This is a genomic window from Acetobacter zythi (assembly GCF_963921165.1).
GTDB lineage: Bacteria > Pseudomonadota > Alphaproteobacteria > Acetobacterales > Acetobacteraceae > Acetobacter.
In genome coordinates this window covers 1-56,639 of the sequence record NZ_CAWUEO010000046.1, presented here as the reverse complement: position 1 = coordinate 56,639, position 56,639 = coordinate 1, and the positions used below count along the sequence as shown (strand labels likewise).

Annotated in this window: 52 protein-coding genes (1 of these 52 running past the window's edge); 31 read left to right on the top strand and 21 right to left on the bottom strand. The window is 60.3% G+C overall.

Translation table 11 applies throughout. The features are described 5' to 3' along the window. The 4 genes from AABE20_RS13000 to AABE20_RS12985 all read right to left on the bottom strand — a co-directional run. On the bottom strand, positions 1-953 hold the 5' portion of the coding sequence (locus AABE20_RS13000; protein ID WP_338333465.1) for a histidine-type phosphatase. It extends 256 nt beyond the left edge of the window; 953 of the gene's 1,209 nt are visible here — the first part of the coding sequence; it begins with the start codon at positions 951-953; its stop codon lies beyond the left edge, outside the window. After that, the gene (locus AABE20_RS12995; protein ID WP_338333464.1) at positions 950-3,430 is read right to left on the bottom strand and encodes a TonB-dependent receptor; all 2,481 of its coding nucleotides are present in this window, start codon (positions 3,428-3,430) and stop codon (positions 950-952) included. The genes AABE20_RS13000 and AABE20_RS12995 overlap by 4 nt, the downstream gene beginning before the upstream one ends. A gap of 119 nt (positions 3,431-3,549) precedes the next feature. After that, a complete protein-coding gene (locus tag AABE20_RS12990) occupies positions 3,550-4,485 on the bottom strand; it encodes a FecR family protein (RefSeq protein WP_338333463.1) in 936 nt (311 codons plus the stop codon). Continuing rightward, positions 4,436-5,011: an RNA polymerase sigma factor gene (locus AABE20_RS12985; RefSeq protein ID WP_338333462.1), complete on the bottom strand. Its 576-nt coding sequence runs from the start codon at positions 5,009-5,011 to the stop codon at positions 4,436-4,438. Before AABE20_RS12985 ends, AABE20_RS12990 begins: the two co-directional genes overlap by 50 nt. A 472-nt stretch (positions 5,012-5,483) precedes the next feature. On the opposite strand from AABE20_RS12985, the gene AABE20_RS12980 reads away from it, so the two are divergent. Then, positions 5,484-6,302, top strand: coding sequence for a YfdX family protein (locus AABE20_RS12980; protein ID WP_338333461.1), 819 nt, complete (start codon positions 5,484-5,486; stop codon positions 6,300-6,302). A 318-nt stretch (positions 6,303-6,620) separates the two neighbouring features. Here the strand turns inward: AABE20_RS12980 and AABE20_RS12975 are convergent, their stop codons facing one another. Beyond that, positions 6,621-8,042 carry a helix-turn-helix domain-containing protein gene (locus AABE20_RS12975; protein WP_338333460.1) on the bottom strand — a complete coding sequence of 474 codons (1,422 nt, stop codon included), beginning with the start codon at positions 8,040-8,042 and terminating at the stop codon, positions 6,621-6,623. A gap of 130 nt (positions 8,043-8,172) precedes the next feature. On the opposite strand from AABE20_RS12975, the gene AABE20_RS12970 reads away from it, so the two are divergent. Genes AABE20_RS12970 through acs form a run of 4 tightly spaced genes read left to right on the top strand, consistent with a single transcriptional unit; the run spans position 8,173 to position 13,902 of the window. After that, entirely contained in the window at positions 8,173-9,735 is a 1,563-nt protein-coding gene (locus tag AABE20_RS12970) for an MmgE/PrpD family protein (protein ID WP_338333459.1), read from the top strand. A gap of 34 nt (positions 9,736-9,769) precedes the next feature. Then, positions 9,770-10,939, top strand: a complete 1,170-nt coding sequence (gene prpC / locus AABE20_RS12965; RefSeq protein WP_338333523.1) for a bifunctional 2-methylcitrate synthase/citrate synthase — start codon at positions 9,770-9,772, stop codon at positions 10,937-10,939. Beyond that, entirely contained in the window at positions 10,936-11,868 is a 933-nt protein-coding gene (prpB, locus tag AABE20_RS12960) for a methylisocitrate lyase (protein WP_338333458.1), read from the top strand. Before prpC ends, prpB begins: the two co-directional genes overlap by 4 nt. Before the next feature lie 51 nt (positions 11,869-11,919). Further along, positions 11,920-13,902: an acetate--CoA ligase gene (gene acs, locus AABE20_RS12955; protein WP_338333457.1), complete on the top strand. Its 1,983-nt coding sequence runs from the start codon at positions 11,920-11,922 to the stop codon at positions 13,900-13,902. Between the two features lie 85 nt (positions 13,903-13,987). Here the strand turns inward: acs and AABE20_RS12950 are convergent, their stop codons facing one another. Together AABE20_RS12950 and AABE20_RS12945 are read right to left on the bottom strand one after the other, a co-directional pair. After that, a complete protein-coding gene (locus tag AABE20_RS12950) occupies positions 13,988-14,149 on the bottom strand; it encodes a hypothetical protein (RefSeq protein ID WP_338333456.1) in 162 nt (53 codons plus the stop codon). Positions 14,150-14,204: 55 nt separating this feature from the next. After that, positions 14,205-14,366, bottom strand: coding sequence for a hypothetical protein (locus AABE20_RS12945; RefSeq protein ID WP_338333455.1), 162 nt, complete (start codon positions 14,364-14,366; stop codon positions 14,205-14,207). A 410-nt stretch (positions 14,367-14,776) separates the two neighbouring features. On the opposite strand from AABE20_RS12945, the gene AABE20_RS12940 reads away from it, so the two are divergent. The 7 genes from AABE20_RS12940 to AABE20_RS12910 all read left to right on the top strand — a co-directional run bounded on the left by AABE20_RS12940 (position 14,777) and on the right by AABE20_RS12910 (position 22,144). After that, positions 14,777-16,018: an MFS transporter gene (locus AABE20_RS12940; protein ID WP_338333454.1), complete on the top strand. Its 1,242-nt coding sequence runs from the start codon at positions 14,777-14,779 to the stop codon at positions 16,016-16,018. A gap of 20 nt (positions 16,019-16,038) precedes the next feature. Continuing rightward, positions 16,039-17,244, top strand: a complete 1,206-nt coding sequence (locus AABE20_RS12935; protein WP_338333453.1) for a thylakoid lumen protein — start codon at positions 16,039-16,041, stop codon at positions 17,242-17,244. Further along, entirely contained in the window at positions 17,241-17,831 is a 591-nt protein-coding gene (locus AABE20_RS12930; protein WP_338333452.1) for a sugar O-acetyltransferase, read from the top strand. Before AABE20_RS12935 ends, AABE20_RS12930 begins: the two co-directional genes overlap by 4 nt. An 84-nt stretch (positions 17,832-17,915) precedes the next feature. Next, positions 17,916-18,485 carry a DUF1643 domain-containing protein gene (locus tag AABE20_RS12925; protein WP_338333451.1) on the top strand — a complete coding sequence of 190 codons (570 nt, stop codon included), beginning with the start codon at positions 17,916-17,918 and terminating at the stop codon, positions 18,483-18,485. Between the two features lie 186 nt (positions 18,486-18,671). Next, positions 18,672-19,952 carry an aminopeptidase gene (locus AABE20_RS12920; protein ID WP_338333450.1) on the top strand — a complete coding sequence of 427 codons (1,281 nt, stop codon included), beginning with the start codon at positions 18,672-18,674 and terminating at the stop codon, positions 19,950-19,952. Positions 19,953-19,966: 14 nt separating this feature from the next. Further along, positions 19,967-20,509 (top strand): hypothetical protein, encoded by a 543-nt coding sequence (locus tag AABE20_RS12915; protein WP_338333449.1) that lies wholly within the window; start codon positions 19,967-19,969, stop codon positions 20,507-20,509. Positions 20,510-20,620: 111 nt separating this feature from the next. Next, entirely contained in the window at positions 20,621-22,144 is a 1,524-nt protein-coding gene (locus AABE20_RS12910) for a hypothetical protein (RefSeq protein WP_338333448.1), read from the top strand. A gap of 12 nt (positions 22,145-22,156) precedes the next feature. Here the strand turns inward: AABE20_RS12910 and AABE20_RS12905 are convergent, their stop codons facing one another. Both AABE20_RS12905 and aspS read right to left on the bottom strand, forming a co-directional pair. After that, positions 22,157-23,011, bottom strand: coding sequence for an EipB family protein (locus AABE20_RS12905; RefSeq protein WP_338333447.1), 855 nt, complete (start codon positions 23,009-23,011; stop codon positions 22,157-22,159). A 74-nt stretch (positions 23,012-23,085) separates the two neighbouring features. Continuing rightward, on the bottom strand, positions 23,086-24,882 hold the full coding sequence (aspS, locus tag AABE20_RS12900; RefSeq protein WP_338333446.1) for an aspartate--tRNA ligase: 1,797 nt from the start codon (positions 24,880-24,882) through the stop codon (positions 23,086-23,088). Between the two features lie 672 nt (positions 24,883-25,554). Between aspS and AABE20_RS12895 the strand changes: the two genes are divergently transcribed. Then, positions 25,555-26,172 carry a methyltransferase domain-containing protein gene (locus AABE20_RS12895; RefSeq protein ID WP_338333445.1) on the top strand — a complete coding sequence of 206 codons (618 nt, stop codon included), beginning with the start codon at positions 25,555-25,557 and terminating at the stop codon, positions 26,170-26,172. 7 nt (positions 26,173-26,179) lie between these two features. Here AABE20_RS12895 and AABE20_RS12890 read toward each other — a convergent pair whose 3' ends face one another. Beyond that, positions 26,180-26,344 carry a hypothetical protein gene (locus AABE20_RS12890; RefSeq protein ID WP_338333444.1) on the bottom strand — a complete coding sequence of 55 codons (165 nt, stop codon included), beginning with the start codon at positions 26,342-26,344 and terminating at the stop codon, positions 26,180-26,182. 53 nt (positions 26,345-26,397) lie between these two features. On the opposite strand from AABE20_RS12890, the gene AABE20_RS12885 reads away from it, so the two are divergent. The 8 genes from AABE20_RS12885 (at position 26,398) to AABE20_RS12850 (ending at position 32,670) form a co-directional block, all read left to right on the top strand. Continuing rightward, on the top strand, positions 26,398-27,003 hold the full coding sequence (locus AABE20_RS12885) for a 50S ribosomal protein L25/general stress protein Ctc (protein ID WP_338333443.1): 606 nt from the start codon (positions 26,398-26,400) through the stop codon (positions 27,001-27,003). Between the two features lie 97 nt (positions 27,004-27,100). Continuing rightward, positions 27,101-27,682 carry an aminoacyl-tRNA hydrolase gene (gene pth, locus AABE20_RS12880; RefSeq protein ID WP_338333442.1) on the top strand — a complete coding sequence of 194 codons (582 nt, stop codon included), beginning with the start codon at positions 27,101-27,103 and terminating at the stop codon, positions 27,680-27,682. Beyond that, positions 27,682-28,776: a redox-regulated ATPase YchF gene (gene ychF / locus AABE20_RS12875; protein ID WP_338333441.1), complete on the top strand. Its 1,095-nt coding sequence runs from the start codon at positions 27,682-27,684 to the stop codon at positions 28,774-28,776. Before pth ends, ychF begins: the two co-directional genes overlap by 1 nt. A 93-nt stretch (positions 28,777-28,869) precedes the next feature. Further along, complete coding sequence (locus AABE20_RS12870) at positions 28,870-30,183, top strand: glutamate-5-semialdehyde dehydrogenase (protein WP_408740964.1); 1,314 nt, start codon at positions 28,870-28,872, stop codon at positions 30,181-30,183. Positions 30,184-30,200: 17 nt separating this feature from the next. Next, the gene (locus AABE20_RS12865; RefSeq protein WP_338333440.1) at positions 30,201-30,965 is read left to right on the top strand and encodes a nicotinate-nucleotide adenylyltransferase; all 765 of its coding nucleotides are present in this window, start codon (positions 30,201-30,203) and stop codon (positions 30,963-30,965) included. Positions 30,966-31,156: 191 nt separating this feature from the next. Beyond that, entirely contained in the window at positions 31,157-31,540 is a 384-nt protein-coding gene (gene rsfS, locus AABE20_RS12860; protein ID WP_338333521.1) for a ribosome silencing factor, read from the top strand. Between the two features lie 53 nt (positions 31,541-31,593). Next, positions 31,594-32,052, top strand: coding sequence for a 23S rRNA (pseudouridine(1915)-N(3))-methyltransferase RlmH (locus tag AABE20_RS12855; protein ID WP_338333439.1), 459 nt, complete (start codon positions 31,594-31,596; stop codon positions 32,050-32,052). Between the two features lie 84 nt (positions 32,053-32,136). Continuing rightward, the gene (locus AABE20_RS12850; RefSeq protein ID WP_338333438.1) at positions 32,137-32,670 is read left to right on the top strand and encodes an RcnB family protein; all 534 of its coding nucleotides are present in this window, start codon (positions 32,137-32,139) and stop codon (positions 32,668-32,670) included. A gap of 120 nt (positions 32,671-32,790) precedes the next feature. On the opposite strand, the gene AABE20_RS12845 is transcribed toward AABE20_RS12850, so the two are convergent. Continuing rightward, the gene (locus tag AABE20_RS12845; RefSeq protein WP_338333437.1) at positions 32,791-34,263 is read right to left on the bottom strand and encodes an amino acid permease; all 1,473 of its coding nucleotides are present in this window, start codon (positions 34,261-34,263) and stop codon (positions 32,791-32,793) included. 378 nt (positions 34,264-34,641) lie between these two features. Between AABE20_RS12845 and AABE20_RS12840 the strand changes: the two genes are divergently transcribed. Further along, the gene (locus AABE20_RS12840; RefSeq protein WP_338333436.1) at positions 34,642-35,103 is read left to right on the top strand and encodes an Lrp/AsnC family transcriptional regulator; all 462 of its coding nucleotides are present in this window, start codon (positions 34,642-34,644) and stop codon (positions 35,101-35,103) included. A gap of 27 nt (positions 35,104-35,130) precedes the next feature. On the opposite strand, the gene AABE20_RS12835 is transcribed toward AABE20_RS12840, so the two are convergent. Further along, positions 35,131-36,063: a LysR family transcriptional regulator gene (locus AABE20_RS12835; protein ID WP_165992512.1), complete on the bottom strand. Its 933-nt coding sequence runs from the start codon at positions 36,061-36,063 to the stop codon at positions 35,131-35,133. 118 nt (positions 36,064-36,181) lie between these two features. On the opposite strand from AABE20_RS12835, the gene budA reads away from it, so the two are divergent. From budA to AABE20_RS12790, 9 genes are all read left to right on the top strand, one after another. Further along, positions 36,182-36,964, top strand: coding sequence for an acetolactate decarboxylase (budA, locus tag AABE20_RS12830; protein WP_338333435.1), 783 nt, complete (start codon positions 36,182-36,184; stop codon positions 36,962-36,964). Positions 36,965-37,063: 99 nt separating this feature from the next. Beyond that, positions 37,064-38,752 (top strand): acetolactate synthase AlsS, encoded by a 1,689-nt coding sequence (gene alsS / locus AABE20_RS12825; RefSeq protein WP_338333434.1) that lies wholly within the window; start codon positions 37,064-37,066, stop codon positions 38,750-38,752. A 179-nt stretch (positions 38,753-38,931) separates the two neighbouring features. Then, complete coding sequence (locus AABE20_RS12820; RefSeq protein WP_338333433.1) at positions 38,932-40,425, top strand: FAD-linked oxidase C-terminal domain-containing protein; 1,494 nt, start codon at positions 38,932-38,934, stop codon at positions 40,423-40,425. A 21-nt stretch (positions 40,426-40,446) separates the two neighbouring features. Further along, positions 40,447-41,655, top strand: a complete 1,209-nt coding sequence (locus AABE20_RS12815) for an FAD-binding protein (protein WP_338333432.1) — start codon at positions 40,447-40,449, stop codon at positions 41,653-41,655. 11 nt (positions 41,656-41,666) lie between these two features. Next, on the top strand, positions 41,667-43,001 hold the full coding sequence (glcF, locus tag AABE20_RS12810) for a glycolate oxidase subunit GlcF (RefSeq protein WP_338333431.1): 1,335 nt from the start codon (positions 41,667-41,669) through the stop codon (positions 42,999-43,001). Positions 43,002-43,084: 83 nt separating this feature from the next. Beyond that, positions 43,085-44,782 carry a thiamine pyrophosphate-binding protein gene (locus AABE20_RS12805; protein ID WP_338333430.1) on the top strand — a complete coding sequence of 566 codons (1,698 nt, stop codon included), beginning with the start codon at positions 43,085-43,087 and terminating at the stop codon, positions 44,780-44,782. 28 nt (positions 44,783-44,810) lie between these two features. Further along, positions 44,811-45,554, top strand: coding sequence for a (Fe-S)-binding protein (locus tag AABE20_RS12800; RefSeq protein ID WP_338333429.1), 744 nt, complete (start codon positions 44,811-44,813; stop codon positions 45,552-45,554). Next, a complete protein-coding gene (locus tag AABE20_RS12795) occupies positions 45,551-46,957 on the top strand; it encodes a lactate utilization protein B (protein ID WP_338333428.1) in 1,407 nt (468 codons plus the stop codon). The genes AABE20_RS12800 and AABE20_RS12795 overlap by 4 nt, the downstream gene beginning before the upstream one ends. Continuing rightward, entirely contained in the window at positions 46,954-47,547 is a 594-nt protein-coding gene (locus tag AABE20_RS12790; RefSeq protein ID WP_338333427.1) for a LutC/YkgG family protein, read from the top strand. The genes AABE20_RS12795 and AABE20_RS12790 overlap by 4 nt, the downstream gene beginning before the upstream one ends. 88 nt (positions 47,548-47,635) lie before the next feature. Here AABE20_RS12790 and murA read toward each other — a convergent pair whose 3' ends face one another. The 9 genes from murA to AABE20_RS12745 form a co-directional block, all read right to left on the bottom strand. Then, positions 47,636-48,898 (bottom strand): UDP-N-acetylglucosamine 1-carboxyvinyltransferase, encoded by a 1,263-nt coding sequence (murA, locus tag AABE20_RS12785; RefSeq protein WP_338333426.1) that lies wholly within the window; start codon positions 48,896-48,898, stop codon positions 47,636-47,638. 5 nt (positions 48,899-48,903) lie between these two features. After that, positions 48,904-49,458: a dCTP deaminase gene (gene dcd, locus AABE20_RS12780; RefSeq protein WP_338333425.1), complete on the bottom strand. Its 555-nt coding sequence runs from the start codon at positions 49,456-49,458 to the stop codon at positions 48,904-48,906. Continuing rightward, a complete protein-coding gene (locus tag AABE20_RS12775) occupies positions 49,449-49,670 on the bottom strand; it encodes a hypothetical protein (RefSeq protein WP_338333424.1) in 222 nt (73 codons plus the stop codon). The genes dcd and AABE20_RS12775 overlap by 10 nt, the downstream gene beginning before the upstream one ends. 157 nt (positions 49,671-49,827) lie before the next feature. Then, positions 49,828-51,591, bottom strand: coding sequence for a carbohydrate porin (locus AABE20_RS12770; RefSeq protein ID WP_408740958.1), 1,764 nt, complete (start codon positions 51,589-51,591; stop codon positions 49,828-49,830). A 384-nt stretch (positions 51,592-51,975) separates the two neighbouring features. Beyond that, entirely contained in the window at positions 51,976-52,830 is an 855-nt protein-coding gene (gene hpnK, locus AABE20_RS12765) for a hopanoid biosynthesis-associated protein HpnK (protein ID WP_338333423.1), read from the bottom strand. A 123-nt stretch (positions 52,831-52,953) separates the two neighbouring features. After that, complete coding sequence (gene hpnJ, locus AABE20_RS12760; protein ID WP_338333422.1) at positions 52,954-54,381, bottom strand: hopanoid biosynthesis associated radical SAM protein HpnJ; 1,428 nt, start codon at positions 54,379-54,381, stop codon at positions 52,954-52,956. Between the two features lie 146 nt (positions 54,382-54,527). Then, entirely contained in the window at positions 54,528-55,703 is a 1,176-nt protein-coding gene (gene hpnI / locus AABE20_RS12755; protein WP_338333421.1) for a bacteriohopanetetrol glucosamine biosynthesis glycosyltransferase HpnI, read from the bottom strand. A 74-nt stretch (positions 55,704-55,777) separates the two neighbouring features. Beyond that, complete coding sequence (locus AABE20_RS12750) at positions 55,778-56,431, bottom strand: ABC transporter substrate-binding protein (RefSeq protein WP_338333420.1); 654 nt, start codon at positions 56,429-56,431, stop codon at positions 55,778-55,780. Positions 56,432-56,433: 2 nt separating this feature from the next. Next, a partial coding sequence (locus AABE20_RS12745) for a hypothetical protein (RefSeq protein WP_338333419.1) occupies positions 56,434-56,639 on the bottom strand: 206 nt, incomplete at its 5' end.

Sequence of the window (56,639 nt, the reverse complement as noted above, 5' to 3'; positions counted from 1 at the left end):
TCATGGCCGGAGAGCACGAACAGTTTGGTCTGCTCCGTTACAGCGGGCACACCCGCCACAGGCTTGCCTGCCAGCGCATTCTGCACGGCTTGTGCCATGGGGGCACCTTTGCGCGCGGCCAGCGTGGGCAGGCGGCGGAGCAGCCAGCTTTCCTCGGTATGGAGGGCAAAGACCTGCCCGATCAGGCTTGCAGGTGCGTGGCCACCAAACGGTTCGGCCTGTTCTGGCATGCCTTGGGTGTATTCCAAAAGCAGGTTTTCCGCCGCCGTGCCGCCGGTTGCAATGCCACCTTCCAGATGTGGTTTGCCTTTTTTCCATGCCAGTGTGGCCATGTTGGCGCTCAGGCAGTGGGGGGTATCGGTTGTGCAGGCCGTGGGGGCCAGAACAGCCTGCAAGGTGTTCAGGCTGGTTGCCACTGTGGGGGGCATGGTGCGCGCGCGCTGCTCAAACTCATGCGTAATCGCACTCTGGTCCTGCGCATTGAGCGGGTCTGCGGGGCCTGCAAAAATGGGGTCTTCCTGCCCATCGGGCAAAGCTTGGGCGCGCAGGCCACATGCGGGCGCCAGATGTTCGGCCCATATGCCCCCACTCTCACGCGTGCGGTGGTCCTTGGCATCGGCCCATATGGCAATGCTGCCCGGTGTGGGGCAGGTGGTCGGGGGGAGCAGGCCAGCCTGTGTGTAATGCTGGCGCACCAGACCCACCATCTGGGCAAGGGCCTGTTTGCCGTGGTCTGTGAGTTCCCCGGGGGCTACGGGCCATTGCGCCCATACGTGCCCGGTCTGGGTCTGTAGGGTTTGGGGTGGTTTGGTGGGGCTGCGTATGCCGTGGCGGGCAAGCAGGACCACCCGCTCCAGTTGCGCCCCCTGCTGTGTGGTAGGGGGTGGCGTGGGGGTGGCGGCAAGGGCTGGTGTTGCCACCAGCAGCGCGCAGGATAGGGCAAGACGTTTCATGGTATGGTCACCGCAAGGTTAAAGAACACGCTGCGCCCGGGGTTGCGCCAGTAAAGGGGGGCATCGCCATAGTTCTGGTTGCCTGCAAAGTTGCTGATGGCCCGGTTGTTGAACAGATTGCCAATTTTAAGGCTTGGCGTAATTTCGCGGAACACGCTGCCAGCATTGCGGATGCGCCAGCCAAGTGCAAGGTCGGCCGTTACGTTGCTGCCAATTTTATACTGGTTGGCAAACTGCGTGTTGCCAGCGCTGTTGGTTATGCTGTCCAGCCCCCAGTGTTTGCCCACATATTTGCCAATAATGGAAAAATAGGCCCCTCTTTCGTTCTCATACAGCAGGCCAAAGGAAGCCAGCATGTTGGGGCTGGAGGCCACCGTAACATTGGTGTGTTTGTATTTGGCGCTGTTAACACTGTAATTGCCGTAAAGGGACAGGCCATAACCAATAACGTACTGTGCCTCCAGTTCCAGCCCTTTGTATATGGCCCCGCCACTGTTTACGTAGGTGGAGGTTGTGCCATAGCCGGGCACGACAGTCTGGGCGGCTGCAATGTAGTTTGAAAAATTAATGTAGTAGGCATCTGCCGCGAGCATCCACTTTTTGTCGCGGTAGACTGAACCAACCTGATAGTTCATGGTTGTTTCGGGTTTGACAGTCCCAACATCTCCAACCTGAAACACGGATATGGGGGGTGCCAGAAAGCCACGGGCAACCTGCCCGTAAACGCTCCACTGGTCCATAAGGCGCTGGTTGATGGCAATGGACGGCTGCCAGGACGTAAAGGTCTGTGTGGCATCGAGCGGTTTTTTGGTGGATTTGTTCAATGCCGCATCATAATCACGGTGGAAGTAGGAGAACTTGACACCGGGTTTGATGGTCATGCCCCGCATGGGGTGTATGTCCAGTTCCAGATAAGGCTGGAGCGTGGTGTTGGTGTCCGAAATATTGTAGCTGTACGGGCTGCCTGTTTTGCCCGGCACCGGTATGGCCCCTTTGGAAAGGTCAACCGCGTAGCTGATCCGTCTGTCCTTCTGCACATCCGCCCAGACCCCAAGCTGCACATCCACGTAGTGCGTTTTGGCCGTCAGGTTCAGGGTGTCACCATAGTTGCGGAAGTGGGCATCTGCGTATTTACCGGGAATGTCCGAGGCGTATGTTGCCACTTTATGGCCTGCGGTGTTGTAAAAAGTGACGCCGTTGGCCGCGAGCGAGCGTTGGGAGGAATCGGTTGATTCCGTATATTCATGCTCAAACCCTGTTGTATAAACGGAGTTTTTCAAGCTCAGCCAGTCATTCAGGCGGGTTTTGAGAGCAATATAGCTAAAGTCGGATGTGTAGGTGCTGGGGTTGTAGCCATAATAGCATTGCCGGGTGGGGTCTTTGCACAGGCCGTAGTTTTTGCCGTATTGTGCGTAATCTTCCAGCGTGGCGCCCTGTGTTGTGTACTGCCATTCCTTGTTGTAGGTGGTCTGCACAGTCAGGCTGGTTTCATCCGCAAGCTGGATTTCGTCCTTGAACATAATATTGCTGCGTTTTTCAAACGAATTGCTCAGGTAGCCATCCGTTTCCTCGTGCTGCATGTCCAGCACGGCCTTGCCAAAGCGGGTTTTGCCGCTGTCCAGCTCCAGCCCGCCTGCGCGGGTGTTAAAGCTGCCATACGTGCCATACAACTGCACGCCTGCCTTGCTGGGGGCCGTTTTGGAGCGGAACCCCACCGTGCCGCCAAAAGTGGCATTGCCAATGGTGGAGGCCGTGCCGGGGCCACGGTCAATCTGTGCTTCCCCCAGAAAATGCGAGATAAATAAAGATGATGTTGTATGGTGCAGGTCCGAGGCATCCCCAAAGGGAATGCCGTCATATGTCATGTTGTACTGCCCGTCCTGAAAACCGCGCAGGCTCATGGTTTCGGCCTTGCCCACACCCGGCCCGTTGGGGTTTTGTGTCCATATGCTGGGCTGGAACTTGATAATATCGTCCACGCTGGCCAGCGGAATAATGTTGTTGTTGATAAAGTTGCTCTGGATACGGGATGTCGGTTCCGTAATATCCAGCGGCACAACAGCGGGGGACAGGCGCATGGCGCGGCCCAGAACGGTAATATGTTCGTCTGTGTTCTTTTCTTTTTTCAAGCCTGCATGTTGTGCGGCTTTGGCGGGTGTGGTGGGGGCTTTGCGTAGGATCAGCATGCCTTTCTGGCGGGCATCCACGTCCAGACCTGTGCCTTGCAACAGGTGGTTGAGTGCCGCATCTGGCTCCATGGTCCCGTAAACCGGGGTGGAGGTGGCTTTGGTGGCCAGTGTGCTATCCAGTGCGACCTGTTGCCCGGACTGGCGGCTGAAGGTGACAACCGTCTGGTTGAGTGGCCCTGCGGGAATGGCAAAATGCACAGGGGCGGCCAGAGCATGGGAGGCAGACAGAACGGATACGCCACAAAGGCCAAGGGAAAGGGAGGAAAGGCGGAAAGAAAAAGACTGCACGGTAGTTGCCCTGCTTGTGACGAACATACCGTTAAGAGTCAAAACTGCCGTATTTTCCGCTGGTTTTTTTTGTTACACAAATAAGACAGAGCGGTGTGTGTGGGGCATGCCCCAAAACGCTAATACAGCAAAAGGGTTTGCGGGCTTTCGGTCAGTCTGGCCCCCAGTATGCTGCGTGCTGCTGTGGCGAATGCCTCTGGCTGGTTCAGGCTGAAAACACCTGTCAGGCGGCGGTTGGCCAGAGCGGGGGCAATGTGGAGCTGCCTCTGGTTGTAGCGGTTGAAGGTGCTGGCAATGCTGGCCATGCTCTCGTCATGCACTTCCAGCTTACCAAGGCTCCACGCGTTTTGGGCGTCCAGTTCCTCAGGCATCAGGCTCCGCACTTCGGGCAGGAGGTCCCCTTGCACGGAGATCTGTGCGCCAGATGTCAGGGTCCACCATTCATCCGAATGGTGCCTGCGTAGCCGCACCGTGCCGGATATGGCCGTGGCTGTGACCTGCGTTGGCGAGCACGATAGTAACAGGCGGCCTTGGGGCACAAAAATAAGGTTGCCAGCCTTCATGACCATACCGGTCCGGCCCAGCACACAGCAGCGCCCGCTCACCAGTCGGTTGCTCTCCAGCCCCATTTTAAGTTTGGAGTAGCAATCCAGCATAATGGTGCCAAAAGCCGTGCTTAACGGGGCGGAAACCGCATTGCTGGTTGTATACAGGCTGTTGGCCTTACCCTGCCGCTTGGGGGCCGCCAGCAACATGGCCGCAGCAGCAGCGGCCGCAAAAAAGCGGCGGCGTGGTAGGGCGGGCAGGGTGGCCGGGTGTGCAATGGCGGGAGTTCTGGGGCCTTCAAGTGCGGCCAGCCTGCCGCTTGCATGCCATATGGCCTTTGCACGCAGGAAGGCTCCCTTGTGTCGTATATCCTGCTCCAGCCATTGCTGTAGTGCCTGCTGTTCGCCTGCGGATAGGGGGCCTTTGTCCAGCCGGGCCGTCCATCCTGCCGCCGCCTCGTCAGGGCTGGCGTTTGCGAGAGTGGGCGAGACGCGGGCGTCTCTCCTCATCAACGGTCATCTCCCTGTCTGATTCTGAATATTCCTTGGACAGAAAAACAAGTGCGCGGGCAAGCTGTTTTTCTACAATATTTTCAGAAATGTTCAATTGCGCGGCACATTCCTTTTGTGTCAGGCCCCGTGCGCGGCGCAGAATAAAAATATCCCTGCACCGGGCAGGGAGTTTTGCAATGGCTTTTTCTAAAAAACGCATTTCCTGCCGGGCATGTACCACCCGCTCGGCCGAAGGCGCGGAATCGGCCATGGTATCGGCCTGCATCAGGGCAAGGCTTGTAACCGGCACCACCCGTGCGCGCCTGTAATGCTGCATAACAAGATTGCGGCACACAGAAACAAAATAGGCACGCGGGTTGGTCACACAAGACCACTCCGCCTGCGCCATAATCACATAGGCTTCGTGAATAATGTCGTCCGGTTCAATGTCGGCGTAGCGGCGTAATCCGGTGCGGATATGGCCTTCATGCGGGAGAATGTGGGTGGCCAGCCAAAGGCTGCACTCGTCTGTGTTGTTTAACAATCGAACCCTCTGCCCCGCCGGTGTGGTTGATTGGCAGGCATGTAGCAAGCGCATGACTGACGCAGTGTGACAGTTGCATGACAAAGGGAACCAGTCAGGCGCACGGCATGGCGCTGGCCCCCCCCCCTGTTACGGGCATGCACACCAACTGTACACATTATCCACAGGCTTATGCACCGGAGCATCCGCAGAATCTGTGGATAATCTGACGTAAAGCGGATTTTTGCGCGGGCGGGGTGGTGGGTGTGCCGTTCTGGCGCGCGGGCGTGTGTTTTTCAAACATGGCTGTATTGCGTAATGGGTGATGTGTTCTGGAGATGCAGGCCCAATACAGTAAAGTTTTCAAAAATAATAAATTTTTTAATGCTGCGTATTTCACAACCAACACCTTGAGAAACGCATTTTGCTAACCAGATATTGAGGTAGAATCCTTATGTTTCAGTGTTCAACATTTTCGGTCAGGATTGATTTCATGCGTTTTAAGGCATCTTTGGCGGCAGTGGCCGCTCTTATGGTCAGTGCATCGGCAGCCCATGCTGGCGCCATCCACACGGATTGGGAAAAGTTCAAGGCGGGTCGTGCGCTGCATCACCTCTCTGTGGATGGGCAGAAGGCCCTGCAGGACGTGCTGGTTGCGCGTGACCTGCTGGCGCAGGGTAAAACCGATGCGGCAATCCCCCCGATTTATGATGCGCAAAAGCGCTTTGTGGCCGCACAAAAGGATAACCGGCGTTTTTATGCGGCGGAAGACCAGTTGCAGCCTGCTCCCCAGCACCCCGTTTCCGCCACGCACAAGCCCACAACAGGTGCCGTGACGTGGATTCCCGTGGGGGGTGAGTTCATTCTGACCGAAACACTGGCCCCCGATAAAAAAGCCGCGGCCCAGCAGGCCAATCAGGCGCTCAAGGCCGGGCAGAACGCGCAGGCCCAGCAGAACCTGCAGGTTGTGGGCGAAGATGCGGACTTTATTATTGCCCTTGCCCCGCTGGAACAGACCAAAAGCACCCTGTACCGCGCCCGTGTGCTGACAGAAGGCCGACAGGCCGCACAGGCAAAGGAAGCACTGGACCAGTTGCTTGATAGCATTGTGTTTGTCTCGGACGATTTTGTGGACCAGTCCGCAACCGCGCAGGCTCCGGCCAAGGCTGCCACACAGGGGAGTGGCGCTGTAGCCCCGGCATCCACCGCCACCCCGGCGGCTTCTGCCCCGGCTTCGACCACGCCAGCAGCCCCCGCCGCTGCAACGCCAGATGCCCCCAAAGTGGATTCGGCTACAGGTGCGGCACACTAATTAAAGTCTTTTGAAACAAAGGGATAAAACCCATAAAGCAGGGGGTGGCGAAAAAAATACGCCACCTCCTATTTTTTTGCTTGCGCTTAAATGAGAATTGTTCTTATTATTATCTTGTCGCGGTGATGAAGGCGTTTCTGCTGGTGGGGCAAGGGGCATCACCGCGACAATCTGTGGTTGTCGTGACTACCGTTAAAATACTATCCCCCCGAACTTCCAGACTGTTTTGCATCCCCGGTCAGTCTGGAAGATGTTCTTTCTTCTCCTCCTCCCCCTTGCCCCGCCAGCACCTGACCCGCTCCCCGAGCGGGTTTTTTTTTAATGCTCAGGCACAGCCCGGTACGGCACAACGCCGCGGGCATGACTGCCCGTGTCCAGCACCCTGCCAGAAACAGGGAGCGAGCGGTGGCTGCACTGTTCGCGCCCACAGGCCCGGCACCCCGGCCCAATGGGCACGACCAGCGTATGGTCCTCCAGATTAAGCCCGGCGGCGTAAACGGTTTTTGCCGCATCTGCTATGGTGCAGCCCAGCACCATGGCAATCTGGCGGGGGCGGTCGGCATAGCTTAACCCTTCCCGCCCGACCGTGCGTGCAACATTCAGGTAAATGGAATCATCCGTGGTCTGAGAAAGCTGGACCTGTATCTGCCCCGGCGTTGCAAAAGCGCGGAACACATTCCACAACGGACATGGGCCACCAAAGCGGGCCTGCGAAAACCGGTTGGCCGAAAAACTTTTAAGAATATTCCCGGCAATATCGAGTTTAAGAAAGTAAAACGGAATCCCTTCCGCACCAAAGCGCTGCATGGTGCTCAGGCGGTGGCAGACCTGCTCGAAACTGACGCCAAAGTGGCGGCGCAGGTCATCCACATCGTAGCGCATGCTCTGGGCTTTGTGCAGGAAGCGCGCATAAGGCAGAATGAGCGCGCCAGCAAAGTAGTTGCCAAGATACACACGGGCAAGCTCTTGCGCATTGCGCTCCTTTGGGCCTTCGCGGCGCAAAATCTCGGTCATCAGGCGGGTGTGTTCAAGCTGGCCAATAATCTGGGCCAGAAAAAACAGCGTGCTTTCTGGCGGTTGGTTGTGGGGGATCTGGATCTGGCGTTTGTGCCGGTCAATACGCCAGACCAGCCCGCGCTCCTGCATGTCCGTATTGTGGGTTATGCTCAGGCCGTGCTGGTCTTGCAGGTGTTGCACAAGGGCTGTCCCCAAGGCCCCCTCGGGCGGGGAGAGGCTTTCGTAAAAACCTTCGGCTGCGCAATCAAGTTCATGAAAATAATTGTTATGGTCCTGCACCCAGTTGCCCACCGCCTCGTAGGGTTCAAGCGGGGGTGTGCTGGTGGCCGAGGGTGCGTGTTCGCGCCGTTCCTGATCAAACGCATAAGCGCGGTAGAGGGTTAAAAACGCCTCGCACAGTTCTGGACTCTGCCGGGCGGCCTCAGCCATTTTGGCCAGTGGCAGTGGAGCATTTTTGAAAATCGGGTCGGCCATGGTCTCACGTAGGGCCTGTACGGCATGGGCCTCGCGCGTGTTGGCAAACCATGCGGGGCTTATGGCAAAGTGCTCGCACAGGTTTTGCAACAGGTGGTCGGGCAGGGGGCGGTGGTTGCGCTCAAGCTGGTTGAGGTAGCTGAGGGATACCCCAATGCACTCCGCCAGCGTGGCCTGTGTCATGCCTTCGCGCTGGCGCAACTGGCGCAGGCGGTTACCGGCGAACAGCTTGGTTTTTGTTCTGGGCATGCACACCAACCTTCACAGACTTTGCAATGGGGGCGAATTCCTTCGCTTCTTTTTACTCTTATTCCTCTGCTGCTTTACGCAACAGTCTGCAACTGTTTCCCCAGATCACAAGATGGCAAGGGCCAGAACAATGCAAAATCATGAAGTGCGCGTACACCCCGAGAGTGAACGCCTGAACCGTGCGGACCAGCTTGCATGGAAAATTGCACAGGTTGCGGCAGACCCGGTTGCTGTGGAACCCGCTGTGGCTGACATGATCATCAACCGTATGATCGACAATGCGGCTGTGGCCATGGCCTCGGTCAACCGCCATGCGGTCATGAGTGCGCGGACCGAGGCACTGGCCCACCGCAGGCCCGGTGGCGCTACGGTGTTTGGCATGGGGCCAGATGTGCGCGTGCATGCGGAGTGGGCGGCATGGGCCAATGGCACCGCCGTGCGCGAACTGGACTACCACGATACGTTTCTGGCGGCGGAATACTCCCATCCGGGGGATAATATTCCCGGTATTCTGGCCGTTGCACAGCAGTGCAACCGCAGTGGCGCGGACCTGATCCGGGGCATTGCCACGGGGTACGAAATCCAGATCGATCTGGCCCGCGCCATATGCCTGCACAAGCACAAGATTGACCATGTGGCCCATCTTGGCCCGTCTGTTGCCGCAGGCATTGGCACGCTGCTGCGCCTGCCGCCATCGGTTATTTATCAGGCTATTGGTCAGGCGTTGCATGTGAGCACCGCCACACGCCAGAGCCGCAAGGGCGAAATTTCGTCATGGAAGGCCTATGCCCCCGCCCATGCAGGCAAAATGGCTGTGGAATCAGTCGACCGCGCCATGCTGGGCGAAACATCGCCCACACCCATTTATGAAGGGGAAGATGGCGTGATCGCATGGATGCTGGATGGCAAGGATGCGCACTACACCGTGCCCCTGCCTGCCATGGGCGAACCCAAACGGGCCATTCTGTCCTCCTTTACCAAGGAGCACTCGGCGGAATACCAGAGTCAGGCACTGATCGACCTTGCTTTCCGTATGGGCAAAAAAATCAGCAATTGGGAGGATGTGGACGATGTGCTGATCGAAACCAGCCACCACACCCACTACGTTATTGGCACCGGCTCCAACGACCCGCAGAAGTTTGACCCACAGGCCACGCGGGAAACACTGGACCACTCCATTATGTATATTGTGGCCGTGGCGTTGCAGGATGGGTGCTGGCACCATGTGCGCTCCTACGAACCCGAGCGTGCGCGCAGGGCGGATACGGTGCGGTTGTGGAAAAAAATCCACACGATTGAAAAACCCGAGTGGACACAACGCTACCACGAAAGCGATCCCGACAAAAAAGCCTTTGGTGGGCGCATTGTTATCCGCATGAAAAACGGCACCGTACTGGCGGACGAACTGGCCGTAGCCAACGCCCATACGCTGGGGGCCACACCATGGCAGCGTGCGGACTATATTCAAAAGTTCCGCACCCTGTCGGAAGGGATTGTGGCCCCTGCCGAGGTTGAGCGTTTTCTGGCCGCTGTCCAGCGCCTGCCCGAACTGGGGGCGGGGGAACTCCACCAGCTTGAACTGCATATTCCGCCGCAGGACATGCAGACCAATAAGGTGGAAGGCATTTTCAACTTTGGCCAGTCTGGCGCGGGTGCAAAAAACACCCAGCACACAGCGGCCCTGACATCCTGACAGACAGAACACACAAGGCAGGGGAGCAAGGATGATGCACACCGAACTGCACCGCACAAAACCCAAAAAGTCCGTGGCCCTGTCCGGCACAGTGGCGGGCAATACAGCCCTGAGCACGGTCGGCCACAGCGGCAACGACCTGCACTACCGTGGGTACGACATAAAAGACCTCGCCCGTGCCTGCACGTTTGAGGAGGTCGCCTACCTGCTGATCCACGGCTACCTGCCCAATACGGCGGAGCTGGAAAGCTACAGACGCCACCTGAACAGCCTGCGCGATATACCCGATATTGTGCGGACCACACTGGAGCGTCTGCCAGCCTCCACCCACCCCATGGACGTGCTGCGCACGGCGGTGTCTGTTCTGGGCTGCGCCCTGCCCGAGCGGAGTGACTGCCCAACAGCAGGCGCGCGGGAGATAGCAGACAGGCTGGTGGCCTCCACCGCTTCCATGCTGCTCTACTGGTACCATTACTCCAACCACGGGCGGCGGATAGAAACCCGTACGGAGGATGAGAGTGTGGGCGGGCACTTTTTGCATCTGCTGCACGGCCATGCCCCCCCGGAGGACTGGGTGCAGGCCATGCATACCTCGCTCATTCTGTATGCCGAGCACGAGTTCAATGCCTCCACCTTTGCATCGCGCGTGGTGGCGGGCACCGGGTCGGATATGTATTCCGCCATTACTGCGGCCATTGGCGCGCTGCGTGGCCCCAAACATGGGGGTGCGAACGAGGTGGCGTTGGATATTCAGCAGCGTTACCACACAGCGGACGAGGCCGAGGCGGATATCCGCCGCAGGCTGGAGAGCAAAGAGGTGATTATCGGCTTTGGTCACCCGGTGTACACACTGGCTGATCCAAGGAACGAGATTATCAAGGAAACGGCAAGGGATCTCTCCCGCCGCAACGGCACCATGCGGCTTTACACCGTGGCCGAGCGCATAGAGCGGGTTATGGCGGAGCAGAAAAAAATGTTCCCCAACCTCGACTGGTTCAGTGCTGTTTCCTACAACGCCATGGGTATTCCAACCCCCATGTTCACCCCCGTTTTTGTTATGGCCCGCGTTACGGGCTGGTGCGCGCATATTATGGAACAGCGTGTGGATGGCAAAATCATTCGCCCGTCCGCCAATTATACAGGCCCCGATGCACGCCCGCTCACACCCTTACGTGAACGCGATGGACTGGAGTACGCCGCATGACCTATCTGGTAGGCAGGGACCTGCCCGCAACTCCGGCGGGGCAGCGTTTTAAGGAAATAATGCACCGTAAAGGGATTATGCAGATCCCCGGCGCGCATAACGGGCAGGCGGCCCTACAGGCGCGTGATTGCGGCTTTGGCGCCCTCTACCTGTCGGGGGCTGCCATGACCGCAAGCATGGGCCTGCCCGACCTTGGTATTATTACCATAGACGAGGTGTGTTTTTTCATCCGTCAGGTTGTGCGCGCCACAGGTCTGCCCGTGCTGGTGGATGGCGATACAGGGTATGGTGAAACCCTGAACGTGATGAACATGGTCCGCGCGTTTGAGGAGGCAGGGGCCGCTGCCGTACATATTGAGGATCAGGTCCTGCCCAAAAAATGCGGGCACCTGAATGACAAAAAACTCGTCTCCCCACAGGAGATGGCGCAAAAGGTGGCCGCCGCCGCCCGTGCCCGGCGGGATATGGTGGTGATCGCCCGCACGGATGCCGCAGGCTCGGAAGGGCTGGACGGGGCGGTCGCCCGTGCGCGGTTGTATTACGAGGCCGGGGCCGACGCCATTTTCCCCGAGGCGTTGATCTCGGAAGAAATGTTCAGGGAGTTTGCGCGCCGCCTGCCAGATGTGCCGCTGCTGGCCAATATGACCGAGTTTGGCCGCTCCCCCTATTTTACGGCCAACGAGTTCGAGGCCATGGGCTACAGCATGGTCATATGGCCGGTCAGTTCCTTGCGGGCTGCCAACAAGGCGCAGGCGGACCTGTACGCCACCATTGCGCGCACAGGTGGCACACAGGCCATGCTGGAGCGGATGCAAACCCGCGAGGAACTCTACAGAACACTCCGGTATTATGATTACGAAACGCTTGATGCCGGCATTGTGGCAACAGTTCTGCCCCATATTGGCCAACCCGACCGCAACGCCGCCTGAGCACCGCAGACTTCTGTCCCACACAACAACAAAAACAGGGGATACAAGACCATGACGGACCAATTCATTCTTCCAGCGCGCAACTACCCCCATTATCCGGCAATTATGACGCCCGAGCAGTTGCAGACCATGCGCGAACACGCAAAGCGTGACCCGGACGGCTTTTGGCTGCAACAGGCCCGGCGCATCCACTGGTGCTCCAAACCCACGCAGGGTTTTGTTGGTAGTTTTGAAAACGATGTGTCCATTAGCTGGTTTGCGGATGGCACACTCAATGCCTCGGTCTGTTGCATAGACCGCCACCTGACCGAGCGGGGCGATCAGGTCGCCCTGATCAGCCAGCGCGAGGCGCAGGGCCGCTCAGAAAGCCTGACCTACAAAGACCTGCACGAACGGGTCTGCCGCCTTGCCAACGCCCTGACCCATCTGGGGGTGGAGCGGGGGCACAGGGTTGCCATCTGCCTGCCCATGGTGGCGGAGGCGGTTGTGTCCATGCTGGCCTGCGCGCGCATTGGGGCGGTGCATGTGGTGCTGTTTGGCGGGTTCTCGGCCGAAGGCATTGCCGAACGTCTGGTGGATAGTGGGGCCGTGGCCGTTATTACCGCCAACATGGCATGGCGTGGCAACAAGCCCGTGCCTTACAAGCAGAGCATGGACGAGGCCTTGCGCAAGGCGGGCGGCAATAGTGGTGTGCATTCCATGCTGGTCGTGCGCACATCGGAGGAGGCCGTGCCCATGCTGCCTGGCCGGGACTACGATTTTCATGATTTTGTCGATAATTTCGAGGCGGATTTTGTGCCTGCCGTCATGCGGGCGGAGGACCCGCTGTTTATGCTCTATACCTCGGGCAGTACGGGCAAACCCAAGGCGGTGGTCCATGCAACGGGGGGGTATATGGTGTGGGCGGCCTACACCATGGGCATGGTCTACACCCACCAGCCGGGTGATGTGCTGTGGTGTACGGCGGATGTTGCGTGGATTACGGGGCATACATCCGTGGTGTATGGCCCGCTGGCCAATGGCGGCACCACCATGATCTCGGACAGTCTGCCAACTTCCCCCCGGCCGGGGCGGTGGTTTGACCTGATTGATGAATACAAGGTGAGCATGCTCTTTACCGCCCCCACCGCCGTGCGCGCCATGATGGCCGAAGGGGATGATGTGGTGAACAGCCGCAGCCTGTCCTCCCTGCGTCTGCTTGGCGTTGCGGGCGAGCCGATCAGCCCCGATGCATGGTTGTGGTACCATGATGTGGTGGGCAAAAAGCGCTGCCCCGTGGCCGATACATGGTGGCAGACCGAAACCGCAGGTATTGTGCTTGGCCCCATACCGGGTGTGCAGTCCCTCAAACCCGGATCGGCCACCATGCCCCTGCCGGGGGTGGAAATGGCCGTGCTCGACCAGCGGGGGCGGGTGGAGCAGGGGGCGGCGGAAGGTGCTTTGTGCATAACCCGCTCATGGCCCGGTCAGGCGCGCACCATATGGGGGGACCACGCCCGCTTCTGCCAGACCTACTTTGCCATGGCTCCGGGCCTGTACTTTACGGGCGATGGCGCAAAGCGGGATGAGGACGGATACTACTGGATAACCGGGCGTATGGATGATGTGATCAACATTGCAGGCCACCGCCTTGGCACGGCGGAGGTGGAGGACGCATTGGGGGCGGACCACAGGATTGTGGAATGTGCGGCCGTTGGGGTGGAACACCCGGTCAAGGGGCAGGCGCTGGTGGTGTTCGCCATTTTGCGCAAGGATGTAACCTCCGGGCTGGACGAGGCAGGCATCAGCCGTTTGGTGGTGCAGTTGATCGGGCGGTACGCAGCGCCAGAGGCCGTGTATCTGGTGCCGGACCTGCCGCGCACGCGCTCGGGCAAAATTGTGCGCCGCCTGTTGCGCAAGATTGCAAGTGGAGATACGAATGAACTAGGTGATCTGTCAGCCCTGAGCGATCAGTCCATTGTGCCTATGCTGCGTGAGCGGGTGTGGGGGCAACTGGCCTTTGGGCAGCCAGAAGCAGTGCAGGCCAGAGCCTGAAGCTCTGAAGGGCCAGCACGTAGGAAATCTTGCTTAGCGCGGCAAGACCGGGGGGGTCGAGGCGGGAACGCCCCGGCCCTTCTGCTTATGGCGGGTGTGGCGTGCGGAGTACGGGACCACACGGCCCGCCGGAATGGCGCGGGCCAGAATAACCGGGTTGGGCTGTTGTGGTGCTCAGGTAGGCCAAGCCGCCGGGTCCGGTAGACAGGACCAGACCCGGCGTACTGGTCTGGCAGGTATGGAACATTCCGCCCCCCTTGTGTTCATTTTGGAACATCCACACCTGCCAAATGGCGGAAACCTTACTTTTTCCGCCATTCCAGATCTTCAACTGGCGGCTGGATCTTGTTCAGGACGTAATCTTTTTCATCAATTTCGTCCTCCACATCGCCGTTGAGCACAACAATCCGGTTGTCCTTGCCGTCATGGCCTGCCACGCGCCACAAGCCTGTCCATTTAGACATGAGAAGCCTCTTTGAAAGCTATGTTTGAAAAACTTATGATAATACCTGAATAAAAACAGTATCATCTGTATTCATTAAGCCGGTGCGCGCAGGCTTTGGTCAATGCTGAAGTCATCATGGCAGTTGTGTGCGCAAGGCGGTGGGGTTGGAACGATTCCTGCGTGATACCCCCTTTCACTTTTGTGTTGTTCCAAAGCGCGAACACCCCCCGTGGCTGTGGCCACCCAAGGGGGAAAATTGTGGCAGGGGGAGTAGGGATGCCGGGGCGTATCGTCCGCTCCACAGTGCCCCTGCCTGACCAGTGGTGGAAAAAGAGACGGGCAGGACTGGCGTATTCGTGATTATTCCTGCGTGGCGGAGCCAATGGCGGGCATGCCACAAGGTGAGTAACCGGCAAGCAGGAGTACCCCATGGCCGCCAGTGCTCTCTCCCCCATCGACCGCACAACAGCACGGCATGTTGTGGCCGCCTCCTTTTTGGGGTGGATGCTCGATGCCTGTGATTTTTTTATTGTCCTGTTCACGCTCGATAATGTTGCACAGAGTTTTTCCACCTCGCTGGAGGTGGTGCTGCTGGCCCCCACACTTACCCTTGTAACCCGCCCCATAGGCGCGTTTGTGTGCGGGCGGGCGGCGGATGCATATGGGCGCAAACCCGTGCTGATCGGCACAATTACCATTTACTCGCTGATCGAGGTGCTCTCGGCCTTTGCGCCGACACTTACGGTGTTTCTGGCCCTGCGTGCGCTGTTTGGCGTGGCTCTTGGGGGGGAATGGGGCGTTGGCACATCGCTGATCATGGAGAGCGTTCCGCCATCATGGCGGGGTACGGCATCGGGCATTTTGCAGGCGGGCTACCCTGCGGGGTATCTGCTGGCGTCGCTCATGTTCCTGCTGCTGCCTGTGCTGGGCTGGCGCGGGCTGTTTGTGCTGGGGGGCGGGGCCATTGTTTCGGCTGTTTACATCTGGTTGCGTGTGCCAGAAAGCCCGGACTGGCTGGCCCGTCAGGCGCAGGGCGGAGGGGCTGTGCGCCAGCCCGGCATGCTGGAGGTGGCGCGGCAGAACATGGCGCTATGCGTGTTTGCCGTAGTTCTTATGGCGGCCTTTAACTTCATGAGCCACGGTTCGCAGGATTTGTACCCCAAGGTGTTTCTGGCGCTGGAGCGGCACGTGCCGCCCACCTCCATTACCATGCTGGCTGTGCTGTACAATCTGGCGGCCATTGCGGGTGGGGTGGTGTTTGGGGTGCTTTCCCAACGGATCGGGCGGCAATATGCCATTGCCGTGGCGGCCGCGCTGACCATTCCGCTGCTGCCGTTATGGACGTTGCCGCATTCCATTGTCTGGCTTGGGGTGGGGGCTGTGTGCATCCAGTTCTGTATTCAGGGGGCGTGGGGGGTGGTGCCTGCGTATCTGAGCGAGTTGTCCCCCGCCTCTGTCCGGGCCACGTTTCCGGGCTTGGCCTACCAGTGTGGCAATCTGATTGCGGCCAGCAATGCGTTGCTGCAAACCCGGCTTGCTGCATGGATTGGGGTGGGGCTTGCCCCAGCACTTATGCTGAGCGTGGGTCTGGCCGCGCTGGTTGTGCTGGTGTTAACCTTGCTCAACGCCCGCCTGCACCCGCAAAGCACATTGGGTGACCATGCTCCATAATGTAAGGAAACCCCACCCCCATGCGCTGCTCCAAGGTTGTGCCGTGCCTGCTGGCCATACTGGGCACGCTTGCCATAACGCCCGTTTTTGCCCATGCGGCCCCTGTGGCCGGGGGAACGCCCTATGCCGGGGCATTGCAGACTGTACGCCCTTTGGCCAGAATCCGGGTTTTTGACCGGGTCCATGCGTTACAACCCCAGCCTGTGGCCCTTACGGTTGAGGGCCTGTCCGTAAAGGTGGAGGTGGCGGAAAACCAGCCCTGCCCGGTGCACGGTCTTCTCATGGGGGATGTGGACCCCTCCACCGCACCGCCAGAGCAACACTGCACGGTTGCAACGCTGGTGGCGCAGGCCCCCGGCAGGCCGGAGTTCAGGCAGGCCATTGCCTCGCTGATCACGGGGGACGAAGGGGGAATGCTGGGCAGCCTGCAGGTGGCCCTTTATCATCTGGACAAAAGCAGCGGCCCCCCGCAAATGCTGGTGTCGGGCTATACCATGGGGGCGCATTGCTGCACGGTTTCCGCCATTGTGGGCAGCAATGCTGCGGGCCAGTGGGTGGTTGCCCCCCTTGCCACACAGGATGGGGACGGAACCCCCGGTGTGGTGGATATTAACCATGATGGCGGGCGGCAGTTTGTTCTGTGGGACCAGCGGTTCAACTACGTGTTTGCTCCCTATGTGTGGTCAGTCCTGCCGGTTGTTATTGATGAATATACGCAAGGGAGTGTACGCACCGTAACCACCCAGCCTGCGTATGCCGGGTTTTTGTGGGCCTATTTTCGGCGTGGGTTTCCATCGTTCAGGGCGCCACCACCGCCTGACCGCAAGGTTGTGAACGGTTTTCTGGCAGCCTATGTGGCCAACAGCGCCAATCTGGGCCAGCTTAGGGCCGGGTGGACCTACATGCTGCACTGGTACGACCGGCATGCCAATGATCAGGATACATGGTGCGCACTGGACCCTTCCGTGCAGGTGCGGGGGGTAACAGGTTGCCCCGCTGCGTTTGTGCGCAAGATTGCCTACCCGCAAAAGCTGGCCCTGTTTTTGCTCAAAACCGGGTATATCACGCCCGCCCAGTGTGCCGCTTTTGGGTATGACCCGGCCAGAATTCAGGCCAGACAGGCTGCCATCCGCACAGCAAACACAGCGCGCTGGCGGGCCGCCCACCCAGAACACTCCGTGGGTACGGATGCCGCGCCACCACAGCAGGAAAGAGCACGCCAATGACACTGGCCGAACACATGGCGTTCATGCGCACAGGGGCCATGTATAACGACCTTGCGCCAGAACTGGTGCGTGCCCGTGCGGATGCCGTGGTGCTGAGCAACCGCTACAATGCAAGTTTTGGCCGCCCGCCCGCCGAGCGGGAGAGTATTTTGCGCACCCTGTTGGGCGGTATTGGCCAGCAGGTGCATTTTGAACCAGCCCTGCGGTGCGAATTTGGGTGCAACATTACCATTGGCAATAATTTTTACGCCAATTTTGATTGTATCCTGCTCGATGCCGCCCCCATTACAATAGGGGATAATGTTTTGTTCGGCCCGCGTGTGGGGCTGTATTCCGCCAACCATGCGCTGGATGCGCAGGAGCGTGCGGCAGGGGGGTGCTATGCCCGGCCCATTACCATTGGCCACGGTGTGTGGCTGGGGGCGGGGGTGCATGTTACCCCCGGGGTCAGCATTGGTGCGGGGAGTGTTATTGGGGCTGGTAGCGTGGTCACGCATGATGTGCCCGCAGGGGTGGTGGCGGCTGGCGTGCCCTGCCGCGTCCTGCGCGCACTCACCCCGGCCGACCGCACGGGGTTTGCGCCCTAAAGGGGGGCCGGGTTTGTGCCGCGCGCCATTGCGCCCTAAACGTGGGGGCAGAACGCGCAAGAACCCCTGCCAGCCGGAAGTGTGATGAAAGATCTGTTTACGGGCCACCACGTAGGCCAGTCCCGCCCGCTCAAACTGTCGGGGGATGTTGTCAGCACCGCAACCTATGGCGGGGTGGACAAATGCTACCGCTACACCCTGCGGCGCGTATGGGAGGAAGGTCAGCCACTGGTCATGTGGCTGATGATGAACCCCTCGGTCGCAACCGAACATGGTGATGACCGGACCGTGGCCAAATGCCAGCGCTACGCCCGCGCATGGGGCTATGGCGGCCTGTTTGTGGGCAACACCTTTGCCTATCGCTGCACCGACCAGATGCGGCTGCTGGAAACCCCGGACCCCATAGGCCCCGATAACAATGCCGCCCTGCTGGACATGGCCCGCAAGGCAGACCTGGTTGTGGCGGCCTATGGTTCTCCCCACCACAAAGCCCTGCGCGCGCGCGGGCCACAGGTTGTGCACATGCTGCAAAGCCACGGCATTGCCGTAAGCGCGCTCCGCCTGAGTGCGGGTGGCCGCCCCTGCCACCCGCTCTACCTGCCAGCGGGCCTGAAGCCCTTTGAACTGCCAGAACAGCCCACCCCCGCAGAGTAATCCCCCGTGGCATAGCCAGCCAACAGGCCCAGAAGGGGGTGCCGGAGGGCGTATTGTGCGTTAGCGCGCAACGGGCGGCACAGCCACCAGCAGGGCAGGGCGCAAAAACCCGGAGTTGACGGACGCGCCCCATGGGTATCCCATAAGTGCTAAAGGGTTACGCCACAAAAAGGGACAGGCACAAACGTGACAGACCGCAACACGCAGGCCCATGGTGGCTATCTGGCTTCGGCCGAATTTGCAGCCCAGCTTGACCGGCTGGGCGAGGTGGCCGCCCGCACAGGGCTGAACGTAGCACCGGGCCAGCAGGTTATTATGACCGCACCCCTCCATGCGGTGCCGCTGGTGCGCCGCATTACCGAACATGCCTACAAGGCCGGCGCCTCGCTGGTCACCACATTCTATTCGGACGAGGAAACAACGCTGGCCCGCTATCAGTATGGCGAGGAAAGCACGTTCGATACCGCATCGGGCTGGCTGTCCGCCGGTATGGCGGAGGGCTTTCGCGCCGGGGCTGCGCGCATGGCCATTACCGGTTCCAACCCGGCACTTCTGGCGGGCCAGAACCCCGACCACGTCTCCCGCGCAAGCAAGGCCGCCTCCCGCGTGAACCGCCCCGCCATGGAGATTATTACCAATTTTGATGTGAACTGGTGCATTGTGGCCGCCGCCACCCCGGCATGGGCCATGCAGGTGTTCCCCGGCCTGCCGGAAGAGACGGCGGTGGAAAAACTCTGGCAGGCCATTTTTGCCGTCTCCCGCCTGAATGGGGATGACCCGGTGGCACAGTGGGAGGCCCATAATGCCATTCTGCACCGCCGCGCGGCTTTTCTGAACGATGTGCGCTACGACGCCCTGCATTTTTCCGGCCCCGGTACGGACCTGCTGGTTGGTCTGGCCGATGGGCATGACTGGGCAGGGGGAGCGGAAAAAGCGGGTAACGGCATTGTGTGCAACCCTAACATTCCCACCGAGGAGGTGTTCACCACCCCCCACCGCCTGCGGGTGGAAGGGACCGTGGCCAGCACCAAGCCCCTCTCGCACCAAGGCACACTCATAGACGGCATAAAGGTCCGTTTTGAAGGCGGGCGTATTGTGGACATGCATGCAACCCGTGGGCAGGATGTGCTTGAACGGGTGCTCGATACCGATGAAGGAGCCAGAAGGCTGGGCGAGGTCGCACTTGTGCCCCATTCCTCCCCCATTTCGCGCAGTGGGGTGTTGTTCCAGAACACCTTGTTTGACGAAAATGCAGCCAGCCACATAGCCCTTGGCCAGTCCTACACCAAATGCATGCGCGACACGCAGGGGCAGGACGAGGCCGCATTGGCCGCGCGCGGGGCCAATACCAGCATGATCCACATAGACTGGATGATTGGCTCGGGCGAAATTGATGTGGACGGGCTGGACGCACAGGGTGGGCGTGTACCACTCATGCGCCGTGGCGAATGGGTGATTGCAGCATGATAAAGGTGAAAAACATGGTTTTTATTCGCAAGGCGTTTCCGGTTCTGGGGGCTATGGCCCTGCTGGTGGCCGGGGCGGCACAGGCCCAGAGTGTTGCCCCCGCTGGAGGGGCTAGGCCACAGGCCCCCTCCCTCACGCCCGAGCAGGTTGCGACCATGCAGCATGATATGGATGCAGCCCTGCACTACAAGCTGGCCCCCGATGTACTGCCCCGCCTGAGTGCAGCACTCAGGGCCATTCAGGCCGCCAAAATTCAGCCGCCGGGGCGTGCTGGCATGTCGCTCGACCAGCAGATCGCTCTTGTGGGGCAGGTGCCGGGGCTGGGCGCTATTCTCAAGGCGCACGGTTTGGACGCGCGCAGCTTTGTCATGAGCCTGACCTGCGTGGGCCTGACGGGCAGCCTGCTCAACGTTCCGCCCGGTCAGGGGGGAGCGCAGATGCCAGTGCCCGATGCGGCCAATGTGGCCATTCTCAAGAACAACCCGCAGGCTTTGCAGGAACTGGTGGGTGTTCTGCGTGAGGGCGCGCCAACGGGCAGCAGCACAAAGGTTAACTAAGGCGCTTATAATCCTGTTGGCCTGAGCCTGCCGGGTATGGCAGGCTGATGCACCCGGTGCGGGGCATGGATGGGTCTTGCCCGCCATGGTGCGAATGTGACGGAGCAGGCCATGTCAGCAACAACAGGATCAGGTGGCCTGTCCGGTCCGGGTAACTGGGGGGGGCTGGGTCATCAGCCTCCGGGGGGGGCAGATGGTGCCGGGCAGGCAGGGGCACAACTCCGCCAGACAGCCGCACTCCCCTCATCCACGGCATTGGTGCAGACCGCGCGCACCGCGCTGGCACAGGCACAGGCCCAGCAGGCGGATGTTATGCTCACCCTCTCCAGGGGGGCGCAAAACCTGCTTGGTACTGCGCTGGCGGGCAACGGGGCTTCGGCTTCCGCCGCTCAGGTGGTGGAGGCTGACAACAGCGCTACTCCGGGCATGGCGGACACCACTGCCGCAGCCGCAGAGACACCCGCAGGGGCAGGCACAGCCGCGTTAATGGCCGATGTCACGCGCGCCGCAGAGACCGTGCTCAACGACCCATCGGCCACATCCGAACAAAAAGCGCTGGCCAGCCAGCTTATACAGCTTGCGACCAGTATGGCGGGGCAGTCCGGCGTGGCCGCGGGGGCCGCGGGTGGTGCGCTCAGCCTGCCGCTGCTTCAGTCCCTTGGGGCGCAATCCGCCGCGGCCGGTGCGTTGGGGGGGGCGGTTGTGACCACGTCTGGGCTGTATGGTCTGGCCAGTAACACAGTGCAGGATGGCAGGCGGGCTTTGGCCACCGCCCTTGCGGGCATGGGGGCGGCACAGGCGGAGGAGATTGTTCTCCCCGGCGGTATTGTGCAGCTTGTCCAGAATACGGGCGGGGCGGCGGAGAGTGCGGCTGGCGCATCCACCCTGCCTGCATTTTTGGGCAACGCCCTGACCAGCGGCCTGCTGCCCGAACTGTATGAGGCCCTCTCGAATATTCTGGCGGATAAAAACGCCACCGCCGAGCAAAAAGCAGCAGCCACGGTGCTGCTCCAGATGCTGGATACGTCCGAGGGAGCGGACCAGATTCCCCAGGCACTCCTTAACCCCTTGCTGGCCGCAGCCCTTATGCCCGCACTCAGCCCGTCCCAGCGGGGGCGGCTGGTCCGTGCCGCTTTGGCGGGGGAGGTGGAGGATATGGGGCGCACGGACGAGGCCGAACAGATCGGTGGTGCCGGTGCGGGCAGCCTGCGCGCCGCATTGCGCAAAAATGCCGCTTATTTGGCGGCGGTGCAAAAACCGTTGCTCGACCGCGTGCTCCCGCTCACCCAAAAGCAGGAAGCCGAGGTGCTGGAGGCCGCGCTGGCAGGTTGGGGGAGTGCGACCCTCAGCCGTGAACAGGTCATGGAAGAGGCCATTGAGGCTGCGTCCATACTGGCTTTTTCACAAAATCTTATGGCGGATTCCCCCTATATGGGGGCGCTGGCCAGCACCAGCCTGACCCCGATCCTGATTATGAGCTGGGCCGCCTTGCTGTCCGGCTGCCTGCCGCGCGCCTACCCGTTTGTGCCGCGTGTCTGGCGGCGGGCGAATAAAAAGAAGTGGCGCAGAAAAAACCACCGCCAGAAAATGGATTTTCAGAACCTGCTTTTTACGGGGGATGCGGTGGAAGTCTAGGGCCGCGTGTTTTCAGTGCGCTGTATCCTGCGTGCAGGTTGGGGTGGGGGGCAGGTTGAGGGTGCTGAGCGTGCCCTGCATTTTGAAATCCCCAAAGTCCAGATGGAGCTGGTCGGACACGCCATTGGCAAAATAGCGCATGCCCATTTCGTATTCGGGCATCATGGTGTGGGCATTGCGGTCGTAAAAAGCGATATGCACAAACCCGGACCCCAGTTTTTGCAAAGGCTGGTAGGGCGTGCTGGTGGGGGGGGCGGCCCAGTGGAGCAGGGTTACGTAGGTATCCTCCGGTCCATCGGGCAGGGTGCCGTCAAACAGGGGGGTTACCAGTTCCTTCTCGCCCTTTTGGGCAGCGGCCAGAATGGCGGCGGTATGGGTGACGGGGAACAGGGTGCCAGCAGGCAGCTTGAGCGTTTTGGCAAGGGGCTGGCGGTACTGCACAACGCCTGAACCATCGGGGGCAAGGCTTGCCTCCCCGCTTACAACGCGTAGCACCTTGCCGTTGCGTGTTTCCTGACTTTTGAAGGTCAGGTGCCGCCCGTCCAGACTTTCCTGCGCGGCATAGTCTGACAGCAGGTGCTCCTCGCCCTGCTTGCGGGTGACACTCTGTATGTCCAGCCTCTGGCGGGAGGACCAGCCAAGGCAGGTCTTGAGCACGGCGTAGGTCATACGCCCGGTGGCGGAGAGCGTTTGCCCGCCTGCGGCTTCCACCAGCCCCAGATCATACACCGCCTGTTGCGACACAAGGGGCGATGTGGGCGTTGCCGCCTGCGCGCAGGGGCTGTGCAGGGCAAAGGCAAGAGCAAGGGAGGCTGGCGCAAAGGCGGCCAGCAGGGCGGCCCGGTGGCGCTGGGGGCGTATGGTCATACCCCCTACAAGAAAACATCCGGCGCGGTCATGCAACCGGCCGGATGTGAGATTGTGGGCCAAAAAGGCGCTGATCAGTCTTTTTTGACCACCGGTTTGGGCTTGGGCAGGTTCAGCGCGAGGGAGAGTTCCTTCATACGCTCGGGGGCAACGGGGGCGGGGGCACCCATCATCAGGTCTTCGCCCTGCTGGTTGAGCGGGAACAAAATAACCTCGCGAATATTGGGTTCGTCCGCCAGCAGCATAACAATGCGGTCCACACCGGGGGCCGAGCCACCATGCGGGGGCGCGCCATAGCGGAAGGCGTTGAGCATGCCGCCAAAGCGGGCTTCCACCTCGCTCTCGGGGTAGCCTGCAATTTCAAACGCACGGACCATCACGTCGGGCAGGTGGTTCCGCACCGCACCGGAGGACAGTTCGATTCCGTTGCACACAATGTCGTACTGGTAGGCCAGAATATCCAGCGGGTCTTTGGTGTTCAGCGCGTCCAGCCCGCCTTGGGGCATGGAGAACGGGTTGTGGGAGAAGTCGACCAGCCCCGTTTCCTCGTTCAGCTCATACATGGGGAAGTCCGTAATCCAGCAGAAGCGGAAGGCGTTCTTCTCGATCAGGTCCAGTTCCTCGGCAATGCGGGTGCGCACAAGACCGGAGAACTTGGCAACGTCATGCCCCTTGCCTGCCGCAAAGAACACGGCATCGCCCGCCTTCAGCCCCAGTTTGGCGCGAATGGCTTCCGCCCGGTCGGCCTCAAGGTTCTTGGCGATCGGGCCTTGCCCCCCTTCAGCATTGAAGGTGATGTAACCAAGGCCACCAGCCCCGTTCTCACGCGCCCATGCGTTCAGCTTGTCAAAGAACGAACGGGGGCGATCACCCGCACCGGGGGCGGGAATGGCGCGGATTTCCCCCCCATCGGCGGCAATGCGGGCAAACAGGCCAAAGCCCGAGCCTGCAAAGTCTTCCGTAACATCCGTAATCAGCAGCGGGTTGCGCAGGTCGGGCTTGTCGGAGCCGTACACCTGCATGGCGCGGGCGTAGGGAATACGCTCGAACGGGGCAGTGCTGACCGTGCGGCCATTGCCGAATTCGGTAAACAGCCCGCTCATGACCTCTTCCATCACCGCAAAAATTTCATCCTGCGTGGCAAAGGCCATTTCAAAGTCAAGCTGGTAGAACTCACCGGGGGAGCGGTCCGCGCGGGAGGCTTCATCACGGAAGCACGGTGCAATCTGGAAGTAGCGGTCAAACCCGGCCACCATGGCAAGCTGCTTGAACTGCTGGGGGGCCTGCGGCAGGGCGTAGAACTTGCCGGGGTGGTTGCGCGAGGGCACCAGAAAGTCACGCGCGCCTTCGGGGGAGGAGGCGGTCAGGATGGGGGTTTGCAGCTCCACAAAGTCCAGATCGGTCATACGCTTGCGCATGCTGGCAATAACGGCGCAGCGCAGGCGGATGTTGGCGTGCACCTTTTCGCGCCGCAGGTCTATGTAGCGGTAGCGCAGGCGCAGTTCGTCCGAATAATGTTCCTGCCCGGCAACCTGAAGCGGCAGTACGGCTGCGTGGGACTGCACCACAAACTCTTTTGCCTGAACTTCAATATCGCCCGTGGCAAGGTCGGGGTTGCGTGTGCCCTCGGCGCGTTCAACCACATTGCCGGTGACCGTAATCACGCTTTCCACGCGCACGGGTTCGGCTGTGGCCATAACGTCCGACCCGGCGGGGATAACAATCTGGGTCATGCCCGTTTCGTCCCGCAGGTCAATAAACAGCAGGCCGCCATGGTCGCGCTTGCTGTGCACCCAGCCGGACAGGCGCGCGGTGGTGCCAGCATCGCCCGCGCGAAGGGCCGAGCAGCTATGGGTACGGTAAGGGTGCATGGTCTTGTCCCACAAATTGTGGCCCGGCCTGCGGGCGGGCGCTTGTTTTGGCAGAGTTCAATTGGGGTGGAGGAAGCAGGGGCGGGGGCCTTATGTCAAGGCTGGAGCGGCGGTGCCCTGCCTGCTTTTACGCCGTGTGGGGTATTTTGCGCGTTATTCAGCCCTGTGTGCAGCAGCACAGGGCCGCCGTAAGGGCTGTTATGGAGCCACGCGGGCGGGGGATGCACACACAAAGTGGTACATACTGCTCAACAGGGCATGGAATCGCCACCCCTGCGCGCGCAGGGCGTTGGCCATGTGTTCTGGCATCAGCACAAACACCGTATTGCTCTGCCCCGGCTATGCCAACTCCACCTTGCGTAACCTTGCCCATAAATCCGTCTTTTCTCGGGTCGGATTCATGGCGTCTGCCCCTGCCTGCAAAGCGGGAGGCACCTCTTGACGCTGGAAGGGCTGGCCGCCATAAATTTCACTATTATTCTGCCTACCTGCGGCCTACTGGTAACCTCTAACCTAATCGAGGGCCGGTGCTCCTACAGGACGCAGCCCATATGAATATTCAGTATTTTACATGAACAGAGGATGCGTATGTTAACTTGCAATGTCTGCGGTGGGCACAATATTCAGGATTTCAATGGTCGCCCCGCAGCCCGCTGTGCGGATTGTGGCGCTATGGAGCGCACGCGTATCCTCAAGACCATTCTGGACGCCACAGGCTGGATCAAGCCCGGGCTTCGCGTGATGCACCTCGCGCCGGAAAAAGGTATCGGCCTCTTCATCAAGCAGATTGTCGGGGCAGGGTACGAAGCGTTTGACATCAATCCGGCTGGTTACGCGCCTGTTCTTGAAACCAAGAGATTGGATCTGGTCGAGGAAGCAGAAAGTCTGCCCTCGAATGTCTATGATATTGTCCTGCACTCACACGTTATGGAGCATCTGCTCTGCAACGAGACGGCCGTTCTGTATCATCTCCATCGCACCCTCAAACCCGGCGGCAAGCATATTTTCTGCGTTCCCATCCATGATGGTTACTACGAAAGCGATCTGACGCCTCTCTCCCCGGAAGAAAGAAGGCGTCGCTTCCATCAGGAAGACCATGTGCGCCGGTTCGGTCGGGAGGATTTCCATAAAACGGTCGGCATGATCTTCAATCTACAGTTTTTCAATCTGGAAGCGCTGGTCGGGCCAGAACAACTGCACAGAAATGCGATCCCCGAGGAAGCATGGCGGCAGATCAGCGGCCACACCTATTTTGTTGCGGATAAAGACAGCCTGAAATTAAAACCCTGAAAACCGCCTAACCGAGCAGGCCTCCCTGTTTCTCGCTCCCGTGGTGCGGGGCGGTCTGCTTGCCATCGGGTGTGGCCGGGGTGTGCCACGCAGGGCACAGGGCGGGAGAAAGGTGGCGGCTGGGTAGGCGGACCTTGCTTGTGGCGGGGTTTTGCTGTAAGGCCGCACTCACCGCGCAGGCACCCCTGGAGGCTTGCGTGCTCAAGTTTTTCAGGAGAAGTCAAGGTGTCCAAAATTACAACAATCGAAGCTTCATCGCGCGCGAAGGCTGGTAAGGGGGCAGCGCGTGCGACGAGGCGTGATGGTCTGGTGCCCGGCGTTGTGTACGGCGGCAAGCAGGAATCCACGCTGATCGCGCTTGACCCGCGTCTGGTTGTCAAAGCGATCCAGACCTCTGGCTGGCGCTCACGCGTGTATGACATCAAGATCGAAGGCGGCAAGACCGAACGCGCTCTGGTGCGTGACGTGCAGCTCCACCCGGTCAAGGATTCGCCCATCCATATCGACTTCCTGCGTCTGGCCGCTGGCTCGCGCGTGCATGTTGAAGTGGCCGTGCACTTTGTGGGTGAAGAAAAATCCCCCGGCATCAAGCGTGGTGGCATGCTCAACATCGTGCGTCACACGGTTGACGTGGAAGTGGCCGCGGAAAATATTCCCGAGTTCTTCACCGTTGACCTGACCAAGCTCGACATCAACGACAACGTGCGTTGGGACGATGTGCAGGGCACCGCTGGCGCCACCCCGGTCTCCCACGAAGCCAACTTCGTGGTTGCATCCATTGCGGCACCGCTGGTTGACACCACTCCGGCAGAAGGTGCTGACGCTTCCTGATTGGAAGTTTACGTCATCCGAGGCTGAACGGAACGCGGGGGCACGTGCAGGCGCATGTGCCCCCCTTTCTGTTCATAAACACAAGGCAGAATCCGCAATGCTGCTCTGGGTCGGACTGGGCAACCCCGAGTCCTCCATGCGCCGGCACCGGCACAATGTCGGCTTTATGGCGGTCGAGGCCATTGCCGCCCGGTATGGTTTTTCCCCCTGGCGCAACCGCTTCAAGGGTGAGGTGGCCGAAGGCCGCATAGGCAGCCACAAGGTGCTGGCGCTGCTGCCCATGACCTACATGAACCGCTCGGGCGAGAGCGTGCAGGAAGCTGCGGCTTTTTACAAAATAGCCCCCGAGCAGATAACGCTTTTCCATGATGAGCTGGATCTGGAGCCGGGCAGGCTGCGCATCAAGCGTGGCGGCGGGGCTGCGGGCCATAACGGTCTGCGCTCGACAGACAAAATGCTGGGCACACCCGATTACTGGCGTGTCCGTATTGGCATAGGCCACCCCGGCGCCAAGGAACGGGTGCATGGCTGGGTGCTTGGTAATTTTACACAAACAGACCAGCAGGACTGGCTCGACCCCATGCTTGAAAGCATGGCCGATGCCGCCCCCCTGCTGGCGGATGGGCATGCCGACCGGTTTATGACCAAGGTTGCACTGCCACAAGGGAGCAAGGGCTGATGGGTTTTAACTGCGGTATTGTTGGTCTGCCCAATGTGGGCAAGTCCACCCTGTTCAACGCGCTTACGGCCACGGCCACGGCGCAGGCCGCCAACTACCCGTTCTGCACGATCGAGCCGAACGTGGGCCGCGTGGCCGTGCCAGACCCCCGGCTGGACAAGCTGGTCGCTATTGGCAAGTCCCAGCGTGAAGTGCCCACAAGCCTTGAGTTTGTGGATATTGCGGGCCTTGTGCGCGGGGCCTCCAAGGGGGAAGGGCTGGGCAACCAGTTCCTCGCCAACATCCGCGAGGTGGATGCCATTATCCACGTCCTGCGCTGTTTTGAAGATGACGACATCACGCATGTTGAAGGGGGCGTAGACCCCGTGCGTGATGCGGAAATTATTGAAACCGAGCTGATGCTGGCTGATCTGGACTCGCTGGAAAAGCGCCTGCCAGCACTGGAAAAGCGCGCGCGCAACCGTGATGGTGAAGCCGTGGCCCAGATTGAGGTCATGACCCCCATTCTGGCTGCCCTGCGCGATGGCCGCCCCGCGCGCACCGCCATTCCCGCAGGGGAGGAGGAAACCGTCCGCCGCCTGCAACTCATGACCAGCAAGCCCGTGTTGTATGTGTGCAACGTGGACGAGGACTCTGCAGCCAACGGCAATGCGTTCTCCGAAAAAGTGAAGGCCAAGGCCGCGGCCGAAGGTGCTGCGGTCGTTATTGTTTCCGCCGCCATTGAAGCCGAGGTCAGCCAGCTTGAAAACGAGGAACGCCGCGAGTTCCTTGAAGGTCTGGGCCTGAATGATAGCGGTTTGGACCGCGTGATTGCCGCAGGCTACAAACTGCTGGGCCTGAGCACCTACTTTACCGTAGGCCCCAAGGAAGCACGGGCATGGACCATTACGGTCGGCACCAAGGCTCCGCAGGCGGCAGCGGTTATTCACAATGATTTCGAGCGCGGCTTTATTGCCTGCGAAACCATCGCATTTGACGATTATGTCCGATATAATGGGGAAGCAGGTGCGAAGGAAGCAGGCCGCCTGCGCATTGAAGGCCGCGAATACGTGGTGCAGGATGGTGACGTTCTGCTCTTCCGCTTTAATGTCTGATACGGCACTCTAAAGCGCATAACAGGTCCGCCCATGGGGGCGGACCACACACGACAAAAAGAAAACAGGACAATGGAGATAAGGGACGCCAGCATGAATACGGAGGAAGACAGTCGGCAGCAGACGGCCACGGCGGATACGTGCGCACCAGCACAGGGTGTGCCATCGCCTTGCTCCATGCACGATCTGGCGCACAGGGCCAGACTGGCCGCGCGCACGCTGGCGCAAAGTTCTTCCTCCGAGCGTGACAAAGCCCTGTGGGCTGCGGCCAGCGCCCTGCGCGAATCCGCTGCCGCTATTTTGCAGGCCAATGCGCGCGACCTTGCCGCCTCCACCGCCAATGATGCGTTCCGTGACCGCCTGACCTTAACCCCCGAGCGGGTAGAGGCCATGGCCCGTGGGCTGGAAGACATTGCCGACCTGCCCGACCCCGTGGGGCAGGTGCTGGAGGAATGGTCCCGCCCCAATGGCCTGCGTATTCGCAAGGTGGCGACCGCCGTTGGCGTAATTGGCGTTATTTACGAGAGCAGGCCCAATGTGGGGGCCGATGCCGCCGGGCTGTGCATAAAGTCCGGCAATGCGGTGCTGCTGCGTGGTGGCTCGGAAAGCCTGCATAGCGCGCGCGCCATTCATGCCGCCATGCAGACCGGCCTGCGCAATGCGGGCCTGCCGGAGGATTCGGTGCTGATCGCGCCAGATGCCGACCGCAAACACGTAGCGGACATGCTGACCGCAGCAGGCCTTGTGGACCTGATTATTCCGCGTGGTGGCCGCTCTTTGGTGGAGCGTGTGCAGCGCGAGGCCCGCGTGCCCGTACTCGCCCATGCGGAAGGGTTGTGCCACACCTACGTCCATTCCGCCGCCGACCACGCCATGGCGCGCCGGATTGTGCTCAACGCCAAAATGCGCCGCGTGGGCATTTGTGGCGCAACCGAAACCCTGCTGATAGATGCCGCCATTGCCTCCGTTCTGCTGCCCCAGATTGTGGCGGATCTGGCGGAACAGGGCTGCACCTTCAAGGCCGATGCCGGGGCAAGGCAGATCATGCCCGACCTGCCAGCGGGGACCGAAAAAGACTTTGCCACCGAGTGGCTGGATGCGGTGCTGAACGTGGCCGTGGTGGATGGTGTGGACGAAGCACTCGACCATATTGCCCGCTTTGGCTCATCCCACACCGAAGCCATTGTAACGGCGGACGAAGCCGTAGCTGCCCGGTTTATGAACGGTGTGAGCAGTGCCGTGGTCATGTGGAATGCCTCCACCCAGTTCTGCGATGGCGGGGAGTTTGGCTTTGGTGCGGAAATTGGCATTGCCACAGGCCGCTTCCATGCGCGTGGGCCGGTGGGCGTGGAGCAGCTGACAACCTTCCGGTACGAGGTGATTGGCAGCGGTCAGGTTCGCTCCTGAGCAGGCCGCCGCACAACATGCAGGTGCGGCGCACCCGCTCTGGCCCGTCTGGCCCTGTTCGGGGGGATGCCCTGCCCCAGCAGGTGCCGGGGCAGGTTCTGCCCGCATCAGATGGACTGGCCACACAACGTGGTGTGGTTTACCCGGCGGGGAGCCAGATTCCCACATGGGGGGATAACCGCCACAGCCGGGTGGGCCTGTTGGGCGGGTCGTTCAATCCCGCGCACAGGTGGCATCAGGCCATAGCGCGGCGGGCCTTGCTGGAACTGCGGCTTGATCAGGTCTGGCTTATGGTTTCTCCGGGCAATCCGCTCAAGGTTGGGCGGGAAATGGCGTCTTTTTCCGCACGGCTGGCCACTGCGCGCCAATTAGCCGATGGGCGCAAGATTGTGGCCACCGATCTGGAGGCCCGACTCGGCACCCGTTACACGGTGGACACGCTGGTCCGGCTTAAGGCCCGCTTTCCTCATGTGCGGTTTGTATGGCTGATGGGGGCGGATGGTCTGGTCACCCTGCCACGCTGGAAGCACTGGCACCAACTGGTGCGCCATGTGCCTGTGGCGGTTTTTCCCCGTCCGGGGCAGAATGTGCGGGCTTTGGGCGGGCTGGCCGCGCAGTATCTGGCCCGTTGGCGTGTGCCTGCACGGCAGGCCGCACGGCTTGCCACACTTTCTCCCCCAGCTTGGGCTTTCCTTCCGGGGGCACAAAACAGTATATCTGCAACAGCCATTCGTCAGCGGGGCGGGTTTGACGCCACCACGGATCAGCCCACCACCCCATAGAGTATTTAGTTTTCAGGAGAACGGTCATAACCACCAAACCACCCGCCGAGACGCCCGCACGCGCCCGCACGTCCACGGCCACCGCTCGTGGGGGCCGTGCGGCCGCCACCCGCGCCGCCGCAGTTCCCGGAGCGGCGGCAGCCCCCGGTTCTGTTCGTAAAAAAGCAGCCGCCGCAGGGCCAAAAGCCCCCATCAAGCGCGAGGCGGTGGACCCGGACCTGCTGGAACAGTCCCTTGAGCTGATCACCACCAGTCTGGAAGATGACAAGGCGGAAGACCTTGTTGTGATCAACCTTGCCGGCCGTGCCTCCTTTGCTGATAAAATGGTGATCGCCACAGGTCTGGCCGACCGCCAGATTGCAGCCATGGCGCAGCATATTGAGCGTAAACTGCGCGATATTGGCATCAAGCGCATACTGGTTGAAGGGGCCAATGGGTCCGACTGGGTGCTGCTTGATACGGGCGATATTGTGGTCCACCTGTTCAAACCCGAAGCGCGCGCGCTGTACGGTCTGGAAAAAATGTGGGGCGCGGAACTGGATGAAAGCAACGAAGACGGCGTGACCCGTCTGTAAGTGCTGGTGTTCGGTTTGCAAAACACACCGCCCCACCGCCACAGGAGCCTGTTATGAGGCTTGTTGCGGTGGGGCGTATGAAGGACAAGTCCGAGCGCGCGCTGGTGGAGCGGTACCTCAAACGCCTGCGGCCCGCGCTGGATATTGTGGAACTGCCCGACGGACGCGGCAGCCCGGATGAGATCAAGCGGCGGGAGGCACAGGCCATTCTGGCCGCCTGTCCGCCCCAGAGCCATGTTGTGGCGCTTGATGAGGGCGGGCGCACCTATAGCAGCGTTGCTTTTGCCTCAGCCCTTGCCACATGGCAGGATGCGGGGCGCACCCCCTGCTTTGTTATTGGCGGGGCGGAAGGGCTGGATGGTTCCGTTTTGCAACGGGCGGATTCCACGCTGTCTTTTGGTACGCTCACATGGCCGCATATGCTGGTGCGGATTATGCTGGTTGAGCAGGTTTACCGCGCACAGGCCATTGCTGCGGGCCACCCGTACCACCGGGCTGGCAGGCCAGATTAAGCCCAACGTCAAACGGCTATGATATCGACAAACTTCCGCCACATCTTGGTAGGCTCAATGGCGGAAGAAGGAAGGAGATTGCATATGATCTTCAAGGCAAAACGTTCGATGGCGGTCCTTATGGGGCTGGTTCTGGCAGCGGCTCCGCTTGCGGCACATGCGCAGCGTGGCCCCGGTGGTCCGGGCGGGGGTGGTCATGGCGGCGGCCCCGGTGGCGGACCGGGCGGTGGTCCCGGTGGTGGTCCCGGCCGGGGGCCGGGTGGCGGCCATTTTCGTGGTGGGCCGGGTGGCCCCGGCGGTGGCTGGGGTGGTGGTCCACGCGGCGGCCCGCATGGCGGCATGTGGCGCTCTGGCGACCGCTATGACGGCGGCGGTATTTTTGTGGATAACTGGCGCGGCTACCGTGGCCTGTATGCGCCCCCGCCGGGTTATCGCTGGATCAGCTATGGCGGCAGCTTTTTGCTGGCGGCTGTGGCAACCGGCATTATTTCCAACGTGATTACGGGCGGCGCCTACCCGGTTGCGCCCTACCCGGTGGCAACACCGTACCCCGCTTACCCGGCTTATGGGGCTTATCCGGTGGCTCCCGCCCCGGTGCCGTATCCTCCGGGTTACTGAATTCTGTAGCCAGAAACACAAAGGGGAGCCGCAAATGGCTCCCCTTTTTTGTGCGTAATGGGGCCTGCAAGGCAGAGGCGCTGGCAGGGGAGGCGGTTACGGGCTACACGCCCTGCCTGCCTAGTCCGCGTTGCGGGGAGGGGTAAAATCGGCATCATCAGTCAACTCGGCCGAGGGTATGGTCTGGGGGACCGTGTTAAGCGGTGTGTGGCTTGCGGCCTTCCAGCCTGCAAACAGCAGGGCGGCGAGCACGGGAATGGCCAGAATGGAGTAGGTGCCCGTAGGGTAGTCAAACAACATCAGTCCCAGAATGCTGGCAAAAAAGGCAATGGTCAGCCATGCGGTAAAGGGCGCGCCCGGCATGGCAAAACCCGTGGGGGCAATACGCCCCGCGCGAATGGCCTGCCGCAGCTTGATCTGGCAGAGCAGAATAAAACACCATGTGCTGACAATGCCTATGGAGGCCATGTTCAGAACAATTTCAAAAATCTGGGAGGGCAGGAGGTAATTCAGCCCCACCCCCACCAGATAGATGGCCACCGTTGTTAAAATGGCAGCCGCAGGCACGGCCTGCCGGTTCATATGGGCAAGGTAGCGTGGGGCGGTGCCGTTTATGGCCAGTGCGCGCAGGACCCGGCCGGTGGAATACAGGCCCGAGTTCAGGCTGGACAGGGCGGCGGTCAGCACGACCATGTTCATGAGCGAATCAACCCCCGGCACGCCAAGGCGGGAGAAGAAGGTGACAAACGGGCTGACCCCGGCCTGATAGGCTGACCACGGCAGCAGCAGAACCAGTAGCGTGACCGTGCCGACATAAAAAATCATGATCCGCCAGATCACGTTGTTAATGGCGGAGGGAAGGACCTCGCGCACGTTTTTGCACTCGCCCGCGGCGGTGCCGATCATCTCAATCCCGTAATAGGCGAACACAACGCCCTGAATAAGCACAAGGGCTGGCAGCATGCCGTGCGGGAACAGCCCGCCATGTTCGGTAATCAACTGCAAGCCCGTGGCGTGCCCGTCCACCGGCACCCGCAAGCCCAGAATGGCCGTACCCACGACCAGAAAAGCCAGCAGGGCCATAATTTTGACGATGGAGAACCAGAACTCCATCTCCCCAAACCATTTAACGCCAATCAGGTTCATGCAGGTAATAACGACCAGCGCCATAAGCGCCATGACCCACTGCGGAACAGAGGCAAAAACACCCCAGAAATGCATGTAAAGGGCCACGGCGGTAATATCGACAATGCCAGTCATGGCCCAACTGAAGAAGGAGAGAGCACCCGCAACATAGGATGCCCTGCTCCCCAAAAACTCCTGCGCGTAGGATACAAAGCTGCCACTGGTGGGGCGGTACATAACCAGTTCCCCCAATGCGCGGAGCATAAGGAAGGAAAAAACCCCACAGACCAGATAAACAATGGCAAGGGATGGCCCCACCGCCTGCAACCGGCTGCCCGCCCCCAAAAACAGGCCGGTGCCAATGGCCCCTCCAATGGAAATCATCTGGATCTGTCGTTTGCCCAGACCCTGCCGGTAACCTTCCGCCGTCTGGCCCGCTGGGGCATCGGAGGGTGGGGGTGCATTCATGCTCAAAGTGGTCTGTCTCCGGGCTGGGGCGGGAACGGGCTTGGTGGGGTGTTACGGTGTGTAACCGTGCTGCATATGGTGGAGGTCTGTTGCTGGTGTGCAATAAACCGGGCGGTGCGTAAGTCCTTTTGTAACTTATATAAAATTAAACAAAATCCGCCTGATGCGGCAAATGGTTTTATTGCTTTTCCGTAAGATGCACAGGGCATGCCTGCTCATTTTTGCTCTTGTGCATCCAGATGTGATTATGAAATGGTGTGCGGCAATGCAGATAGTCTTTCATTCAAAAAAAAGAGCTATGGCGATGGAATATTTCTTTTTTAATGAAAAACAAATAACAAAATTTCATATATTTGGGTAATTGGAGAGCAGGGTTCCATGGAAAACTGTCTGGACAAGACGGACCGGCAGATTTTGCGTCTGTTGCAAAATAACGGGCGCATCCACAACACGGATCTGGCAGACAGGGTGCAGGTCAGCCCCGCCACATGCCACCGCCGGGTGCAGCGGTTGTTTGATGAGGGTTATATTTCCGCCGTGCAAGCCAAGGTGAACGCCAGCAGGGTGGGGCTGGGCATGGTTGTGCTGGTCGGGGTTGTGCTGGAGCGCGCTGCCGACAGCTTTCCTACGTTTGAGGCCGCAATGGCCGCACAGCCCGCCGTGCTGGATTGCTACCTTGTGGCCGGGGATTTTGATTATTTTCTAAAAATCCGTGTGAGCGATATGGAAGGTTTTGACCGCTTCCATGCCGATGTGCTGAGTGTTCAGCCCCATGTGCGCCAGACCCGCACGTTTTTTGTGCTCAGGGCCGTGGCGGATGCAAGGGAATACGCTTTTTAGGTCCGTTCCACGCCGGGGCGGTGGGGGTTACTCCAGATCAAAAAAGTCCTGCTCTGGCTGGCGGTTTGTCCATTTGCGGCAGGCAGTGCGCAGCACACCGGCAAAGCGGGCAACCAGTGGCATGTTCTGCCCCGCGCGTATGGCCACAGCCAATGTGGCGCGGGGGGCGGGTTCGCTAATGGTATGGAAGGTCACACCCCCTGCATGGATCTGGCTGAGTGAGCGTGGCACAACCGAAACCCCAAGCCCTGCGGCTACCAGCGGAATGGTGCCTGCAATCTGGGGGGCCTGCTGCCCCATGACCGGCGTTACCCCCGCCACCTGATAAGCCGACAGAATGGCATCATGAAAACCCGGCCCCAATTCACGGGGGAAGATAATCAGCGGGTCTTTTGCCACCATGTCCAGACTGATCACGGGCGTGTCCGCCAGTTCGTGCCCACGGGGGAGGGCAATCACCGTGGGTTCGTCCAGCAGGTGGAAGACCGAAAGCCGCACGGGGTCGGGCACGGGCGGGCGCACAATGGCAATGTCCACGCTGGGTTCATGCAAGGCGGTGCAGAGCGAGGGCGTATTGCTCTCTTCCAGAAAAATCGTGACATCAGGGGCCATTTCCCGGAACCGACGGATCGTGAACGGGATAACCGGCAAAAGCGAGACAGCCCCCGCAAGCCCAAGGCGGATATGCCCCATCTCCCCACGGGCCAGACCCTGGGCGGTAGAGAGGAACTGCGCTTGCAATTCTAGAATGGTTTTGGCGCGCGGGAGCAATACCGCGCCTATGTCGGTCAGCTTTACGCCGCGCGTTAAGCGTTCGAACAGCACCACGCCAAGGTTTTTTTCAAGCTGGCGGATCTGCTGGCTAAGGGGGGGCTGCTCCATGCCCAGCGCTTCGGCCGCGCGGGTAATGGAGCCATGTTCGGCCACGGTAACAAAATAGCGCAGGTGTCGGATGTCCATAACCCATACATATCCGATATGGATAACACCGCCAAGATATATTGGAAGACTGCTTCAAGCCGTTATAACATCTGCGTCAGATGATTTGGGCCAGCAGGCGTTTGAAGGAGTGTTACACATGGTAAAGCAGCCGGTAGCGGATATAGACCTACGGTCCGCAGCCTTGGGGAACGGGGTTGTGGGTAAGCCCCCGGTCAACCGCCTTTACCAGACCTCCACCATGGCTGCCCTGCTGGACGCGGTGTACGATGGGGAAACCACACTGGACGAACTGCTCCAGCACGGCAACTTCGGCCTTGGCACCTTTAACTCCCTTGATGGCGAGATGATTGTAACGGACGGCGTTGTGCGCCAGTTCCGTGCGGAAGGGCTGGCAGCAGAAGTGCCCGGCTCCCTTAAAACTCCCTTTGCCTGCGTAACGTATTTTGAACCCGAAAAGAATGTGACGGTCGATACCCCCAAGGACAAGGAAAGTTTTGAGGAACTGGTCGACCACCTGCTGGGCAACCCCAACCTGTTTGGCGCAGTGCGCTTTACCGGCCTGTTCGAGCGGGTGGATACACGCACGGTGTTCTGCCAGTGCCAGCCTTACCCGCATATGCTTGAGGTGGTTAAAAAACAGCCAACCTTCACCATGGAATCGGTCAGCGGGACCATGATCGGCTTCCGCACTCCGGTTTACATGCAGGGTGTGAATGTTGCGGGCTACCACCTGCACTTTTTGTCCGAGGACCATAAGCGCGGCGGGCATGTAACCGAATATAAGATTGTTAAAGGCATGCTGGAAGTGGCCAGTATTGCCGACCTTCAGGTGCAGTTGCCGCGCACAAAGCAGTTCGCGCAAGCCAACCTGAACCCCGAAAGCCTGAGTGAAGCCATTCGCATTGCCGAAGGCGGCTGACACGTTACTGGCCAGACCTCAAGTTTCTGTTTGAACGATACGGGGTTGTTGCGCGTCTTTTCCCCCGCAACCCCGCCTGACCTAAGGGTTTTAACTACAATGACCAAAATGGCGGACACCACTGCACAATGCGGTGCGGAGCTTATTGTCAAAAATCTGGAAGCGCATGGCATTACCCATGTGTTTGGTATTCCCGGCGCCAAGGTGGACCGCCTGTTTGACGCGCTGGTCGATTCCTCGATCGAGACGGTTGTCACCCGGCATGAGCAGAACGCCGCGTTTATTGCTGGTGGACTTGGCCGTATTACCGGCAAGGCCGGGGTGTGCATTGCAACATCTGGCCCTGGTGCCTCCAACTTTATTACCGGGCTTGCCACCGCCAATTCGGAAGGGGACCCCGTTCTGGCCATTGGGGGGGCGGTCAAGCTGGCGGACCGGCTTAAACTGACCCACCAGACCATGGATACGGTCAGCCTGTTCCGCCCTGTTACCAAATACAGCGTGGAACTGACCACCCCCACCGCTATTTCCGAAGTGATGGCCAACGCTTTCCGCTTTGCAGAAAGTGGGCGGCCGGGTGCGGCATTTGTCAGCACGCCCATGGATGTGCTGTCCATGCCTGCCAACGCGCCGGTTCTGGCGGACCGTCTGGCCCCACGTATGGGGGGCGCTCCGGCCGATGTGGTGGCCGAAGCGGCCTCTTTGCTCAAAAACGCCAAACGCCCGGTCATGCTGCTGGGTATGCTGGCCAGCCGCCCGGATGTGGCGGAGGCTGTGCGCGCCTTTGTCAAACAGACCGGCGTGCCGGTTGTGGGCACGTATCAGGCTGCGGGTGCTGTGTCCGAAGAGCTGGTGGACCGCTTTGGCGGGCGTATTGGCCTGTTCCGCAACCAGCACGGGGACCAGTTGCTGCACGAGGCCGATGTGGTGGTGGCTGTGGGCTACAACCCGGTGGAATACGACCCGTGGCTGTGGAACGTGAATGACGCGCGCCAGATTATCAATGTTGATATTGTGGCCGCCGAACTGGACAACGCCTTTGTTCCCGCCCTTGAACTGATTGGCGATATCAGCCTCAGCCTTGCAGGTCTTGGCCACAAAGCGGGTGGGCTTGCCCGTGCGCCAGAACTGGAAGCCGTGCTGGAAGGGTATAAAAAAGCCCGGAGTACGGCCCTGCTCAATGCGCGCAGCAGCAGCAACACCGCCGTCCACCCGCTCCAGATCGTGCGTGAGCTTGAACAGTTTGTAACCCCGGACATGACGTTGTGCCTGGATATGGGCACCTTCCATATCTGGCTCGCACGCTACCTGCTGTCCTTCCGTGCCCGTCAGGTGCTGATCAGCAACGGGCAGCAGACCATGGGTGTGGGCCTGCCATGGGGGATTGCGGCAAGCCTTGTGAACCCATCGCAAAAAGTTGTTTCCATTTCTGGCGATGGCGGGTTCATGATGTCGAGCATGGAGCTGGAGACAGCCGTGCGCCTGAAGTGCAACCTGATCCATATGGTCTGGATCGATCAGGCTTACAATATGGTCGAAATTCAGGAGCAGAAGAAGTATGGCCGTGGCTCAGGCGTGCATTTTGGTCCCATAGATTTTGCAAAATATGCAGAAGCCTGCGGGGCAAAAGGCATTACAGCCACAACGGAGGACGGAGTGCGTCAGGCCCTGCGCACGGCAATGGATGTGGAAGGCCCGGTCGTTATTGCCGTGCCGGTGGACTACTCGCACAACCATCTGCTCATGCAGCCTTTGGCGCAGTTGGGGGAAACCACGGCAGCAGCCTGATAGGGCTGCGCTTGACGCAGAACAGGTTCTATTGCTGTCATCCGCTCCATCCGTTTCATTAGCGCGATAATGTTGTTATAACACCACAACACGGCGCCACTGGCGGACGGAGCAAAGGAGGCAGGTGCTCTGCCTTTTTTCTTCCATGACGCGGCAACGCAGTATGAAAGAGAACAAGAATGCAGATGCCCGAACCCAATCAGGCCATTATCAGCCAGCGTGATGCACTGGCGCATGGCCTGCGCCAGATTGTGGGGAAAGACTGGGTTATTTCCGACGATGCCCAGCGCAGGCCGTACCAGTGCGATGGTATTACCGCCTACATGGCCATGCCGTTGCTGGTGGTGCTGCCCGGCTGTGCGGCCGAGGTGCAGGCTGTTCTGCGTTTTTGTAACGAAAAAGGTGTAAAAATTGTGCCGCGCGGGTCCGGCACGTCGCTCTCTGGTGGCGCCCTGCCGCTGGAGGATGGCGTGCTGCTGGTAACCTCGCGTCTGTGCAATGTTCTGGCAGTGGACGAACACAACCGCGTGGCGCGTGTGCAGCCCGGTGTGCCCAACATTAAAATTACCGAGGCCGTCAGCCACTTGGGCCTGTGCTACATGCCCGACCCGTCCAGCCAGCTCATTTCCACCATTGGTGGCAACGTGGCCGAGAACGCAGGGGGTGTTCACTGCCTTAAATACGGTGTGACCGCCAACCACATTCTGGGCATACAGGCCGTGCTGATGACCGGCGAGATGGTGGAGCTGGGCGGTGCTTACCTGGGTGCCGCCGAAGGCGAGCTGGACCTTATGGGTGTACTCACAGGCTCCGAAGGGCTTTTGGCTGTTGTGACCGAAATTGCCGTGCGGCTGGAACCCGTGCCCGAGGTTGCGCGTGTGATTTCCATGAGCTTCCCTTCGGTGGAGGAGGCATGCGCCTGCGTGGGGGCCATTATTGGCGTGGGGGTTATTCCCGCTGGTCTGGAGTTCATGGACCGCAAGGTGCTTGATGCGGTTTCGGTCCTGATCAAGGAAAAATTCGATGACCGCACGGCAGCCCTCCTGCTGTGCGAACTCGACGGCACAGCGGTCGAGGTGGACGCCCTTGTGGGCGTGGTGAGCGATGTGGCGCGCCAGCAGGGGGCGATCGAGCTGAAGGTCAGCACCACGGAGGAAGAGCGCCAGCGCATATGGAGCAGCCGCAAGCTGGCGTTTTCCGCCATTGGCAAGCTCTGTCCGGACTATTACTGCACGGACGGCACCATCCCGCGCAACAAGCTGCCCGAGGTGCTGAATAAAATGGCGGATATGTCCAAAAAATACGGGCTGGACTACGCAAATTGCTTCCATGCGGGGGATGGTAACCTCCACCCGATCATTATGTACGATGCGGCCAAGCCGGGTGATCTGGAAAAAGCTGAGGAATTTGGGGCCGATGTGCTGATCGCCTGCGTGGATGCAGGCGGCGTGCTCAGTGGCGAACACGGCATTGGCGTTGAAAAACGTGACCTGATGACCCACCAGTTTACCGAAATTGATCTGCAGCAGCAGCAGATGGTCAAATGTGCGTTTGACCCCAAGGACCTGCTTAATCCGGGCAAGATGTTCCCCACCCTGTGCCGCTGCGCGGAGTTCGGGCGGATGCACGTGCACAACGGTAACCTGCGCTTTGCGGACGTTCCGCGTTTTTGATTCTGGTAGGGCATTGCAAGCATGACAGACACACAGACCATTGCATCCATGCGTCCTGCCACCACGCAGGACGTTGCGGATATTCTTATGGACGCGGCCAGTAAGGGCGAACCACTGGTCGTGCGCGGCAACGGCACACGCGCGGGGCTGGGCAACCCGGTTGCAGCGCCGCGCGTGCTGGAACTGGGCGCCCTGGACCAGATTGATTTTTATGACCCCGATGATCTGGTGATCCGCGCAGGTGCAGGGGCTACGCTGGATAATCTGGAGCAGGTTCTGGCGCAAAAGGGGCAGTACCTGCCGTTTGAACCCCCACGCTATGCCGGGCTGTATGGCACCAATGGCGCGCGCAGCACGCTGGGTGGGGCTGTGTCCACCGCGCTATCTGGCCCCCGCCGGATCTTAACCGGGGCCGTGCGGGACTTTGTTCTGGGTGTTGAAGGTGTGAACGGTCAGGGCGATGTGTTCAAGGCCGGTGGCCGCACCATGAAGAACGTGACCGGCTACGACATCAGCAAACTGGTGACCGGGGCCAATGGCACGCTTGCAGCCCTGACCATGCTCACCATCAAGGTGCTCCCCGCGCCACGGGCGGAGGTCACACTGGTCCTGCCCGCCGCCACCTTGGAGGAGGACGTAGCCCTGTTTGCCAGAATGCGCGCGCTCCCCTTGGGTATTGGCGGTCTGGCCCGCCGGGTTAATGCCGCGGGCGCGTGCGAGGTGCTGGTGCGTGTGGAAGGGACTGTGCCCGGTGTTGCTGGCAACCAGCAGGTGCTGAACGGCCTGCTGGCCGCGCGGGGGGGCATGGTCGTGCTGGAGCAGGCGCAAAGCCACGCCCTGTGGGCCGGTGTGCGCGAACTGGACTGCCTGAACGCCAAGCCGGACGAACTGGTCTGGCGCGTTAACCTGCCCGCCACCACCATGCCCACTTTTGTGGAGCAGGCGCGCAAGGCAGGCTGCATCAACCGCTTTTTTGTAGACTGGGCGGGCGGTGTGGTGTTCTCCACCATGCGCGGCGTACAGCCCGAGGTGGATACCCTGCGTTACCGCAAAATGGCGGAAAAGGCAGGCGCGCGCGCCACCATCCTGCGTGCGCCAGATGTGGTGCGCGCGCAGTTTGGCGCGTTCCCCCCCGTGAGCGCTGGTGTGGCGGCCCTGGCCGCGCGCACCCGCACAGCCTTTGACCCGGCGGGTATTCTCAACCCCGGCCGCATGACCGTTCAGGCATAGGAGACGCCCCAATGCTCAGCCATATTCCTCAGGCCGCGCTGGATGCGGACCCGAACGTGCAGTTGGCCAAGGACATTATTGGTAACTGCGTGCATTGCGGCGTGTGCCTTTCCCGCTGCCCCACATACGCCGTAAAGCATGAGGAAAACGACAGCCCGCGTGGCCGTATTTTCCTGATGAAGGATATGTACGAAAAAGGCGGCGTGCCCGATGCCAGAACGGTCGAACATCTGGACCGCTGTCTGACCTGCCTTGCCTGCGAGGCCATTTGCCCATCCGGTGTGGAATATTCCAAACTGATCGCCCACGGGCGCGAATATGTGGAGGAGCATTACAAACGTCCGCTCTTCCAGCGGGCCGTGCGCGAACTGCTGGTTCGCCTTATTCCCAATGCCCGCCTGTTCCGCCTTGCCATTTTTGGCGGGCGCATGGGGCGGCCTTTCCGTGGCCTGTTCTCGGGCACCATGCGCGCCATGCTGGACATGGTGCCAACCACCCCCTTGCCTGCCCCAAGCCCGGTGGACCGGCCACAAACGTTTTTGCCTGCCCCCGAAGGGGGGAAGGCGGTCAAACCGCGCAAACGTGTGGCCCTGCTGAATGGCTGCGTGCAAACCGTGCTGGATACCGCCATTAACGAGGCGACAATCCGCCTGCTCCAGCGCCACGGGGTAGAGGTTGTGGTGGCCGCAGGCTCTGGCTGCTGTGGCGCACCCGCCGAACATATGGGGGACGAGGCACAGGCCCTGCCACTGGTCAAAGCCAATATTGACGCATGGCTGCGCGAGGCCGATGGCCCGGACGGGCTGGACGCCATTGTGATCAACACATCGGGCTGTGGCACGTCCATCAAGGCGTATGGCCACGCGCTCCGGCTGGACCCGGCATGGGCGGACAAGGCCGCGCGCGTGTCCGCCATGGCGCGCGATATTACCGAGTTTTTGGTGGAGATCGGGTTGCAAAAGCCCACCACTCCCATGGGGCTGCGCGTGGTTTACCACTCCGCGTGCTCCATGCAGCATGGCCAGCGGATTGTGAACCAGCCCAAGGACCTGCTGCGCGAGGCAGGCTTTACCGTGCTGGACGTGCCAGAAGGCTACCTGTGTTGCGGCTCGGCAGGCACGTACAACCTGCTCCAGCCCGATATTGCCAATGAGCTAAAGGCGCGCAAGCTCAAGAACATCCGCTCCGTGCAGGCCCAGATTGCCGCCAGTGGCAACATTGGCTGCATGACCCAGTTGGCGGGCGAGGCGGGGTTGCCGTTCGTGCATACGGTGGAACTGCTGGACTGGGCCACGGGTGGGCCAGAACCCGCAGCGATTAAAGGGCAAAAGCTGGCAGCGGAGTAAAGGCGCCCGTGGCCCCCGCATGGGGGTAGGGCGGAATGGTCGGCAACAGGCAGGGCGCGCAACAGCGCAGGGGAGCACAAGGCATGTCAGGCATAACAGGGGTGGATACAGCCGGGAGCCGCTTGCGCCGTGGGGCCGCCGTACTGCTGGAGGTGCTGCGGAGCGAGGGGGTCGATTACATTTTTGGCAACCCCGGCACCACCGAACTCCCGCTCATAGATGCGCTGCTGGAAGTGCCGGATGTGCATTACGTGCTGGGCCTGCAGGAGGCCAGCGTGGTGGCTATGGCCGATGGCTACGCGCAGGCAGCGCGCAGGCCGGGGTTCCTTAACCTGCACACAGCGGGCGGGCTGGGGCATGGGCTGGGCAATTTGCTCAACGCCAGTGTGTCCCAAACCCCGCTGGTGGTGACCGCAGGGCAGCAGGATTCGCGCCACACCATTTCCGACCCGCTCTTGTTTGGTGATCTGGTGCAGATTGCCCGCCCGGCGGTCAAATGGGCGCAGGAAGTGGCCCATGCGGACCAGTTGCCCGTGCTGCTGCGCCGCGCTTTTCACGATTCCACGGCAGCCCCCAGCGGGCCGGTGTTCCTCTCGCTGCCTATGGATGTCATGGAGGAGTTGAGTGCGGTGGACATTGGTGCGCCATCGCACATTAACCGGCAGGCGGTGGCCGGTGGCCTGCCCGAGCTGGCCCGCGCACTGGCGGGCATTGCACCGGGGCGGCTGGCCATTATTGCGGGGGACGAGGTGTACGGCTCCGATGCCGCAGCCGAGGTTGCCGCTGTGGCCGAATGCCTTGGTGCGCCGGTTTATGGGTCGTCCTGGCCATCGCGTATTCCGTTTGCCACGGCTCATCCTTTGTGGTGTGGCAACCTGCCCACGCAGGCAACCGCCATTGCACAGACACTGGGCGCGTATGACGCCATTTTTGCACTGGGTGGCAAGTCGCTCATTACCATTTTGTACACCGAAGGCCCGGCCCTGCCGCCAAGCTGCAAGGTGTATCAGATGTCGTCCGATGTGCGTGACCTTGGGCGCACGTTCTGGACCCCGCTCTCCGTTGTGGGGGATGTCCGGGCCTCGCTACAGGCTTTGCTGCCTGAATTGCGTGCGGTTACGCAAACCCATGCACAGGCGTACCGCGCGGCGGGCGAGCAGGTTGCCGCACAGCGCCAGCGCCACAAGGCGCAGGCCAGAGCCGATGTGCTGACCCATAGTAGCGACGTGGTGATCCACCCAAGTGTGGCCGCATGGGAGGTGGTGCGCGCCATTGGGCCAGATATTGCCATTGTGGACGAGGCCATAGCCACATCTTCCGATGTGCGTCTGTTTTTGGAAAGTGCGTGGTCCGCGCAGTATTCCTTCCTGCGTGGGGGGGCACTGGGGTGGGGCATGCCCGCAGCCGTTGGGGCGTCCCTCGGCCTTGGGCGCGCGCGCGTGGTCTCCCTTGTGGGGGATGGGGCGGCTCTGTATTCGCCACAGGCGTTGTGGACCGCGGCACATGAAAAGCTGCCTGTTACTTTTGTGGTCATGAATAATCAGGAGTACAATGTGCTCAAGAATTTCATGCGGCAGCAAAAAGATTATATTTCCGCGCGGGAGGGCACATATCCGGCCATGGATATTGTGAACCCGAGCATAGACTATCAGGCGCTCGCCCGTTCCATGGGTGTGCCTTCCACCAGACTGACGCGGGCAGCCGATATTGCCCCGGCACTGGAGGCGGCCTTGGCAACTGATGGCCCATCTTTAGTGGAAATTGTGATTGCAGCGAGCTGAGGAGGCTCGTGCTTTACCGGGGGTGCGTATGAAAATCGGGTTGTTTATTCCCTGTTATATAGACGCGTTTTATCCAAACGCGGGGATTGCCACACTGGAACTGCTGGAAAAGCTGGGTCAGGACGTGGAATACCCAATGAACCAGACCTGCTGTGGCCAGCCCATGGCCAATTCGGGCTGCAACAAGGACGCGGCGGCGGCTGAGGCACTGTTTGTTAAAAACTTTGCCAAATACGACGCGATTGTCATGCCATCAGGCAGTTGCACACACCATGTGCGCGACAATTTTGATGCCATCGACCAGACGGATGAAGTGCGCCATGTGCGTGAAAACACGTTTGAACTGGTCGAATTTTTGCATGATGTGCTCAAGGTGGAAGACTTCCCCTGGGCCGAGTTCCCGCACAAGGTGGGGCTGCACAATAGTTGCGGCACCCTGCGTGCGTTGCGCACGGCCAGCATGTCCGAACTGGGCGAGCCGTTTTTTTCCAAACCTATGGACCTGTTGAACAAGGTTCGCGGCATTTCCTTCGCCACGCCCAAAAGGCCGGATGAGTGTTGCGGTTTTGGCGGCACCTTCTCGGTTACGGAGGAGGCTGTTTCGGCCAAAATGGGCACGGACAAGGTGCGTGACCACCATCAGGCCGGGGCGGAATACATTGTTTCGGCCGATACGTCATGCATGATGCATCAGCAAGGGTGCGCGGAGCGGGCCGGTGTGCCTATCCGCTTCATTCATATTGCTGAAATTCTGAATGGAGCGCGGGAATGAAAGTCAAACCTGTCAACCACGCCAAGGCGGCCGAAGAGTTTATTGAAGATACCGCCCACATGGACTTCCATGATGAGCGGCTGTGGGACCTGCGGCAAAAGCGCGATGAGCAGATGCACATTCTGCCTGAATGGCAGGAACTGCGCGCGCGCGCATCCGCCATTAAGGAACACACGCTGGCCAACCTGCCCGAATATCTGGAGCAGTTTGAGGCCAACGCCAAAAAGAACGGTATTCACGTCCATTGGGCAGCCGATGGGGCCGAACATAACCGCATAGTTGGCGAAATTCTGGAAAAGCACGGCGCCAGATCGCTCATCAAGAGCAAGTCCATGGTGACCGAAGAATGCTGCATGCGCGAGTATCTGGAACCACGCGGCGTTGTGGTGACGGAAACTGACCTTGGCGAGCGTATCCAGCAGCTGGACAACCAGATGCCCAGCCACATTGTGGTGCCAGCCGTGCATAAGCTGATCCCCGATGTGGCCAAGATTTTTGCCGAGCACTACCACACGGACCCCAACGACAAGAGCGCGCAGTCCCTTGCATGGCAGCAGCGTCTGGCGGCCCGCCCGGTCATTCTGTCCGCCGATGCGGGTATGACCGGCGGCAACTTTGTGGTGGCCGAAACCGGGTCCTTTGTGGTCTGCACCAACGAGGGCAATGCCGACCTGAGCGCTACCGTGCCGGGGCTGCACATTGCCACAATCGGGATTGAACGGCTGGTGCCGCGCATGGCGGATATGGGGGTGTTTATCCGCATGCTCTCCCGCTCGGCCCTTGGCTCGCCCATTACGCAGTACACAACGCATTTCCGTGGCCCGCAGAAGGGGAGCGAAATGCATGTGGTGCTGGTCGATAACGGGCGGTCGCACCGGCTGGGCATGGAGGACTTCTGGACCTCGCTCAAATGTATTCGCTGTGGCGCGTGCATGAATACCTGCCCGGTGTATCGTCGTTCGGGTGGTTTGTCCTATGGTGCGGTGTATTCCGGCCCCATTGGCGCAATTATTGACCCCACTTTTAACGAGCGCAAATACAGCACATTGCCCTTTGCCTCGACCATGAACGGGAGTTGCACCAATGTGTGCCCGGTCAAAATTAACATTCATGAGCAGCTTTACAAATGGCGCAGGGTGCTGGCCGAACACCATGAACTGCCGTTTGTAAAGCGTGAGGTCATGCACATGGCGGGCAAGCTTATGGGCCAGCCCACCCTGTACCGCGCGGCCATTAACAGCACCGAGGTCGCGTTGAGCACCATGCCGCGCTTTGTGCTGTATAACTGGCTTAACCCGTGGGGCAAGCACCGCGAACTGCCGCACCCGGTCAAGCAGACCTTCCATAGCTGGTACAAGCAGAACCGCCTGAAAACCAAAAAGAAGGAAGGGGAAAGCGCATGAGCACATCGCGCGACGCCATTCTGACCCGCCTGCGGGACAACCGGCCAGACCCCAAGGCCCACCCGCTCCCCCCCGTGGCACGGTTGGGAGATATGGATAACGGGCAGGCCCGGTTTGAAAACAGCCTTCAGATTCTGGGCGGGCAGGTGCTGGAACGCCAGGAAGGGGACACACTGGCCACGGCCATTGCCCGCCGCTTCCCTGATTCCAAAATTATCTGCTCCGCTGTGCCCGATTTTGACGGCACAATCCGGATTGAGGAACTGGGCACCCCCCAGCAGGCCGCATCGGTGGATGTGCTGGTGGTGCGTTCCCCCTTTGGCATTGCGGAAATGGGGTCCATTTACCTGAGCGAAGCCCAGTTGAAGGACCTGAACTCCGCCGCCCATCTGACGCAGCATATTGTGGTTATTCTGTCGGCCAAAAACCTGACTGCCAACATGCATACCGCCTACATGGACCGCCCGGAGTTCCACACCGCCAATTACGGTGTGCTCATGAGCGGGCCGTCTGCTACGGCGGATATTCAGGGTGTGCTCATTCGTGGTGCGCAGGGTGTGCGTACACTGAGCATCTGGTGGGAAGACTGAGCTTAACACCCGTTGCCCCAAGCGGCAGGTATAAAAAAAGCCGGAGCAGTTTGCGCTGCTCCGGCTTTTTTGTGGTCTGTGGCCGGGGTTAGTCCCGCACGCGTTCGATCAGCGCGCCACATTTGGCCAGTTTGCGCTCCACAGCCTCATACCCCCGGTCAAGGTGGTACACGCGGCTCAGAATGGTCTCCCCATGGGCGGCAAGCCCTGCCAGAATGAGCGAGAACGAGGCCCGCAGGTCGGTTGCCATAACCGGTGCGCCAGACAGGCTGTGCACGCCACGGATAATGGCGGAAGACCCGTGTACGTTAATGCGCGCGCCCATACGGTTGAGTTCGGGCACATGCATGAACCGGTTTTCAAAAATGGTTTCGGTAATCATGGACGCGCCCTCGGCCACCGAGAGCAGGGCCATGAACTGGGCCTGCATATCGGTCGGGAAACCGGGGTAAGGCTCGGTCATAATGTCTATCCCGCGCAAAGCACCGGTGCGGCGCACACGCATGGTGTCGCCATCCTGCGTAACCTCGGTTCCACATTCCTCCAGCGCGCGCACAACAGCACCAAGGTGGTCCATCTGCCCGCCAACCAGCCGCAGGTCCCCCCCGGTAATGGCGGCGGCACAGGCGTAGGTGCCGCATTCAATCCGGTCGGGCATAATGCGGTGTTCGGCACCGTGCAGAGCCTCCACACCATCAATCAAAATGGCGGAACTGCCTGCCCCTGTAATGCGTGCGCCCATGGCGTTCAGGCAGTTGGCCAGATCCACCATTTCCGGCTCACGCGCGGCGTTGATAATCTCGGTTTTACCCTGAGCCAGCGTTGCCGCCATCATCAGGTTTTCGGTCGCCCCTACGGAGGCGAAGGGCAGAATAATGCGCTCCCCCACAAGGCCCTTGGGGGCGCGGGCGTTAATGTAGCCGTTTTCGAGCGTAATTTCCGCCCCCAGTGTTTCCAGCCCCTTCAGGTGCAGGTCCACCGGGCGGGTGCCAATGGCGCACCCACCGGGGAGGGACACGCGCGCCTCCCGGCAGCGGGCCAGTAGGGGGCCAAGCACCAGAATGGACGCCCGCATTTTGGAAACAATGTCATACGGGGCTTCGGTATTGGTAATTTCCCCCCCGACAGACAGGGTGGAGCCATCGCCCGCCACATCGCGCACATCCAGTCCATGCTGCTCCAGCAGGGCGCGCATGGTGGCAATATCGGCAATATGGGGCACGTTGGACAGCACAAGCCGCTCGGAGGTCAAAAGCCCTGCCACCAGCAGCTTCAGCCCTGCGTTTTTGGCCCCGCCAATGGTAATTTCTCCATGCAGGGGGCGACCGCCGCGAATGACAAAATGGTCCATGGTCTTTACATCCGGGGCGTGGCAACGCCACGCTGGCCCATATATTTGCCCGCGCGGTCGGCGTAGCTGACCTCGCACGGGGAATCACCTTTGAAGAACAGGAACTGGCAAATGCCCTCGTTCGCGTAAATGCGTGCGGGCAGAGGCGTTGTGTTGCTGATCTCAATAGTGACCTGCCCTTCCCATTCGGGTTCAAGCGGGGTCACGTTTACAATAATGCCGCACCGCGCGTAGGTGGACTTGCCAAGGCAGACCACCAGTACATCGCGCGGGATACGGAAGTATTCAATGGTATGGGCCAGCACAAAGCTGTTGGGCGGAATAATGCATTCATCCGCCTTGCGGGACACAAAGCCTTCGGGGCTGAAGTTCTTGGGGTCCACAATGGCGTTGTTCACATCCGTAAAAATACGGAAATCGTCCGCCACGCGGGCGTCATACCCGTAGGAGGAAAGACCGTAGGAAATAACGCCTTCGCGCTTCTGGTTTTCCACAAACGGTTCGATCATGCCGTGATCGTTCGCCATCTGGCGGATCCATGTATCGCGCATCACGGGCATGTCTTGCTCTCTCCATTGCCGGGGGGCTGTGTGGGGGCGCAGGGCTGATCCTGCGCCGTATTATCCTGTCTGGTCCGGGCCTGATCCTTGCGGCGGCGCAGGTTGGCGCGCAGGGCCGCGGCCTGGCGGGCAAGCCGTTCGGCGCGGGCCGCTTCCGCTCTGGCGGAAAGGGTCTGTCCGGGGGATTGGGTGGTGTTGGGCGTATCAGTCATGCCAGATGCAGCAAGGCCAGTCGCGTGCAGGTTGAACGTTCGCCTTGCTGACTAGCAGAGGTGCCGCCCCATGCCTAGAGCCTGCCACAGCGGCAGGGGGCATTCGGGCTGTTTTATATGCCCTGCCGGTCCTGTGCCGGACCGGCAGGGGGGAGGCTTACAGGTTGGCTACAATTTTCAGGCCGATCAGAGCCGCATTGGGGATTTTGTGTGTTTCCCCCGGATGGATCAGGTACTGGAACTCGGGCTGGACCAGCACGCCATGTGTTGCGTCAATGCCGTAATAGGCTTCGATCAGCTCGGAATCGTTCTGGATCCCGCGGATGGTTGACCCCAGCGAGTACCCGTTATCCACGGCCAGAATTTCGCTCTCACGCCGTCTGCGGCTGACTTTGTACCACGAATACAGCACACCAAACCGGTCGGTCAGGCGGGTGGGGATCAGCCCCACAAAGGAGAACCCGCCGTAAGCCTGATCCGATATGTTGACCACACGCGGTGTGGCATGCACGTAGCCCGCCATCAGGTAGCCACCGGCCATCTGGTTACGCCCGCCAAGGCGGTAGACCATCTGGTCGGTCTCCAGCCACATGGCGTCGGACGGCGCCGAGCGCGTGCCGGGCATGGTGTTTGCAATCCGTCTGGGCAGGACCGATCCGATCTTGTCCGCATAACGGGTTGTGTCGTGCTCATACCCAATAACGTAGTGGCCGGGCAGGCGGTTGCGGGTCAGGAACGGCGCCCATGTGAACTCGATCGGCACGGACAGGCCCGTTGCATCTTCCGACCCCCACGCCCAGCCGGAGGGATTCTCGCTCAGGGTGCTCACGGAGTAAGCGCCCACCTGTATGGCCGTATCCCGCGTGGGGCGGAACCGCGCACGCGCGCCCCATGTGGCCTTTGGGTAAACGCTCATGCCCGGTAGCTGTTTGATCGCCACAGGCGCGGAGCATGTGACCATGAAGGAGCACAGCAGCGGAGACGTAGCAAACACATGGGTGAGCGACATACGGCCAAAAATGATGTCCAACTTGTTGTTGAGCATCTTTTTCTCGGCGTACATATCCACCAGATGGGCCGCCACGTTGCCCGAGAGCGTGTACACTTCCTGCAAGGCTACGTAGTATTCGCCCGCGCGCACGTTCTGCGCGGCACGGCCTGCGCGTTCCATAACCAGCCCATGCACCGACCAGCCGTTGAGTGCGGCGTTCATACGCCCCAGATCAAACGTGGTTTGCAGGGTCAGTTCATGCACGTAGCTGATGCCCTTCTGGTTGGGCAGCCCACCTGCGGCCAGCCCCATGGCCTCGCCCTTGTAGGAGAACGAGAACGAAAACCCTTTGTCACGCAGCCGGTCACGGAAAGGCATGAGCTGCGGAATAAGGTGCCCCGTGCCTGCGGTGGGCACGTAGTACGGGTCTGGCAGGTCAAAGTCGCGCTGGGCGTCCCAGCTTGCGGGCAGCAGGGCGGAGGGGCCTTCGCTATTGGTCAGGGAGTCCAGTTCGATCTGGTGCAGGGAGTGCGGGGTTTCCGATGGCATGATCGGCATCACACTCAGCGGCGCCAGACCGGGGGAGGGCAGAATGGGCACCCCGCTGGGCGGGATGGGCGTGTTGGGCGGGCGGCGGATTGCATTCAGGTCCGGGCCAATGGCCTCCGCATCCAGCGGGCGCAGGGACTGCGTGGGCAGGGCATGGACCTTGCTGCCGGGGTTGATGATCGCGTCCGAAATGGGGGCCACACTCGGCTGGGCCGTAAGGGCGGAGGCATGGGTGGTCTGGGCCTGCGCCATGCCCGCGCCAAAGGGCGCGTGCCAGACGGAGGCCAGCGCAATGGCAGCCGCGGCTGTTGTGCGGGGGTGGAGGGTACAGGACGCGCGCTCGGGCGTGCCGGGGCGCTGGGGGCGGTGTATTTTTGGCATTGTTATTCCGCTTCCTCTCGCTCTTGCTGGAGGGAGTTCTCTTATGCGTGCAATGTTTTTTTTAAGGAGCGTACCCCTGAACCTGTTGTTCAGACCGCCAGAGCGACCTTGAAAACAGGCAGGGTATAAAGGGTGCGCCCAAATGCCCGTGGCAGGGCGGCATAAGAGCGGAGGCGGGTATTTTGCCAGGCAGGATGTGCGACCATGAGACAGACCGTTATTGTTTTTGCTGTTGTCGGTTTGTCATCTGGAGCATGAAGGGAAATGCCCGGTCAAGGGTGGTTTTGAAATATTATTACCAAAAACTATTAAAATTAGGCATTTTAGAAAAAATCAGACGCAAATTTTTGTTATAACGATAAATTTGCAACATGCGCGCAGCAGCTATGCGCCCCGTGCGATGTCCTGCCAGCCACAAAGCTGCGCGCCTGCATGTTCCAACCCCTTGCGAAAGCCCGGCGAGCAGAGCGCATGGAACTCCGCCTCGTGCTCATAGCCGGGCATCAGGTCTTCAAGCATGGCGTTCTTGTGCGTGGCAGGGTGGAAATAGATTTCAGACACGCCATCAGGCAAATGGGCCGCCAGAGCCGCCATGCGCTCGGTGGTCATGTGCCCGCTCCATGCCAGCCCAAAGCACCAGTCGTTTGTGGCCATGCCCGCAGCATGGGCCTGATGGCGCAGCAGGGCGGTCCAGCGGCGTAGGGCGGCATCGCCCAGCGTGTCGGTGTAGGTGCCTGCGGCATAGAGGGGTTTGGGGGGTTCGAGCGGCACACGTACCGCATTAAGGCCATAACCCTTGCCAATCCCGATCATCAGCTTACCCACGGTGGGGTGCAGGTGCATGTGCTTGTGGGCATTGGCGTGGTCCAACGCCAGCCCTGTACGGCTGAATGCCTCAAACTGGGCGGTAATTTCCGCTTCCAGTTCGCGCCGTCCTTCGGGGCGGAAAAAATAGTCCACTCCAAGCCCAAGCTGGGAGGATGAGAACCAGCCATTATCACGCGTAATCAGCGGCAGGCGGGCATGGGGTAGAACCGATGGTCCTTCAATAACCACCAGGTGAAGGCCAACATTCAGGGAGGGCAGGCGCCTGGCCCGTTCCACTGCATCCTGTGCGGCGGGGCCAGAGACCATAAGGCTGGCGGTTGAGAGCACACCGTTGATGTGGGCCTGTTCAATGGCCTCGTTCACTTCAACCGACATGCCGAAATCATCGGCGGAAATAATGGCGCGTTTCATGGTTCTGGCAGCCCTTTTAAACCTTATGCCTGTGTCTAACACCGGCGGGTGTGGGCTGTCATGGCTGTTCTGGGTGGGGGACTTATGCGCCATCCCCCACCCAGCGCCGTAAGTTACGCCAGATCAGGCGGCCTTGCGGCCTTTAAGGAACTGGAAGAACTCCACACCTTCGCGCAGGCGGCGCTTCATCATCTGGGGCGAACGTATCATTTCCCCAAGGATGGCAGCAATTTTGGGGGCGCGGAAGTAGAACTTTTTGTAGAATTCTTCCACGCCATTGAAAATTTCGGTGTGCGACAGGTGGGGGTAGTGCAGCGGTGCAATCTGCACGCCGTTATCGTCCAGCAGTTCGGCGTTGCTTTCGTCCAGCCAGCCGTTTTCCGTGGCTTCCTTGAACAGGGCCGTGCCGGGGTAGGGAGCAGCAAGGGAAACCTGCAGGGTGTGCGGGTTGATTTCCTTGGCGAAGCGAATGGTTTCCTGAATGGTTTCCTTCGTTTCGCCCGGCAGACCCAGAATGAAGGTGCCGTGGATTTTGATTCCCAGTTCGTGGCAGTTCTTGGTGAACTCACGCGCCACTTCAACGCGCATGCCTTTTTTGATGTTGTGCAGGATCTGCTGGTTGCCACTTTCGTAACCGACCAGCAGCAGGCGCAGGCCGTTGTCGCGCAGGACTTTCAGCGTGTCATAGGGCACGTTGGCTTTGGCGTTGCACGACCACGTAACACCCAGCTTGCCCAGTTCGCGGGCAATGGCTTCGGCGCGGGGCAGGTCATCGGTAAAGGTGTCGTCGTCAAAGAAGAATTCTTTGACCTGCGGGAAGTACTGCATGGCCAGACGGATTTCGGCCGCCACGTGCTGCGGGCTGCGGGTGCGGTAGCGGTGGCCACCCACGGTCTGCGGCCACAGGCAGAACGTGCAGCGCGATTTGCAGCCACGACCCGTGTAGATGGAAAGGTACGGGTGCATGAGGTAGCCGATGAAGTAATCTTCAATCTTCAGGTCACGCTTGTACACTTCGGTCACGAACGGCAGGGCGTCCATGTCTTCAATCATGGCGCGGTCGCGGTTGGTAATGATCTCACCATCCTCGTTGCGCCACGTAATGCCGTCTACGTCCTTGAGGGGCATGCCATCGGCAATGTCCTTGATCGTGTAATCAAATTCATTGCGGGCAACAAAGTCGATGGGCGCACCCTTGAGCAGGCTTTCCTCTGGCTGCACGGCAACCTTGGCGCCAACCATGCCAATTTTCAGGTTGGGGTTCACGTCCTTGAGCATCTGGGCCACCTGCACGTCCTTGGCAAAGGACGGGGTGGAGGTGTGCAGGATAACCAGATCGCGGTTCTTCACGTCTTCCAGAATGGGTTCCATGCCCATGTTGGCGGGGGGCGCGTCAATCAGGCGGCTGCCCGGAACCAGAGCGGCAGGTTGGGCCAGCCATGTCGGATACCAGAAAGATTTGATTTCACGGCGGGCCTGATAGCGCGAGCCTGCGCCGCCATCAAAACCATCAAAAGTTGGCGGCTGGAGGAAAAGGGTTCTCATCGTCATCGGTTTCTATCCTGACAAGGGCGTAGAACGGTGGGGTCCAACGGTAAGCTCCGGCATAAATGCTGGTTCAAGGACGTCCGTGTCTGCATTTGGTTTAGGCAATTACTCTGGCGCACATGAAGAAGGCAAGCCTTTGCATGCGTTCATTATGGTCCGGGGGAGAGACTACGCACGGGCGCAGGCGTTGTTGTTGGGTGGGGGGCAATGTGCATGGTCTGCCCCCGCCAATGGACCTCTGTACCGCTTGCACTCCCCACCATAATGGCGGCAGACAGCCAGTCACGCAGTGGTAACAGCAAAAGTGGCCACAGCGCGCGCGCGCCCACGGCGCGGTCAATCAGCAGCGAAGTTAGGCCACGCATGGCCCATATGCCCCAGAAGAATGGCAAACTCCATGCCGCGTGTGGCTGAAAAAGCACAACCAGTGTGGCCCAGAACAGGGGCAACTGGATGGAAGAGGCCGCATAGCCCGCCGGAGCCAGTGTGCAGACCGTGCGGCCCCAGCGCAGTTCATGGCGGAGCAGCTCGCCAAAGCTGGATTCGGCAATGGTGGTCCATGTCATGCATTCGGCAATGGCAATATCCATGCCAGCCTGGCGCACAAGCCTGCCCAGCAGGGCATCATCCGCAACATGGGGTAGAAGGGCTTCCAGCCCGCCTACCTCATCCAGCGTTTGGCGGCGCAGGGCCATGGTGGCCCCCAGACAGTCCTGCCGGCCAAGATAGCGCGAGAGCATGACGCCGGGCAGAAAATTATGGTTGATCTGGCAGGCTGCGAGCATCTGCACCACGGAACCACTGGCGGGCAGGCCCGCGTACAGGGTGGTGACCAGCCCGGTATTGGGCTGGTGCAGGGCCGATACAATGTGTTGCAGGTAGTCTGGGCGCACATGAATGTCGGAATCGGAAATAACCAGAATATCGTGCCGCGCCTTGGGCAGAATATTCATCAGGTTACTGATCTTGCGGTTCAGCCCATGCAGGGCGGGGTCCACCACAAGGTCCATATCCAGTTGGGGGTGGCGTTCTTGCAGGCGGCGGACAATGGCAATGGCCGGGTCATCCGCATCGCGCACACCAAACAGGATCTGCATCTGGGGGTAGTCCTGCGTACAAAAGCTCTCCAGAGCTTCTTCCAGCAGGGGTTCAGAACCGTACAGGGGTTTGAGCACGGTCACAGGGGGGGGGCTGCCCAGCACAACAGGCTGCCGCTCGTTGCGGCGGAAGCGTGCAAGCAGCCCAGCCCCCAAAGAGGACTGGAGACAGCCAGTAACAGAAAGAAGCGCGCTGGCAGCAGCCAGAAGAGGAAAGACCGCTACCATGCCCCGACCATTATGCGCCCCGTAATGGGGGGTTGTGTCTGTTTGCGTTGCCGCACGCGCCTGATCCTGTTCCCTTAGTCTTTAGCGGAGGCCTGAGCCTTGCGCTCAAGAACACTGATAAGGCCCGAAACGCCACCCGAGGTCAGTGTGGAGCTAAAGTCCGAACGCTGTGCGGCCGCCTGGCTGATGCGGGCATCGCTAAGCAGCACGTCCACAATTTTCCATGACCCGCCAGCATTGTTCATAATGTAGCTGATTTCGGTCGGGGTTGAGCCATCGCTGGCGCCAAGGTCGGTCACCACAAGCTTGTTGCCGCCAACGGGGGTGTCGGTCACGGTGGGCTGGATGGTGAACTTGACATCCGCGCCGGGCTTGAAGTTGCTCACATAGCGCGAGACCGTATAGTCCTTGAATGCGGCAAGCAGTTTCTGCTTTTCGTCAGCATTCAGATTATTGTAGCGCAGGCCAATGGAGGCCTTGAGCACCGCTTCCAGATTATAGGACTGGTCAACGGCTGCGGCCACAATCTGGCTGCGTTCGGCAAAGCTGCCGTGGGACTGCACGATCTGGTCCAGAGCCTTATACAGCGTCTGAACGGGTGCGATAACGGCGTTGGACGAAGCGGACTGGGCAAACGCAGCCGGGGCGGACATGCCAGCCCCAACTACGGGAAGGAGCGCCATGCTCATGCCAAGCACGAGACCTGCGCGGAAAGAAATACGTTTCATGCTTACGATTTTGTCCCGGTTGCACGGTTTGACAAGGTTGCTTCGAGCATGTCTCCGATGCCCGTAGCGCTCACACCCAAGGCGTTAAGAGCGGTTGCGACGATGTGTGGGGCGGACAGCCCTGCCTCGTCATACTGCGCGTCCTGCGTGTTGTGGTCGATAAAGCGGTCGGGCAGGGTCATGGGGCGGAAGCGCACCCGGTCCAGCA

What these genes read in the sequence shown, in the direction of transcription:
- AABE20_RS12790 (WP_338333427.1), top strand. Translation starts at nt 46,954, where the DNA reads ATGAGCACATCGCGCGACGCCATTCTGACCCGCCTGCGGGACAACCGG.
- AABE20_RS12905 (WP_338333447.1), bottom strand. Translation starts at nt 23,011, where the DNA reads ATGACCATACGCCCCCAGCGCCACCGGGCCGCCCTGCTGGCCGCCTTT.
- AABE20_RS12815 (WP_338333432.1), top strand. Translation starts at nt 40,447, where the DNA reads ATGACAGACACACAGACCATTGCATCCATGCGTCCTGCCACCACGCAG.
- aspS (WP_338333446.1), bottom strand. Translation starts at nt 24,882, where the DNA reads ATGCACCCTTACCGTACCCATAGCTGCTCGGCCCTTCGCGCGGGCGAT.
- AABE20_RS12950 (WP_338333456.1), bottom strand. Translation starts at nt 14,149, where the DNA reads ATGTTCCATACCTGCCAGACCAGTACGCCGGGTCTGGTCCTGTCTACC.
- alsS (WP_338333434.1), top strand. Translation starts at nt 37,064, where the DNA reads ATGACCAAAATGGCGGACACCACTGCACAATGCGGTGCGGAGCTTATT.
- AABE20_RS12940 (WP_338333454.1), top strand. Translation starts at nt 14,777, where the DNA reads ATGGCCGCCAGTGCTCTCTCCCCCATCGACCGCACAACAGCACGGCAT.
- AABE20_RS12845 (WP_338333437.1), bottom strand. Translation starts at nt 34,263, where the DNA reads ATGAATGCACCCCCACCCTCCGATGCCCCAGCGGGCCAGACGGCGGAA.
- prpB (WP_338333458.1), top strand. Translation starts at nt 10,936, where the DNA reads ATGACCTATCTGGTAGGCAGGGACCTGCCCGCAACTCCGGCGGGGCAG.
- AABE20_RS12840 (WP_338333436.1), top strand. Translation starts at nt 34,642, where the DNA reads ATGGAAAACTGTCTGGACAAGACGGACCGGCAGATTTTGCGTCTGTTG.
- acs (WP_338333457.1), top strand. Translation starts at nt 11,920, where the DNA reads ATGACGGACCAATTCATTCTTCCAGCGCGCAACTACCCCCATTATCCG.
- ychF (WP_338333441.1), top strand. Translation starts at nt 27,682, where the DNA reads ATGGGTTTTAACTGCGGTATTGTTGGTCTGCCCAATGTGGGCAAGTCC.
- AABE20_RS12870 (WP_408740964.1), top strand. Translation starts at nt 28,870, where the DNA reads ATGAATACGGAGGAAGACAGTCGGCAGCAGACGGCCACGGCGGATACG.
- AABE20_RS12775 (WP_338333424.1), bottom strand. Translation starts at nt 49,670, where the DNA reads ATGACTGATACGCCCAACACCACCCAATCCCCCGGACAGACCCTTTCC.
- AABE20_RS12795 (WP_338333428.1), top strand. Translation starts at nt 45,551, where the DNA reads ATGAAAGTCAAACCTGTCAACCACGCCAAGGCGGCCGAAGAGTTTATT.
- dcd (WP_338333425.1), bottom strand. Translation starts at nt 49,458, where the DNA reads ATGCCCGTGATGCGCGATACATGGATCCGCCAGATGGCGAACGATCAC.
- AABE20_RS12910 (WP_338333448.1), top strand. Translation starts at nt 20,621, where the DNA reads ATGTCAGCAACAACAGGATCAGGTGGCCTGTCCGGTCCGGGTAACTGG.
- glcF (WP_338333431.1), top strand. Translation starts at nt 41,667, where the DNA reads ATGCTCAGCCATATTCCTCAGGCCGCGCTGGATGCGGACCCGAACGTG.
- hpnI (WP_338333421.1), bottom strand. Translation starts at nt 55,703, where the DNA reads ATGGTAGCGGTCTTTCCTCTTCTGGCTGCTGCCAGCGCGCTTCTTTCT.
- AABE20_RS12970 (WP_338333459.1), top strand. Translation starts at nt 8,173, where the DNA reads ATGCAAAATCATGAAGTGCGCGTACACCCCGAGAGTGAACGCCTGAAC.
- AABE20_RS12855 (WP_338333439.1), top strand. Translation starts at nt 31,594, where the DNA reads ATGAGGCTTGTTGCGGTGGGGCGTATGAAGGACAAGTCCGAGCGCGCG.
- AABE20_RS12945 (WP_338333455.1), bottom strand. Translation starts at nt 14,366, where the DNA reads ATGTCTAAATGGACAGGCTTGTGGCGCGTGGCAGGCCATGACGGCAAG.
- AABE20_RS12750 (WP_338333420.1), bottom strand. Translation starts at nt 56,431, where the DNA reads ATGAAACGTATTTCTTTCCGCGCAGGTCTCGTGCTTGGCATGAGCATG.
- budA (WP_338333435.1), top strand. Translation starts at nt 36,182, where the DNA reads ATGGTAAAGCAGCCGGTAGCGGATATAGACCTACGGTCCGCAGCCTTG.
- pth (WP_338333442.1), top strand. Translation starts at nt 27,101, where the DNA reads ATGCTGCTCTGGGTCGGACTGGGCAACCCCGAGTCCTCCATGCGCCGG.
- AABE20_RS12980 (WP_338333461.1), top strand. Translation starts at nt 5,484, where the DNA reads ATGCGTTTTAAGGCATCTTTGGCGGCAGTGGCCGCTCTTATGGTCAGT.
- AABE20_RS12975 (WP_338333460.1), bottom strand. Translation starts at nt 8,042, where the DNA reads ATGCCCAGAACAAAAACCAAGCTGTTCGCCGGTAACCGCCTGCGCCAG.
- prpC (WP_338333523.1), top strand. Translation starts at nt 9,770, where the DNA reads ATGCACACCGAACTGCACCGCACAAAACCCAAAAAGTCCGTGGCCCTG.
- AABE20_RS12925 (WP_338333451.1), top strand. Translation starts at nt 17,916, where the DNA reads ATGAAAGATCTGTTTACGGGCCACCACGTAGGCCAGTCCCGCCCGCTC.
- AABE20_RS12800 (WP_338333429.1), top strand. Translation starts at nt 44,811, where the DNA reads ATGAAAATCGGGTTGTTTATTCCCTGTTATATAGACGCGTTTTATCCA.
- AABE20_RS12915 (WP_338333449.1), top strand. Translation starts at nt 19,967, where the DNA reads ATGGTTTTTATTCGCAAGGCGTTTCCGGTTCTGGGGGCTATGGCCCTG.
- AABE20_RS12895 (WP_338333445.1), top strand. Translation starts at nt 25,555, where the DNA reads ATGGAGCGCACGCGTATCCTCAAGACCATTCTGGACGCCACAGGCTGG.
- AABE20_RS12820 (WP_338333433.1), top strand. Translation starts at nt 38,932, where the DNA reads ATGCAGATGCCCGAACCCAATCAGGCCATTATCAGCCAGCGTGATGCA.
- hpnK (WP_338333423.1), bottom strand. Translation starts at nt 52,830, where the DNA reads ATGAAACGCGCCATTATTTCCGCCGATGATTTCGGCATGTCGGTTGAA.
- AABE20_RS12805 (WP_338333430.1), top strand. Translation starts at nt 43,085, where the DNA reads ATGTCAGGCATAACAGGGGTGGATACAGCCGGGAGCCGCTTGCGCCGT.
- hpnJ (WP_338333422.1), bottom strand. Translation starts at nt 54,381, where the DNA reads ATGACGATGAGAACCCTTTTCCTCCAGCCGCCAACTTTTGATGGTTTT.
- murA (WP_338333426.1), bottom strand. Translation starts at nt 48,898, where the DNA reads ATGGACCATTTTGTCATTCGCGGCGGTCGCCCCCTGCATGGAGAAATT.
- AABE20_RS12865 (WP_338333440.1), top strand. Translation starts at nt 30,201, where the DNA reads ATGCAGGTGCGGCGCACCCGCTCTGGCCCGTCTGGCCCTGTTCGGGGG.
- AABE20_RS12850 (WP_338333438.1), top strand. Translation starts at nt 32,137, where the DNA reads ATGATCTTCAAGGCAAAACGTTCGATGGCGGTCCTTATGGGGCTGGTT.
- AABE20_RS12990 (WP_338333463.1), bottom strand. Translation starts at nt 4,485, where the DNA reads ATGAGGAGAGACGCCCGCGTCTCGCCCACTCTCGCAAACGCCAGCCCT.
- AABE20_RS12770 (WP_408740958.1), bottom strand. Translation starts at nt 51,591, where the DNA reads ATGCCAAAAATACACCGCCCCCAGCGCCCCGGCACGCCCGAGCGCGCG.
- AABE20_RS12835 (WP_165992512.1), bottom strand. Translation starts at nt 36,063, where the DNA reads ATGGACATCCGACACCTGCGCTATTTTGTTACCGTGGCCGAACATGGC.
- AABE20_RS12935 (WP_338333453.1), top strand. Translation starts at nt 16,039, where the DNA reads ATGCGCTGCTCCAAGGTTGTGCCGTGCCTGCTGGCCATACTGGGCACG.
- AABE20_RS12930 (WP_338333452.1), top strand. Translation starts at nt 17,241, where the DNA reads ATGACACTGGCCGAACACATGGCGTTCATGCGCACAGGGGCCATGTAT.